Genomic DNA, 57,671 nt, shown 5'->3' with positions numbered 1-57,671 from the left:
CAAAGAGCTTATGCTCGGCGGCCAGCTCCAGGGCTTTACAAAACACCAGCTTTTCCACATCCCGTCCTTTTTTCGCCATGCTTTCGGCGCTGTCCGCATGGGTGACATTCGTTACCTGCTGCAAAATAATCGGTCCTTCGTCGAGCTCATTATTCACAAAGTGGGCGGTCGCGCCGATGATCTTAACACCGCGCTCAAAGGCCTGGTGATAGGGCCTGGCACCAATAAAGGCGGGCAGGAAGGAGTGGTGAATATTAATAATGCGCCCGGCAAAACGGGCAACAAATTCCGGGCTTAAAATACGCATATACTTGGCCAGGCCAATCAAATCCGGATTGTATTCGGCAATTTTATCTGCCACCAGGCGGTCATGCTCACTGCGACTTAAGCCTTCATGGCTGATGCAGTGAAAGGGCACATGAAAGCCCTGTGCCAGGGGTTGTAAGTCCGGGTAATTGGCGATCACCGCCAGCACCTGAATATTCAAGGCCTGCTCAAAACACTTTAATAATATCCCGCCAAGGCAATGGGCTTCCTTGGTCGCCAACAAGACCACCTTAACCGGCTCGTCGCCATGGAGCGACAGTGTGGAGTTACTCGGTAAAATTGCTTGTAGCTGAGCCTCCAGGTCGATATTGCTAAAATCGCCATCAAGCTCGGTACGCATAAAAAAGCGGCCATGGGCCTTATCGACAAACTCATTGTTGCGGGTGATATTGAGACCATGCTCAAAGCACAGGCCGGTGATCTTGGCGATTAGACCTTCTTGGTCCGGGCACTGCGCCAGTAAAACCTTTTTCATTCCTCATTCCTGTTTGTGTTACACGAATTGCCATTATGCTCAGGGTTTCACGATAATGGCAATTGTGCTTTTTTATAAGGAATGATTTAGCAGGGCCTTTAGTTTAGCGGGCTTAACCGGCTTGGAAAGATAATGCACACCGGCATTTTTTGCCGCCAGTTTTAACTGGTCGTCGCGCACCGCAGTGATCAAAATAGCGGGTATCTCTTTGCCTCTCAGGGCACGGATCTTGGCTATCAGAGCCAGGCCATCATCGCCCTCACCAAGCTGATAATCCATAAAGATAATATCGATATTGGTGTCGCTCTCGACCACAGCCAGCGCTTGCTCAGCCCCTTGGCAACCATGACAGCGTGCGCCCCATTTGTTCAGTAGATGACGCATGGCTTCTATATTGGCGGCCTCATCATCGACCACCAGTACATCATAATGAGATTGAGCCGCAGCTGTGGTTGCCGGAAGACTTGAACCTTGAATTCGAGCCAGCGAGCCGTAGGGCACTTCTACCTTAAAGCAACTGCCCTTGCCGAATTGTGAGCGCATGGTCAGGGGATGGGAAAGCAGCTCGGCCATGCGTTTTACCACCCCAAGCCCAAGGCCGACACCCTTGTTGTCGCCGGACTCAACGCGATAGAAATCATCGAATATTTTTTTCTGTTCATGATCTGAAATGCCCAGACCCGTATCCCACACCTCTATGCTGAGATGGTGTTTACGGCGGCGACAGGCAACCAGCACCTTGCCGCTTGGGGTGTATTTCACCGCGTTGGAAACCAGATTCTGAATGATGCGGCGCAGATAGGTGGTATCGCTGTGGACCACCTCATTGCTCGAACGCAGGGTCAGTTTCAGACCCTTGTCGGCGCATAAAATGGCGTATTCATTGACCAGGGGCGTAAGAATATCGTCGATATGAAAGTGGCGTGGCGTGGGCGACATGGCGCCTTGGTCGAGCTTGGCAATATCGAGCAGGGCCGACATCAGGTGCACTGTACTGTCCAGACTATCACCGAGCTTGGCCAGGCTATTGGCGTTGTGGGCGCTTAGCTCCTGCTCGTCCATGGACGCCAGATACAGGCGCGCGGCATTGAGGGGCTGGAGAATATCGTGGCTGGCCAGGGCGAGGAAGCGGGTTTTACTGTCGTTGGCATGTTCCGCTTCTAGTTTTGCCGCCTTCAATGCCTGCTCGATTTGCTCCCTGCTGGCGATTTGCGCCTTAAGATCCTGGTTCATGGCGCGTACTTCCTGGGTCCGTGCCTCGATGCGGTTTTCCAGATCCATGTTGATCTCTTCCAGGGCGTTTTGCGTCTCCATGTGTGCGGTAATATCGGAAAAACTGGTCACAAAGCCGCCGTCCGGCAGCGGGTTACCAATCATTTCAAACACCTGGGCGTTGCGGCGATGACGAATAAAGTGATGGGGGGTGCCGTTACGCAGGTGTCGCACCCGTTTTTCCACATGCTGTTCGATTTCGCCGGGGCCGCATTCACCGCGCATGGCGTTATAGCGGATCACCTCTTCTATGGGCTGACCTTGCTGTAAGAAGCCGTCTGGGTAGCCAAACATCTGCGCGTAGCGCTTGTTCCAGGCCACCAGATTAAGGTCCTTATCGACGACGGAAATACCTTGGCTCAGATTTTCTAACGAGGTAAACAAGAGGTTCTGGTTAAAACGCAGCGCTTGCGTGGTTTCGTCGAAAAAGTTGACCACTTCTTCAAAGGCCAGGCGTTTGCCACTGGCCACGGTTTGTATCAAGGCTTGTGCCGAGGAGGCGCCAAGCACCCCGGTCAGGGCGCGCTCGCAATAGGCGATAAATTCATTGCTTGGTTGGGCATTGTTGTCGTCTATATCTTCGCTCAGGCTGTAATGAGCCAGCACCTGGGTACTACGCTGGGCGCCGAGGAAGGTTTGCAGCAGCACTTTAAAGTCATACACGGTGGCATCAACGTTCTTATTCAGACGCTTGGCAAAGTTCAGTTGCTCCATGGGATTAACAAAGGCGGCGGCCTGAATGCGGTCGATAAGGCGCTCCTGAGCCCCTAAAGAGAAGCTGATATAGCAGCAGATATTGGCAAACAGGGCGATGAGGGTGCCCTGGGTAATTAGATTTTGCTGGGCACCGCTGTCGAGTGCCGTGGTGGCGCTCAGAATAGGGATGAGCAGGAACAGGGTCCAACAGACTACACCGGCGGTCAGGCCCGCATACACGCCATAGGCATGGCCCTTACGCCAATACAGGCCGCCGACTATGGCCGGCAGTAACTGGGTGACTAAAGAAAATGCCACCAAGCCCATGGAGGCCAGGGTTTCACCATGACCAAAAAACTGCTGATAGAGATAAGACAGCAGCAATATGGCGCCTATGGTAAAGCGTCGCACCAGTAAGATACGCGAGCGATAGCTGGTGTTGATATGGCTGCGGCGGAACTTACGTTTAAGTAACAGCGGCAGTACCACGTCATTGGAGATCATGGTGCTCAGGGTCAGGGTCGCTACCACTATCATGGCGGTGGCCGCTGACAGGCCGCCGATAAAAACAAAGGTAGTCAAAACACTGTGACCGCTGCTCAGCGGCAGTGCCAATACAAAGCTGTCGGCGCTATGGCCATGGCCAATTTCCGGCATTATGGCGGCGCTGGCGATGGGAATAATCATCAGCGCAATAAGTAGTAAATACAGGGGGAAGGCCCAGCGTGCCGTGCGCAGATGGCGGATATCCTGGTTATCAACCACGGTGACATGAAACTGGCGTGGCAAGCAAATGATGGCCGCCGCCGCCATCAGGGTCTGGCCGATAAAGCCAAAACTCAGTACCTGGGAGTTCCGCCAGTGTTGCCATACGGTATCGAGTGAAACGCTCTGGGGGAGGCTGTAAAAGGTATATAAAGCGAGACCGGCGACAAAGACCAGGGCAATCAGCTTAACCAGGGATTCAAAGGCCACCGCCAGCATTAAACCTGAGCGGTACTCGGTCACATCCACCTTGCGGGTTCCGAAGAAGATGGCGAACACCGCCATGATCAGGGCTCCGCCCAGAGCCAGCACAGGGCCTGAGATCTTGGAATCTCCCGATAATAAGATAAAGCTGCTGGAGAGCGCCTTAAGCTGCAGGGCGATATAGGGAATGGTGGCCATCAGGGCGATAAAGGTCACTAAAATCGCCGTCAGTTGCCGTTTGCCGTAGCGCGCCGAGATAAAGTCGGCAATGGTGGTGATATTTTGCTTTTTACTTACCAAGACGAGTTTGCGCAGGAAGCCCTGAAAGAAGACAAACAATAAAATGGGCCCGAGCAAAATTGGCAAGTAGTGCCAACCATCACTGGCGGCTGTGCCCACCGAGCCGTAGTAGGTCCAGGAGGTACAGTAGATCCCGATCGCCAAGGCATACACAAAGGGGTGATGGCTGATGTACTTGGCCCAGGGTGTGGTTTTGTCGCCCCAGTTGGCTAACCAAAACAACACGGAGATATAGGCCAGAGATACAAGAATTAAAGCTAAGGTCATGGTGTAAGGGTTATTTTTATAAGTACCTCTACCATAGCAAAAGCCCATGGCGAATAGCAGTGCTTTTGTTGCGCACTAGCATGCGACTAAGGGTTATTAGACTAATGTATAAATGCCAAAAAATGCCGTGCCAACCATTTCCTTAATAGCCAAAAAATTCATTATCCATATGTTTTTATTGGTTATTTTTTATTTTATGCTTCTCTCTCATCAAAGGTTAACTTTTTGTTACGACTAAGGTCTGAATTTCCTCTTGGCCAAGCATTGCTAGATTCAAAAGTGATGATAACAACCGTTCATGCCTTTGGGTGTGATGTAAAGGGGATACAAAATGGCTTTTAAAGATGCAGAACATGCGAAGGCCTATTGGAGTGAAAACCTCAGCCTGGTATTTAAATTACTAGTGGTGTGGTTTGTCGTTTCTTTTGGCTTTGGCATTTTGTTGGTCGACGTACTCAACGAAGTACGATTCTTTGGGTTTAAACTGGGCTTTTGGTTTTCACAACAAGGCGCTATTTACACCTTTGTAGCTCTTATTTTTGTCTACGCATACAAAATGAATGCGTTAGATAAGAAATACGGCGTAGACGAATAAGGAGCAAAATGATGGATGTTCAAGGACTTACCTTTTTAATTGTTGGCCTGAGCTTTGCGCTCTATATAGGTATCGCCATTTGGGCGCGTGCCGGCTCAACCAATGAATTCTATGTTGCCGGTGGTGGCGTACCACCCTTAGCCAATGGTATGGCTACGGCCGCAGACTGGATGAGTGCAGCCTCGTTTATTTCCATGGCGGGGATCATCTCCTTTGCCGGTTATGACGGCGGTGTATATCTTATGGGTTGGACCGGTGGTTATGTACTGCTGGCGCTGTGCCTAGCACCTTATTTGCGTAAATTTGGCAAGTTTACGGTGCCGGATTTTATCGGTGACCGTTACTACTCACAGGCAGCCCGTGTGGTCGCTATTTTCTGTGCCATCTTTATCTGCTTTACCTACATCGCCGGTCAGATGCGTGGTGTGGGCGTAGTATTCTCGCGCTTCCTGGAAGTAGACATTGAAACCGGTGTATAATATCGGCATGGTGATTGTATTCTTCTACGCCGTACTTGGCGGCATGAAGGGCATTACCTACACCCAGGTTGCTCAGTACTGCGTGCTGGTATTTGCCTACCTGGTACCTGCTATCTTTATTTCCTTGATGATGACGGGTCACCTGTTGCCACAAACCGGTTTCGGCGGCACCTTATCCGACGGCTCCGGACTCTACTTGCTCGATAAGCTTGACGGTCTCAGTACCGAGCTCGGATTTGCCCAATACACCGAAGGCTCCAAGAGTATGGTTGATGTCTTTGCCATTACCGGCGCGCTAATGGTGGGTACCGCAGGTCTGCCTCATGTAATCGTACGCTTCTTCACTGTACCTCGCGTTCGTGATACCCGTATCTCGGCGGCTTGGACCCTGGTCTTTATTGCCATCGTCTATACCACGGCTCCGGCGGTTGCATCATTCGCTCGCGTGAACATGATCGACACCATTAATGGTAAAGACGGCAGCGGTACCTTGTATGAAGAAGCACCGCAGTGGATTAAAAACTGGGAAAGAACCGGCCTTATCACCTTCAACGACAAGAATGAAGATGGTCGTATGAACTATTCGGCGGGTGACATTAATGATCCAGCCAGCGCCAATGAAGTGAAGGTTGACCGCGATATCATGGTACTTGCGAACCCTGAAATTGCCGACCTGCCAGCCTGGGTTATTGCTTTGGTAGCCGCAGGTGGTATTGCCGCAGCGCTATCGACAACCGCAGGCCTGTTACTGGTTATTTCTACCTCGGTTTCTCACGATTTGTTAAAACGTACCTTGAAACCGGATATCAACGATAAGCAAGAGCTGTTGGCGGCGCGTTTGGCGGCCATGGTAGCAATTGGTATCTCTGCCTACTTTGGTATCAACCCGCCTGGCTTTGTAGCCTCTGTGGTGGCCTTTGCCTTCGGTCTTGCGGCGGCGAGTTTCTTCCCAGCCATTATTATGGGGATTTTCTCAAAACGCATGAACAAAGAAGGTGCCATTGCCGGTATGGTTACGGGTATAGGTTTCACCGCCGCGTACATCATCTACTTCAAGTTTGTTAGCCCAGAGCTAAACAGTGTCGAGCATTGGCTATTTGGTATCTCACCTGAAGGTATCGGCCTTGTGGGTATGCTGGTCAACTTCTTTGTTGCTGCCGTGGTGCAACGCATGACTGCGGAAACTCCGGATGAGATCAAAGAAATGGTTGAGGGCATTCGTAATCCTAAAGGTTCTGCAACGGCCCATTCGCACTAAGGTGTAGTAACCTAACCTTGCAGATAACAAGCCCGACCTTAGACCAAGGTCGGGCTTTTTTTGTTGTTGAATAGGTCCTAGATTTAGTCTTGTTACCACATGTGTTTAGGACGTGGACTATGAGTGCCCAGCATCAGGATATTTTTGACTTTGTCAGCCAGCAGGCGCCATTTAACGCCTTGCCAGACTCTGCCTGCGATTATTTTACCCATCATTTAGAAGTAATTTATGTCACCCGGGAAAATCAGCATCAATGGCTGGATTCTGCCCATCCCAAGTTATTTTTACTTCGCAGCGGTGTTATTGAGCTGGTGGCCGCCGACGGCGAGCCTATTGCGCGCCTCACCGGGGGCGACTATTTTGGTTATCCCTCCTTGCTTAGCGGCGAGAGTATAAAAAACCGCATTGAGGTGAAGCGTGAAGCCCTGGTCTATATGCTCTCGCAAGCGGACTTCGATTATCTGCGCCACGAATATAAGGCGTTTGAACAATATTTTGTGCGTGCTCATTCAAACCGACTCTTGTCGTCTAAGTATCAGCACCATGGTGATAGTTGGTCGGAGCGCAAAATTGCCCAGTTGATGACGCGTCAGGCCATCACTCTGACCCCGGATGCCAGTATTCGTCAATGCGCGCAGACCATGAGCGAGCATAGGGTGTCTTCCATTATGGTGACTCAGGGGGAGGGCCAGGAGGCTCGCTTAATTGGTGTGGTTACCGACCGGGATTTACGCTCGCGGGTATTGGCCGAAGGCGTGGACCCAGAGTGCAGCATTGCCGAAATCATGAGTGTGGAACCCAAGTTTATTTTTGAAAACAACCGGGTGTTTTCGGCCATGCACTTGATGCTCAAACACAATATTCACCACTTGCCGGTGCTTAACGAGCTGCATCAACCGCTCGGCATGGTCACCTCTACCGACTTGCTACGCCAGCAAAAAAGCGACCCGGTGCAATTGATTGGTCGCATCTACAAGGCCAGCGGAGTTGCCGACTTAAAACGTTATGCTCAGGAAGTCCCCGAACTACTTGAGGGTTTTGCCTATCATATTGATGACATCAGTTTGATTGGCAAGTTACTCAGTGGCATCAGCGATGCCTTGACCACACGTTTAATTCAGCTGTTTCAACAGCGCCACGGCGATGCCCCGGCCCGCTTTAGCTGGATTTGCTTTGGCTCTCAGGCCCGCGAAGAGCAAACCCTGCACTCGGACCAGGATAATGGCCTGCTCTTGCCCAATGGTCTGGATGAAGAGCAGCGCGAGTATTTTAAGGCCATGGGGGAGTTTGTTTGCCAGCAGTTGGATGTGTGCGGTATCAGGCGTTGCCCAGGCAATATTATGGCCAGCAATGAAGCCTGCCGCCTGAGTCTGGATGGCTGGCTTGATAAGTTTGACCGCTGGCTGTCCAGTCCGACGCCGGAGGCCATGCTGAATTGCAAAATCTTCTTCGATATTCGTTTTATCAGCGGCTCGAGTGATTTGTTCGCCACCTTTAGCGAGGCCTTATCGGCGCTTAAACCCGATCAGTTCTTCTACCGCGCCCTGGCCAGTGAGTTAAATCTAAACTCGGTGCCCATAGGTCTGTTTAATCAACTTAAAACCGAGGCAGATGCCGAGCGCCATAAATACATAGATTTAAAACGCCGTGGCATAGTGATCATCAATGATATTGTTCGCCTCTATGCGCTGCAGGCCAATATTCGCCATGCCAGTACCTTGGAGCGCCTCGATGCGCTTAGCAAAACCCAGTGGTTGTCGAAAAAGGATATTTTTGATCTTAAGGATTGCTGGCGCTACCTCACTCAGTTGCGCCTGCGCGCTCAGCTTGATAATGAGCCGCTGCCCAGCAACTGTATCAACCCCGATGGCCTGACTTCCCTGGAGCGGCATCAATTAAAAGAGGCCTTTTATCTGGTGCGCCAGGCACAGCAAGCGGCAACCTTTAAATTTGCCCGCGGGAGTCTGTAACCATGACCTATTCCTGGTGGCAGCAAGTGAAGTCGCAGTTGGGGTTCGATCCCCATGGCTTGTCACGGCCTTGGACTAGTCATAGGTATGTGGTAGTGGACCTGGAGTTAACCGGTTTAAACCCCAGGGAGCATGAGGTGGTGTCGCTGGCCTGGGTGGTGATAGAGCAGCAAAGCATTAAGCTTAGTCAAAGTGGTCATTTGTTGCATCAGGGAGTATTGGAGCTGGCGCAGTCACCTATTTACCACGGTATTACCGCCGAGCGCCTGCAGCTTGAGGGGTTACCCATGGCACAAATACTTGAGCGTTTTGGTGCCGTATGTGCCGACAGTATTTTGGTGTTTCACAACAGTTTGCTTGATACTCGTTTCTTGCAGCGGGTCTGCAAAGAGCACAAGGTGCAGTTACCCCGAATCACCTTGGATACCCTGAAAATTGAGCAAAGGCGCTTGGCACGCCAGGGCTCGGATATTGCCTTTGATGCCTTGTCCTTGGAAGCCTGTCGAGCGCGTTATGGTTTAATGGCGCATACGTCCCATGATGCGCTCAGCGATGCCTTGGCTACCGCTGAGCTGTTTTTGGCTCAGGCCAACCAGATCAGTAAGCGTGAACCTGTGCCTTTAAGCGCCTTGATCACGGCTGGGTAATCTCTGGCAATTGCTGCTTTTGCCAGCCCAGCCAATCGCCTTCAAGATGGTACACTTGCTTAAAACCAAGCTCTTGCAAGGTGCTGATGGCCATGGCTGCGCGGCGGCCGCTGCGGCAATAAACCACTATGGGGCGTTCTTTATCGAGCTCGGCGGCATGCTCCGCCAACACATTGTGGCTGATGTTAACGGCCCCCTTGATATGCCCTTGTTGATATTCTTCACTGGTGCGCACGTCCAATAACTGCATTGGCTCGGCATTAAAGCGGTCAACCAAGAGTTGCTGCGCGGCTATATCTGTTGCTTCGCCTTGTGCCATACTTAAGGGCGAGCAAAAAAGTGCGATTGCGGCGATAAGCGCCGCGCCGGTGTTTTTCATCATAGATCTTCCCCTTGTTACTAAAACGCCTGAGCGCCGTTTATCCCAACCAACTGCTATTACCATCAGCTTCATGTTTTAACATTGTGGCTGCCAGTAACCATAGCATAACTTTTTGTCGGTCTGAATTGTGTGTTTGCACGTCGCGAGGGCCACTTGTTTCGTGCTATCATTGCCGCCATTTACTAAGTAAAGCAGGCTGATCTTTGAGGTTGGCTTTGTTATATTATTACAATTGTTTATTGTACAGAGTGAGTCGTCGTGGCCGAAGTCAGAGCTAGGGTCCATTTAAATGTGGGCAAAAAAAGTGATATTCCTGCGGAAATCGTATCTTTTAGTGGATTAAAAGATGGTCAGGAACATGTTGCCTTAATTTTTAACCAAGCGGATGAGCAACAAACGCCCCTGATCCGTATGCACTCAGAGTGCCTGACCGGCGATGTATTTCACTCCAGCCGCTGCGATTGCGGTGAGCAACTTAATGAAAGCATCGAGCTTATGCATGAGCAAGGTGGGGTGCTTCTTTATCTTCGCCAAGAGGGTCGCGGCATTGGTTTGTACAATAAGCTCGATGCCTATGTGTTGCAGTCTCAGGGCATGAACACCTATGAAGCCAACAATCATCTTGGCTTTGCCGACGATCTGCGGGATTTCTCCGATGCTGTTTTAATGCTTAAGGCGCTTGGCATTAGCCAGGTCAAGCTGATGACCAATAATCCGAAGAAGCTCGATGCCCTGCGTAACAATGGCATAGAGGTTAAGGCCGTCGTTGGCACCCATGCGCATATCAAGGTGGGGCAAACCGGTAATCAGGCGTACCTGGAAACCAAAATAGCCCATGGTGCACACATGCTGGATATTAAAAAAATTAAGAAATCATAAGCGTAATACGCAAAAGGAAGATTAGTCATCATGTCGATAGAAATACGCGTGCACAAGGCCAGCTCGGGAGCCCGCTGGTATAAAGCAGGTTTGGATATTTTCCAACGCCAGCCGTTTATTTTTATGTTTATGTATATGTTTATTGCCGCTGTGGGCATGCTGGGCTTTGTCCTGCCGCTGCTAAAAATTCCGGCGGCCTTGGCCACGCCATTTTTATTGGCGGGCTTTTATCAGGCAGCCTTGCGCCGCCAACAGGGGCATAAGGTTGCCTTTGCCGATATCCTGAATGTTTTTTCCCAACAGGGCAGACGCATGTTGCTGTTTCGTGTTGGTCTCTACCAAATGGGCGCGGCCTTGCTGTTGGGCATGGTGAGCAGCTTGTTGTTTGCCGATGCGGTGGCTGTGCTTAGCCAGCCGGATATCGACCCGCAAGTGGCGCTGCAAGAGTTAGCGCAAAGTTTCTCCTTCCCCGCGGTAGCCCTGATTTTAGTCCTCTTTAGCGTTTATTTGTGTGCTTTTGCCTTTGCCGTGCCCTTGGTTTATTTTGGCGGTCATACGTCTATGTGGGCGGTAATGAAGGCCAGCCTGTTGGCGTTTTACCGTAATATGGCGGCGATGACGGTTTATGGCCTGATCGGCGCCGCTCTGATGCTGGTCTGTGCGATTTTGTCTCTTATTCCTCTTCTTGTTGTTATGCCGATTTGCTACATTAGCTTATTCATCGCCTTTCAGGCGATATTTATGCCGCAATTACAGCAGCATGAAGGTGATAAGGGCGCAGTGGATAGGGCTCAAAATGAGCAGGCGAAGCCACAGGAATCACATTCTTCCGATGGCCGGTTTGACGCTTAATGGATGAGCGCGAACAGCAAAAACAAAAGAATTATGTGCTCTGGTTACTGGGGCGGCAGGAATACAGCCGCAGGGATTTGCAGCGCAAATTGCAGCAACGTCAGGTACCAGAGGAGTTTGCCACCAAGCTGTTAGATTGGTGCGAGCAACAGGGATTTTTGGACGATAACCGCTATTGCGCCAGCTTTATTCGCCGGGCAATAGATAAGCGTCACGGGCCGCGCCGTATTTGTGCCGATGCTCAGCAAAAGGGTCTGGATAAAGACCAGGTGGCTGGGGCCTTGGCAGAAATGGACGTCGATTGGTTCGAACTGGCTCAAGAGGCCTACCAGCGTAAATTTAAGACGCTGGGAAAACAACTAGATTATAAGGAAAAAGCCAAGCGTATTCGTTACTTAACGGCGCGTGGTTTTGACTACCAACAAATAGAATTTGCACTTGCAAGTGAAGCGACAGACGAGTGAGAAAAACGCAATGCAGCATTTGACGACCGCACAGCTAAGACAGAAGTTCTTAGATTATTTCGCCAAACACCAACATCAGGTGGTGCCTTCGGCCTCTTTGGTGCCGGGCAATGACCCCACCTTGTTATTCAACAACGCCGGTATGGTGCCTTTTAAAGACGTGTTCCTGGGCGCAGAAAAGCGTCCTTATACCCGTGCCGCCAGTGCTCAGCGTTGTGTTCGTGCCGGTGGTAAGCACAATGACCTGGAAAACGTAGGTTATACCGCCCGTCACCATACCTTCTTTGAAATGCTGGGTAACTTCAGCTTTGGCGATTACTTTAAAGAGCAGGCCATTGCCTTTGCCTGGAAGTTTTTGACCGAAGAGCTGCAACTACCGAAAGAAAAGCTGTGGGTGACCGTTTTCACCGAAGATGACGAAGCCGCCGATATTTGGATTAACCAAATTGGTGTGCCTAAAGAGCGCGTGTCACGCATAGGTGCAAAAGATAACTTCTGGTCTATGGGCGATACGGGTCCTTGTGGTCCTTGTTCAGAAATTTTCTATGATCACGGTGAGGAAGTCTGGGGTGGTCCTCCGGGCACGCCAGAAGAAGATGGCGACCGTTATATCGAGATTTGGAACCTGGTATTTATGCAATTTAACCGTCACGCCGACGGTACCATGGAGCCATTGCCGAACCCATCTATCGATACCGGCATGGGCCTTGAGCGTATTGCCGCTATCTTACAGGGCGTGCACTCAAACTATGAAATCGACCTTTTCCAGGCCCTGATCAGCTCAGCTGCTAAGGTGACTAATGCTCAGGATATGGAAGACAAGTCGCTGCGCGTAATCGCCGACCATATTCGTTCATGTGCCTTCTTGGTACTCGATGGTGTTATGCCTTCGAATGAAGGTCGTGGTTATGTATTACGCCGTATTATTCGTCGCGCCGTGCGCCACGGTAATAAGCTGGGCGCCAAGGGCACCTTCTTCCACAAGATAGTGGCCGAGCTGGTGGCGCAAATGGGTGATGCTTACCCTGAGCTGGCCCAGAAGCAGGGCATTATCGAGAAAGTATTACGCATCGAAGAAGAGCAGTTTGGTAAGACGCTTGAGCGTGGCCTGGCGATTCTTGAGGAGCACTTGAGCAGCTTAGAAGGGGATGTGATCCCGGGTGATGTGGTCTTTAAGCTTTACGATACCTATGGTTTCCCGGCGGACTTAACCGCGGATGTGGCCCGTGAGCGCTTTTTGACCATAGACGAGAAGGGCTTCCAGGAATGTATGGATGTGCAGCGCAAAAAAGCCCAACAAGCGGGCAAGTTTGGCGCCGACTACAACAATCAATTACGCTCGGATAAGTCGACCGAATTTAAAGGCTATGATGCTCAGCAGCACAGCGCCACGGTAGTGGAAATGTTTGCCGCCGGTGAGAAGGTCAGCCTGCTTAACGATGGCGAAGAAGGGATAGTGATCCTTAACCGCACCCCTTTCTATGCCGAGTCTGGTGGCCAGGTGGGCGACACAGGTGTGCTGGCTACTGCCAACGGTCAGTTTATCGTTACCGATACGCAAAAACTGGGTAATGCCTTTGCTCACCACGGTAAGGTGGTAGGGCAGATTGGTGTGAACGACAAGGTGGATGCGCGCATCGATGCCGAGCGTCGCGACCGCATTAAGAAAAACCACACTGCGACTCACCTTATCCATGAAGCTTTGCGTCAGGAGTTGGGTGAGCACGTAAACCAGAAAGGTTCATTGGTGCAAGCGGATCGCCTGCGCTTTGACTTCTCGCACTTTGAAGGTGTGACGCCAGAGCAATTACAGCACGTTGAAAAGAAAGTGAATGACGAAATTCGTCATAACTTTGCGCTGCAAACCGAGTTGATGGCCATAGATGCCGCCAAGGAAAAAGGTGCCATGGCGCTGTTTGGCGAAAAGTATGATGACGAAGTGCGTGTTGTTAGTATCGGCGACTACTCAATTGAGCTGTGTGGCGGTACTCACGTGGAGCGTACCGGTGATATCGGCTTATTCAAGATAGTTTCCGAAGCGGGTATCGCTGCGGGCGTACGTCGTATTGAAGCGGTGACCGGTGCCGACGCCCTAAACCATATTGCGGCGCAAGAAGAGAAGCTAACGCAAATCGCGGCGCTATTGAAAGCGGATAGCGGCAATGTTCTGGATAAGGTTCAAGGCCTGTTAGAGCGCTCTAAAGGCTTGGAAAAGCAGGTGGCTCAGCTTAACGACAAGCTTGCCAGCGCTGCCGGTGCCTCGCTGCTAGACGGCGCTAAAGACATCAATGGCGTTAAGGTATTGATTGCCAATGTGGCCGGTACAGAAAGCAAAGCCCTGCGTGGCATGGTTGATGATCTGAAAAACAAAATGGGTTCAGGCATTATCGCCCTGGGTGTTGCCGATGGCGATAAGGTTAGTTTGATCGCCGGTGTTACCAAGGATCTGACAGGTCAATTTAAGGCTGGAGAACTGGTTAACCATATGGCTGCTCAGGTTGGTGGTAAAGGTGGTGGTCGTCCCGATATGGCTCAGGCCGGCGGTACACAACCAGAACACCTTGACGCTGCCCTAGCCAGTGTTGAGGGCTGGGTGAGCGAACGCGGTTAATAGCGGGCTGTATTAAACACAGTGGCGCTTTTAGTCCAAAAATTCGGCGGCACCTCGGTTGGCTCTATTGAGCGGATTGAGGCGGTCGCCGATATTATTATTCGCCAACGGCAACTCGGTCATCAGGTGGTGGCCGTGGTCTCGGCCATGTCCGGGGAAACCAACCGCTTGTTGGCATTAGCCGGTCAAGTGGATGACAGGCCCAGTACGCGAGAACTCGATGTGCTGGTCAGCACCGGCGAGCAGGTAACTGCCTCGCTCTTGTCCATGGCGCTGATCCGCCGCGGTTATCCGGCGGTAAGCCTGCTCGGCGATCAGCTGGGTATGAATACCGACAACCTCTTTACCAAAGCTCGCATACTGGATATCGACACTCGTCGTCTGCGTCAGGAGCTGCAGCATGGTCGTATCGTTATTGCCGCCGGTTTTCAAGGTCGTGATAGCGAAGGCAATATTACCACTCTAGGCCGTGGCGGCAGCGATACCTCGGCGGTGGCCATTGCCGGGGCGCTTAATGCCGAAGAATGCCAAATCTACACAGACGTTAATGGTGTCTACAGTACCGATCCCCGTGTTGAACCCAAAGCGCGACGCCTCACCAGCATTGGCGTACCAGCTATGTTGGAGATGGCCAGCTTAGGGGCCAAGGTGCTGCATATCCGTGCCGTTGAGGCAGCGGCTCAGTATCGGGTGCCGTTGCGGGTATTATCCAGTTTTGACCCCGACCAGGGCACTTTAGTTTTAAGCGATGAGGACGAGCCAATGCCACAGCAAAATGTGTCGGGTATTGCCTTTAAAAGGGAACAAGCGCTCATTTTTCTAAATAATTGTGACGCAAATCCAGCAACTTTGGCGAATATACTAGAGTTGTTGGCCCATAAAGGCATAGAAGTCGATGTTATTAATCAAGTTAATCAAAAAGTTGGCAAAGTAGACTATGCTATAAGTATACCCAGCTTAGAGTTGCGAGAAGCGCTAGTTGCGTTATCAAATAGCGACCAATTAGCTGGGGTAAATATCACCACTCGGGACGATTTAGCCATGCTTTCTTTGGTGGGTGTGGGTATAAAAACAAATGCATCGATAAGCAGTCAGTTCTTTCGAGTTTTTGCTGACGAGAATATCGAGGTATTTATTGCAAGCTCTGGAGAGATAAAGCTTTCGGTACTGATCGAACGGCAATATTTAGAGCTTGCAGTAAGGGCACTGCATGCAAAATTTGGCATGGCAGATGAATAATTAAGCAAAGTTTTACTTACTTTTATAGTAATTATTCATTAAAATGCCGTTGACGGAATTTTTGACTAATTTGGAATAATGGGAGCAAGAGAATGCTAATTCTTACTCGTCGCGTTGGCGAAACCCTGATGATAGGTGACGAAGTCACGGTTACCGTATTAGGTGTGAAGGGTAACCAGGTACGTATTGGTGTGAATGCGCCTAAAGATGTATCTGTACACCGTGAAGAAATTTATATGCGAATACAAGCGGAAAAATCGGGTTCATCGAATCCGGGTAATGAATAATACCGCTGATTACTAAGCCACTTTAAAGTGGCTTTTGTTTTTTCTGGGCCAGTATAAATTCCCTTACTTGGTCATTTAATATGGCGTTGCTCAGATAATGGCGGTAGCCCTTATTGGTCACCAAGACTAGGCCTTTCTCTGTGCTCACAGTCTTGCTGATATTGGTCCAAGCCAAGGTGCGGGTTTTACCGTTTGCCGTGGTGCTGATCCCTTGCTCATCGATTTTTAGTTCAACCTCATGACCGGCGGCGCGAGAAAGGCGTTGACGGGCTACCCACCAGGCCTTTTGATAGCGATACGCCACCATCTCCAGCAAGGCCAAGGCAAATAAAAAATAGCCTACATAGTTGTTTTGCAGCTTTAGTATGCTAAACAGGGCGAGGGCAACCAAAAGCAGGATTAAACCATATTTGGGCTGTTTGCGATTGCTCAATGGTAACGATTGCTCGTAGCTTTCGAGGAAGTAGTCTTTGTCTAAGATGTAAGTGGTGGTGTAGTTCATATTCGCTCGCTTAAGCCACTGCAAAGTAAGGGATGTTATGCGTATTTTATTTTTTATGGCGGCACTGTTTATAAGCTCGGCCAGCTCGGCTCACGCCGCAGCGCAGCAATTTTTAGTCTTGGGTGATATGCCTTATACACCCATCGACGAGGCTCTGCTCAGTGCCCCTGATGGGCGATTATACCAAGCGATACAGCAAACCCCACACCTATTTGTGGCCCATGTGGGGGATTTAAAATCCGGCTCGTTGCCTTGCACCGATGACTTGCTGCAAAAAAATTATAACCTGGTGGCGCAATTAACCCGTGCGCCCTTTGTTTATACGCCCGGCGACAATGATTGGACAGATTGTGACAGGCCGGCTCTGGAGCCTGGTTTCGATGAGCTAGAGCGCCTTGCCTATATTCGTAAACACTTTGCTCAAACCCAGCTTTCGCTGCCTGATTATCAAAGACAGCAGGAGCAGGTGGAAAATCAGGCCTGGCGCATCGATGACGTACAATACCTGACCCTGCATGTGGTGGGTACCAACAATGGTCGCTCGCAAATATTAAAAAGCTCGCCACAAAACGCTATTGCCGCCGCCGAGAGCCGCGATAAATACAATATGCAGTGGCTCGCATCCGAGCTGGAAGGCGATGTTAACGCTGCGGTGATCTTTATGCAGGCGGATATCTATGCCGCCAATAACTATGGCGCACCTTGCACACAAGAGTTACAGCAAAACTGTGATGCGTTAGCGCTATACCGTCAGCACCTGGATACCTTGGCCGAGCAAGTGGCATTTCCCATTTTGCTGGTGCATGGCGATACCTCTGAGTTTTGTTTCTCGCAGCGCAAGTCCGGGTTATGGCATCTCAATGCCCCTGGCGATTTTCGCGTATTGGATGTTGCCAAAGTTCAGGTGCAGGACGCGCAGACGAAACCTTTTGTGGTCAGTACACTGACTCAGTCTGGTGCTATCCCTAAATGTGAATAATAAAAAAGCCGCGCTTAAGCGCGGCTTTAGGATGTAAAAATCGGGAGTTTAGAATTGAAAGCGAACGCCCAATTTAAACTTACGACCCAGTACGTCATAGCTACTTGGGAAGGTGTTACCCGAGTTAAAGCTGGTGCCACCTGCCTCACCACCTACAACCGGTGGCTCTTTCTCAAAGAGGTTATCCACGCCTAGGCTGGCGGTAATATTGTCGGTGATATGGTAGTTGGCATAGAGATCGAAGTAGCTGTAGGAACCGATACTTCTGAACCTAGGATCATAGTTTGGTACGACGGTACGATAAGGCTCAACATCTATACCATCCATATAGCGCCATTGTAGTGATACCGTAAAGTCATCCATGGCCCAGGTGGTACGCTGTACCGCACGCAGTTCGGATAGAGGATCGCAGTTGGTGCTGTAGTAACCCTTACAGTCGATAACACGGGCCGTCTCCGCACTTTGCGATTCCTGAGTCAGGTACTTGTTAACCGTACCTGAGAACTGTAGTTCACCCCAGTTATCCATAGGCCAGGCAAAGTTAAAACCAAGCTCTATGCCTTCGGCGCGAAGGTTTTTAAGGTTAGTGGTATATTGTTCAATACCTGCACCGGCAACGGTTAGGCCACCGCCAACACGTTGAATCTTGGCACATTGTTCGGCATCGCCTAATGTGTAACAGGCAGCAAGAATTTCATCAACAGTGAACTCACCTATGATGTCGTCGATATCTATATCGTAGTAGTCCAGACTGATGGTGAAATTTTCCAAGGTATCGAACTCGGGTGTCCAGACAATACCCGCGGTAAAGGTGCTAGCATCTTCCGCACCCGGTGGGTTAGCTGGATCGCTTCCGGAAATAACCTGCACCTGGCCTGAGATAAAATCTTGAACGTTACCTACTTGAGCAGCTGTCATGCCAGTAGACTCACAGAGCGCTCGCAAAGTTGAATCCGTTGCCAATCTTTCTGCATTGGTTACCGAACATGGATCGCTACCTGCGTTGTCCAGACCTGTCACCACGGGAGCGGCGATTTCACCCACGTTTGGTGCCCGCGTTGCTTGTTGTTGCATTACCCGTACCAGTACAGAGCTGACCGGACGCCAGTTAACACCTAGTTTCCAAGTTTCGTTTGAGCCCACGGTATCGTAATCGGCCCAGCGGAAACCAAACTCAACATCCAATGTTTCAGCAAAGGCCATACCGTCGAGTATGGGTAGATAACCCTCAAGGAAGAACTCATCAACGCTAAAGCCGCCTTCTATGGGGAGTTGGTTACCACCGGCACCGCCTTGACAGCTGGCTGGGGCGAGCTTCAAACACTCATCTGGCTCAAACAGGCCTTTTTCCTTACGGTACTCATAACCGAAACTCATGGCTAAAGGCGCACCGGCACCTGGGATTTCGATGAACTCCACCGGACCATTGATGGTGGCAGTGGCAATACGTTGACTGTATTTCTGTTGTTGTAGGGCAATAGCGGTAGCATAGCCGGCCATTTCATCGGTAATGGTACCGAAACCACCAAAGAGGTTGATGGGCACACAGGTGGCATCGCCATTCAAACAGGTTACACCGTCGGCGGTATCCAAGGCGTTCTGGATGTTAGTCAGGTTAGTATAACCGCCACGCACCGTGGTACGGTTTGACTCGCCGTATTGGAAGCTTACATCATATTGCCAATCGTCAAAGACGTAGCCATTCACACCGGTAACGAATTGGAACAAGGATGTATCGTAACGCTCGGTACGCGCGCCTAACTCTAAGGTACGACGGCGCAGCTGCACGGTAAGATAATCTTCTTCATCCACCATACCGTTGTCGTTAACGTCATTCCAATTGCTGCCATCAAGTAGTCCGTTGGCCAAGGCACCATTCCCTGCATCTATCATAAATTGACGGGCTTGGTCGCCAATCAGAGGGTTAAACAGGGGGAGTTGAAATGCCGAACCAAAGGTACCCGATGGCGCTACCTGGGTATCAACCGAGATAGAGCTGTAGGTTAGTGATGAATAGACTTCATGTTCTTCGGTCAGGTTATAGCGCGCCAGCGCGGTACCCGAGTAACGCTCAGAAGGGGTTTGATAGAAGTTATAAGGGTTGAAGTTAAATACACTACAGCTATCCGCTGCCAGCGTGCCATCGTTTCTAAATTGTCCCGATGAACTGGCGCCACCACCAACAATGGCAAAGCGTGTCGGGATAGCCGTTGTTGAACCGCCGCTTTCTACCGAGTTAGGTGCCTCACACTCAGGTGGAGCCGGGATTGGGGGCTCGCCATTTAAGAATTGCTCATAGTTGGCACCGCTTTTGGTTTCTATACCTAAGAGGCCGAGCGGGCGATCACCCAGGCGGATTTCCTTACGTTTGGTCCAATCTAATGACAACACCACGTTACCGCGATCATCTGCCAGGTTAGAACCTATGGTTAGTGAGATATTGTCTTTATCGCCGTCATTGTCACCGGTCTCCTGGTGCGAGGTATTGAGGGCTATCCCTTCAAAATTCTCTTTAAGGATAAAGTTAACCGCACCGGCGATAGCATCCGAACCATATACAGCCGAAGCACCACCAGTTACCACATCGATACGTTCAACCAGCGCTGCAGGGATTACCGATGTATCCACCTCACCATTATAGTTGTAAGGGATCATCCGACGGCCATTGACCAGGATAAGTGAGCGCTCTGAACCAAGACCACGCAGGTTAACCGTGGCGGCACCAGCAGAACCATTGTTCACGTTACTGCCGTCACCGGGAATGGTGGACGGCAAGGTACGTAGTACCTGCTCAACTTCAGGCTCTTGTTGAAAAGCAAGTTCTTGCTCGCCGATAGAGGTAATGGGGCTGGCCGATACGGCACCAGGTTGACGGATACGACTACCGGTTACGGCAATCACTTCGATATCTTTGTCGGCCTCTTCTTCGCCCGCGGCTTGTGCCTGAGGGGCAATAAAGGCCATAGAGGAAATGCTAACGCCGAGCGCGAGTTGAAGCGCCAGCGCAAGTCTGGATTTTAACATTGTCTTTCTCCCTAGTTATTAGATAGTTCTAATACATCAGGGACAATCAAACTGCGGTTGTTCCTATTAGCGCAATAAAGCTTAGACGCTGAAAGTCAATAATGCCAAGGGCTTTAGCCATATTGGTGCAAAATACTTGTTTCAAATTATTTTGGTCTTACCAATTTCTCTTTCTGGTAGGGTATCTTGCCCTGCCAAATCAGCTCTTCCCAGTAACCACTATTAATAATGGTTATATCCAATATTTTAATCGCATATATTCGGATTTAACCTGAGGTATCTCTCTAAGTGGCTAGTTTTAAAGCTAATTAATAGCCTTAGAGTAAACTTAAATATTGGTAATACCAATTTACATTGTGTAGACAATTTACTTTTATTTGATATGGTGTTGATTCTACGTTTACCAAAATTAACAGAAATGCACTGGAGTGAGGATGAAGATTGCAGCACTGATGCTTGAAGCAGCGGGATTAATGGCGACCGGGATGCTGGTGGTTTTTATGTTTTTGCTGCTGCTGATTGGCGCCTTAAAGCTGATGTCGCACTTTCTGCAAGAAGATGAGTCGACTGGGGCGCAGTTATCGACAAGCAGAGGACCAGTCACAGAGGGCATACCTAAAGCCCATATCGCAGCCATTGCCGCAGCGGTTCACCAGTATAGAAAGCAATAATAATAGGGGCACAGAATGTCAAAATTACATTTAACAGAGCTGGTATTACGAGATGCACACCAGTCTTTACTGGCAACGCGTATGCGCTTGGACGATATGTTGCCCATAGCCGCCAAGCTGGATCAGGTAGGATACTGGTCCGTTGAATCATGGGGCGGCGCCACCTTTGATGCATGTATTCGTTATCTGGGTGAAGATCCTTGGCTGCGCATTCGCGAGCTTAAAAAGGCGATGCCAAATACTAAGCAGCAAATGCTGCTGCGCGGACAAAACTTGCTGGGTTATCGCCACTATGGCGATGATGTAGTGACCAAGTTTGTAGAGCGTGCTCACGCCAATGGCGTCGATGTGTTTCGTATTTTTGATGCCATGAATGATGTGCGCAACCTAGAAACGGCCATTAAGGCCGCGGTTAATGTGGGCGCTCATGCCCAGGGCACGATTTCCTATACGGTATCGCCGGTACATACCTTGGATATGTGGTTAACCCAGGCCAAACAACTTGAAGACATGGGTTGTCATTCCATCTGCATTAAGGATATGGCGGGATTATTAAAGCCCTATGATGCCCATGAGTTGATCACCGGATTAAAACAAACCGTGTCCTTGCCTATCGCCATGCAATGTCATGCCACCACGGGCTTAAGCACTGCCACCTATCAAAAGGCCATAGATGCGGGTATTGATATGCTCGATACCGCAGTTTCCAGTATGAGCCAAACCTATGGCCACAGTGCCACCGAAACCATGGTTGCGATAGTTGAAGATACGCCAAGAGATACGGGCTTAGACTTGGGGCTGTTAGAAGAAATTGCTGCCTATTTTCGCGATGTGCGAAAAAAATACGCTCAGTTTGAGGGCAGCCTAAAGGGCGTGGATGGCCGCATTCTTTTGGCTCAGGTACCTGGTGGCATGCTGACCAATATGGAAAACCAGCTAAAAGAGCAGGGCGCCGCGGATCGCCTCGATGAGGTACTCAAAGAGATCCCTCAGGTACGTAAAGATCTTGGCTACTTACCGCTTGTTACGCCAACTTCGCAAATTGTCGGTACGCAGGCGGTGTTAAATGTACTCACAGGTGAGCGTTATAAGTCCATCACCAAGGAAACCGCCGGGGTATTGAAAGGTGAATACGGCGCTACGCCAGCACCGGTGGATAGCCTGCTGCAACAGCAGGTACTTAACGGTGCTGAGGCTATTAGCTGTCGCCCCGCCGATTTAATCGATGCGGAGCTGGATAAACTGACCGCTGAGTTGGACGAACATGCGAAAACGCAGCAGTTGCAGCTTGCCGATGAAGTTATAGACGATGTGCTGACCTACGCCTTATTCCCGCAAATTGGTCTGAAGTTCTTGGCGAACCGTAATAATCCTGATGCCTTTGAGCCAGTACCTACCGGTGAGATAAACCAAGACGCGGTCGCGCCTGCGGTTTCTCCCCATGCTAAAGCGCCTGCACAAGGCGGACCTGAGCGCTACAGCATTAGTGTTGATGGCAAGGCTTATGATGTTGTTGTGGCCCCGGGCGGTGAGCTGGAAAGTGTTCGCGCCATCGCAGGTGAGGGTGAAAATCCGCCACAAAGTGCGGTAATAAGCAGTGGCGAAACCCTGAATGCACCACTGACAGGCAATATCTTCAAGGTGCTGGTTAAGCCGGGACAGCAGGTTAATGAAGGTGATGTGGTTATCATCATGGAAGCGATGAAGATGGAAACCGAAGTGCGCGCTTTACATGGTGGTAAAGTGGCCGAAGTACTGGTGCGCGAAGGCGACTCGGTAAGCACAGGCGATGCGCTTATCGCGCTGGCCTAGGAGGAGCTATGGAAGCAGTCGTTAATCTTTGGCAGGCCACGGGCATAGCCAACTTTTCCGCCGGCCAGTTGATCATGATAGCTGTGGGCTGTCTACTCTTGTATTTGGCGATAGCCCGCAACTTTGAGCCCTTGCTTTTGGTGCCCATAGGCTTTGGTGCGTTACTGACCAACATCCCTGTGGCCGGTATGGCCGACCCTAACGGTATTCTCTATTACGTTTATCATGTAGGTATAGATACCGGGATATTTCCCTTATTGATCTTTATGGGTGTTGGGGCACTGACCGATTTTAGTGCCCTGATAGCCAACCCGCGCATGTTGCTCCTGGGGGCGGCGGCACAATTTGGTATCTTCGCCACCTTGTTTGGCGCCATAGCCCTGAACTATGTGCCTGGCTTTGAATTTACCCTTAAAGATGCCTCGGCTATCGCCATTATAGGTGGTGCCGATGGCCCTACGGCGATATTCCTGGCTTCAAAATTGGCCCCGGATTTACTCGGTGCCATTGCCGTTGCTGCCTATTCCTATATGGCCCTGGTACCCATTATTCAGCCGCCTATTATGCGGGCGCTAACATCGGAGCAGGAGCGAAAAATTGAAATGCCGCAACTGCGGACTGTGTCGAAAAAGGAAAAAATTATCTTCCCGCTTATGGTGCTGGCGCTTACCGCCATGTTCCTGCCGGCAGCGGCGCCCTTGGTCGGGATGTTTTGTTTGGGCAACCTGATGCGTGAAAGTGGGGTGGTGGACCGTCTCAGCGGCACGGCGCAAAACGAGCTGATCAATATCACTACCATCTTTTTAGGTCTGGGCGTGGGCTCTAAACTGGCGGCGGATAAGTTTTTAACCGTGGAAACCCTGGGCATATTGGCGCTCGGAGCCTTGGCATTTTCCATCGGCACCGCCTCTGGGGTGTATATGGCCAAGGCGTTAAATCGCTTTTCGAAAACGCCCATTAACCCCTTGGTTGGTGCTGCGGGAGTGTCTGCTGTGCCCATGGCGGCGCGGGTGGTTAACAAGGTCGGGCTTGAAAATAACCCACATAACTTCTTATTGATGCACGCCATGGGTCCCAATGTCGCCGGTGTGCTTGGTAGTGCGGTGGCCGCGGGTATCTTGCTTGCCCTGGTAGGCTAAAATCGGTTAATTGGCTCTTCCTAGCCATTGCGCACCTTGGTTGTGAACTCACTAAGGTGCGCTTTTTTATGCCTTGTAGGTCGGGCTTTGCCGCCATGGATGGCGGTACTAGAGTAACGCAGGAGCAGTTACCTAGCAGCCCGACAAAAGATAACCCCCAGCCTCATTGTCGACGCAAAGCATCGACCTACAGGTAAAGCCCCGCCCACAACACTAACCTCAGACAATCAAGACGCTAATATGCTTGGTATGTTATAAGGGGAGTATTGAATTAAGGAGTAGATAAGCATGAATGCGATTTTGATTATCCTCGCTTTGTTTTTAGCCTTGGCCATCGCCGTGCCTTTATTGGAGCGCTATCAGCAGCAAATGGGGCTCAATAAAATGGTGCGGTTTCGTAAATACATCATCCCCTTGGTAGCAATTAGCCTGATCCTGCAGCTGTTGTACTTGGCGTTTAATCGCTAGCTAGTTCGCAGGCATAAAAAAAGCACCCTGAGGTGCTTTTTTTATTCGTATCACAATACTTATTTGCTGTTCATGGCCAGCTGAATTTCGCGCTCACGCTCCAATTGCGCCAACAAGGTATCGGCAATTGGTTTGAACTTGGCTAGCTCACTAGCCGGTAGCGGCTCTGACTTAGGCAGCTTAACGGTTTTCGGATTACGGTGAACACCGTTAACCAGGAACTCATAGTGCAGGTGAGCGCCGGTAACGCGACCTGTAGCCCCAACCGTACCAATTAATTGACCCTGTTTAACCTTCTCACCTTGCTTAACCTTACGCTTATGCAGGTGCAGGTACTTAGTAACATAGGTATTACCGTGCTGGATAAAGACATAGTTACCGTTAAAGCGGTTATAGCCAGCCTTGAGTACGCGACCATTACCCGCGGCAACCACAGGAGTGCCGGTCTTAGCTGCGTAATCTATGCCGCGGTGCGGTTTAACCGTTTTCGTTACTGGGTGAAGGCGACGAGGGTTAAAGCTTGAGCTGATATATTTAAAGTTAACCGGGGCACGTAAGAAGGCCTTTTTCATGCTGCGGCCTTGCGGTGTATAGAAGTTACCATCGCTGTGTAGCACGGCGGCATAACGCTCGCCTTGGTTAATAAATTCGGCAGCAAGGATCTTGCCTGTGCCAATATATTCACCATCCACATGGTGAGTTTCATAAATCAAACTGAATTGATCGTCTTTGCGCAGGTCGTTGGCAAAGTCCACATCCCAACCAAAAATGGTAGCAAAATTCATAATTTGTTTTTCGCTCAGACCGGCGCTGATCCCTGCGGTCCAAAAGCTACCGTTAATCGAGCCCGAGGCCGATTTGGTCAGAGTCTCAATTTCTTTGGAGTCGATGGCGGTATCGTAACTGCCTTCGTTGTTTAATGTTACGAACAGGGTATCTGTTTTGCTAAGCACATATTTTAACTGCTGCAATTCGCCTTGCTCATTTTTTGCAAAGCTAAGCACTTCACCGGGATGAATCTTGGTTAGTTTTTTGGTTTCTTCGTTGGTATTAACGAGTTTGTGCAGAGTTTGTGCGGAAAAGCCGGCGCGCTTAAAGATAACAGCCAGGCTGTCACCATTTTTTACTTCAAAGTCTTGGTGTTCGTAGCTAGGCAGGGTAAGGGCTTCTTCGGCGGAATTAAGCTCGGCAATTTTTTCTTCATCTTCCAGCTTAACTTGTAGCTCGTAGCGTTTGCCTACCTCTAGTGGTTTAGCATCGTTATCCTTTGAAGCCGTAGCTCGTTCCGTAGGTATAAGCATCAAGGTAACAATAGTCACCAAGAAGCCCACAATGAGCATTTTGTGTTTATTGGGGAGCTTGTGTACCACGCTTACCATAACCTACCTTTTTTGCCATAAAGGAAATAAAACTAACCAATGGCTGAGCATATATCTAATATTGGCAAAATACCAGGGTTTTGTGCATTTAAACCGGCGCCAAAGTGCGCTAGAATCGCGCGGTTAGCACATATTTTATCGGAGAAATAAATGACAGACTTGCAGACGGCACTGGCAGAAATTAAACGCGGTGCTGAGGAAATTTTACTCGAAGACGAGTTGGCAGAACGACTTAAGTCAGGGAAAAAACTAAGAATTAAGGCTGGTTTTGATCCTACGGCGCCGGATCTTCATCTAGGCCATACGGTGCTTATCAACAAGATGAAAACCTTCCAGGACTTAGGCCATGAAGTAATCTTTTTGATCGGTGATTTTACCGGCATGATAGGTGATCCAACGGGTAAAAATGTAACCCGTAAACCTTTAACCCGTGAAGATGTGTTAGCTAACGCCGAAACCTATAAAGAGCAAGTCTTTAAAATCCTAGACCCTGAGAAAACCACCATTGCCTTTAACTCACAGTGGATGGAAAACTTAGGTACAGCGGGAATGATCAAACTCGCGGCCAAACAGACCGTAGCACGTATGCTTGAGCGTGATGACTTTAAAAAACGCTATGCTAATGGTCAGGCGATTGCTATTCATGAGTTTTTATATCCTTTGGTGCAAGGATGGGATTCGGTAGCACTTGAAGCCGATGTTGAGCTAGGTGGTACCGATCAGCGCTTTAACCTGCTGATGGGCCGCGAGCTACAAAAAGACGAAGGTCAAAAGCCGCAAACCGTGCTAATGATGCCATTGCTGGAAGGTACAGATGGCGTCCAAAAAATGTCGAAATCTTTGGGTAACTATATAGGTATCACAGACTCGCCTGAGGACATGTTCGGCAAAATAATGTCTATCTCCGATGATCTAATGTGGCGTTATTACGAGTTATTAAGTGCTTTGAGCCTGGAGCAAGTCGAGGCATTAAAGGTGGATGTTGCCAATGGCACCAACCCTCGTGATATCAAGATTGCCCTGGCCAAGGAAATTATCACCCGTTTCCACGATGAGCAGGCGGCGCAGCAGGCTCATGATGATTTCACCCAGCGTTTTTCTAAAAATGCTTTGCCTGATGATATCGAAGAGCAGACGTTGGACTGTGCTGATGCCGAAATGATGATCACGGCCTTGCTTAAAGATGCGAATTTGGTTGCCAGTACATCTGAAGCCATCCGCATGATCAAACAAGGTGCGGTAAAAATCGACGGTGAAACCAAGGTTGATGACAGCAAGCTGATGATAGCCAAAGGTACAACCGCGGTATACCAGGTTGGTAAACGTCGCTTTGCCAAGGTTACTCTGGCCTAATAAAAAGCCGTAGTGCTAAAAATAACTAAGCCACCTTCAGGGTGGCTTTTTTTATGCCATGTTTTAGGCGAGCAATAAATTGACTAAAAGCGAGCCGCTGCAGGAAAAATGTGTGGTGCGGGGGCAGTGGCGGCCATCGCGCTAAGGCGACAGCTGCCAATAACTGCAATTACTCAGGTGATTGCTAAACGCCGCCAACGGCATTTATAGGCTAACGTTGGAAAGCTTGGTTAGCATGGCCATCACCATGGCCGATGAGTTCTTTGATGCTACCTCAAGGTAGGCCTCAAATGAGCCTGGAGATTCTTTACCGGCAATATCTGACAGCGAGCGGATCACCACAAAAGGAGTGTTAAGTAGGTGACAGGCCTGAGCAATGGCCGCACCTTCCATTTCTACCGCCAACATGGTGGGGAATTGCGCTCGGGTTTGCTCGATACGGGCCGGATCACACATAAAAGAATCACCGGTACAAACCAGACCAACCAAAGACTGACACTGCGCCAGCTCGGCAATAGATTGCTCCGCTACCTTTACCAGCTCAGGATGAGAAGTATAAGCGGCTGGCATTTGTGGCACTTGGCCGAATTCATAACCAAAAGCGGTTACATCCACGTCATGGTGGCGCAACTCATTGGCAATGGCGACATCGCCTACCGCCAGACGTTGATCAAAGCCACCGGCAGAGCCCGTGTTGATTACACAATCCGGGTGGAATTGTTCAACTAAAATAGTGGTAGCAACGGCCGAGGCAACCTTACCGATACCCGATTGCACCAAGGTCACTTCCTGGTCGTTTAATTGCCCGTGATAGAAGGTGAAGCCACCTTGCTCGAGAACTTCAACGTTACTCATTTGCTCACGTAAAATTGCAATTTCCGGCTCCATAGCGCCGATAATACCTACTTTCATAGCATCTCTAATTTATTGGCAAAAACAGCCCTTAGTATATCAAAGGCTGTATCGATATGGCATTAAATCTCCGCCACCTGGGTCGAGGTGATAATGACAGGGCCTTGCATTTTTGCCTTGGCTTGGGGCGGTGACAGCACTGCAGGAGGCCGATTTATGGCTGGTTCAGCTTATGCTGAGCTTAAGTAAAATAGCACTGCACAGGGACTTAAGTCGAGAATTGAGAAGGGAGTGAATTTCATGAGTTACTCCAGAGCGAATATTGACATATACGCTCTGGGAGCAATAAGCCTGCTCGAACTGCTAGGAGCTTGAGCCTTGCTGAGTGATTTGTTATCCAGCCTCTAAGGCTGATAACCACCGGCAATGCCTTTAGTAGCAATGGCTACGGCATCATGGGCGTGCAGCGACTCATAGTGGTTAATACGCAACCAGAAGTCTTGTACATCGGCGTCTTGATTCAGGGTCGATTTGATCTTGCGCGCCGCATCCTCACAGAACATCAGGTTTTCACCGTTAAGGCGAGCAAATTCCTGTTCGTCTTCGCGTTTTACCGCGGTTTGCACTGGAGTTTTCAGGGTGTTTTCTATGGCGTCGATCAGGGCCAGGAAGTTGAATGCTGAAACCTGGCTAGCCAAGCGCACCTTCACCTCGGCAACCGAGCGCTGAGAATGCGGAGTGGCACTGATCCCTTCACTGCTGCCAAGCCAGGCATGCACATCGGCGAAGCTTAGTTCTTTGGCATCGAAATCGCGCACAAAGTTGGCCTGAATCAGCTGTCGCGCCAGGGCTGCCGAGCAGGGGCAGGTTGACGAATAGGTCACCTTAATGCCGACTTCAAACTCCAGTTTGCCTTCATTGATGCGTGCATCAATGGCGATAGGGTAAAACTTCCAGCCGCTGTTATCGCTTAACAGGGCCGGGCGACGAAGTGGTAAGTCAAAGGCCAGGCTGATACGCGCCTGTGAACTGATATCACAGTGCGAGCTGATAAACTTATCCAGTGTAGCCTTAATATTTAGCGGCGTTACCGCTGGGGCGCTGGAGAGTTCATCAAGTGCTAAAAACAATCGCGACATATGAATGCCTTTGGCATTTTTGTCGATCAGGTTAACAAAAGCCTGGGCTTTGGCGTTTACGACCACGGGCGCAAGGCCGTCGGATTCGACCAGCAGCGGCAGCTCAATATCACTCATCCCCACCCACTCTAGTGTTTCTTGAACGGGAGCTGAACTCGTGTTAGCAATATCTGGCATGGCGTTGTGCATGGCCTTCCTCATAGGTAATACTGAAAAGCCCGATATTCTACCTGAAAATTAGCAAATGTGGAGTTTACAGGCGCCATAACTAGCAGCAGATGCAAAAGCGTATCTCTTGTTAATATTAAAGGTGTAACTATTCCCATACACTGCAAACATTGTTAATATTCTGTATTGCTGTACACCTGCTTTTAACCCGTAACTTGCAAAATAATAATAATGACCAGTCCCATGAAATCATTTCTATTAAGAGTTGCCTCAATGGCAATACTAGGTAGCTCTAGCGTTAGCGCTCAAGCGGCACCCCAGTTATTGCTAATGGCCGATGATCTACAAGTGTGCTCCAGTGAGCGATTGCAATATTGTAATAGCGAATCTCGCGAGCGCCTGAATAAGAACAGCTATAAACAACAGCCGGTTTTCAAGATCACCGATGAAGGCCTGGAGCGTATTGTTAATATGGCCTGGACCGAACAGTCGAATATTCGTAATCAGGCTGTGGAAATCTTAACCAAGGCACGACAACATTTTGCCGATGACGTCTTTAGCCAACAAGAATTCGAACGTTACCTGCGTCGCAGCGACTTTAAGTTGAGCAACAGCGAGACAACGGCACGAGAGTTTTGGTTTAACTTGTTTGGTTTTGAGCAGCAAAACTTTTTTGACCTGCTAGAGCAAAAACAGGGGAATAGTAAGCGCCGCTTAAAGCCTCAGGTTGATATTAACGGTACTCGCGATTGGGTCACCAAGGATGCTTTTGCGACACTCTTTAGTGCGGCACAAGGTATTGCCGAAGCCAAACGTAAGCCGCGTATCGCCTTTGTAACCGGCGGTAGCCGCGACCCGTATCGCGATGTTGAGTATTATCAGACCCTGTTTGAACAACTGGGTTTTGAAGCGCACTGGCTGGCCATAGACGGCGCAATGCAAGCCCTGAATAACACTAATGATTCGGCGCAATGCGCTAACCTGGCCGAGTATCAGGTGTCGCGATTGGCAAGTTTCCGTCGTGATGTTTTGTACCCGCAGCTATATCAAAAGCAGCAAAAGCTATGTCGCGACCCAGAGCAACTTTATGATCTGCTGCGTCGTTCCGATGCGCTATTTATCGCCGACTCCAGTCCCTTGCTGCTGTACCACGCGTTTTATAAAAATGCCAACCAGCCCAGCGAGCTGCTGAAGAAGATCCAAGAAATGACGGCGAAAGGCCAGTTGCTGGTAGCTGCGCAAGGCGAGTCGGTTAACGCCATGGTCGGTGGTAGCAATAATGCCACTATTCTTTCTGGTGAAGGCGTACAGGTCTTAACGGAACAGCCAATTATTTATGGCAATGGTTTTGAAGCCTGTCGTTTAGGCGTTGACTGTATTTCCGTAACCAATAATCGTGAGCTTAGCTATCTTCAGTCTGGGGTGTTAGATCTTTTCCCATGGGGCACCCTGGATACGCAAGTGGCGCGTCACGGTAAACAGCCACGTTTAATTAAGGCTGGCGTGCAAAACTCAAGCTCAATGATCTTTGGTCTTGATAGTAATAGTTACGCCACTGTTGAGCGTGTTGTCGACGGCGATACGGACGATATTGAGGTGCAGGTATTTGGTGAAGGTGGCCTTTGGTTAGGCGACTTGCGTCAAAGTCAGGACTCAATGTCCGGGGCTATGCAATATGGTCCTTTTGACAGTTATTTCCTAACCCATGAGGACAAGATCAGCATGCGTGGTGGCGTGGTTAATGTTGAACTGGCCTCTTGGAAACAAGCGGTGAACACCACTAGTGCCGGCCCGCTAGTGAATACATCGACACCCTTTAGCCGTGCCAACTATCACAAGCTAGGGCAAATGCAGTGTAATACCGGGGCGGCCACCGCCGGCGGTAGCAGTGATATAGACAACCAAAGTTATGAGCTGATCTTAAACGCCAGCGGCGCCAGCAATATGCGTAAAGGGGTGTTGGTTAAAGGCGGAAAACGCATGGGCGTGTGCTCATTCGCAAGAATCTCAACGCAGATACTGCCAAAGGCACTCTAAGTTGATTACAATAGAGGGGTTTGTAGCAAAACCCCTTTTTTTATGATTGACTCTTCCCTGAGCCCCTGGGTTCGTGTTTTAACAAATCTCCTTATACGCTTCGGGACTTGGTATGCCGGCGCCATAGTCTATGGTGTGTTCATTGTTGCCGCACTGATCTTCAGCGCCATGTATTATTATGTCGCTACCGGCGAAATCATGTTGCTGGATGTTTTGGCCGTGGTATTTTTTACCGCCGTGGCAGCACCCTTAGTGATCATGGTGGTGCTGCAATCCATCACGCAATTACAAGACTCGCAAAAATACTTAGAGACGGCGACCAAGCAAGAAAAGCTGCTCAACCAATCATTAAAAGACAATATTCGCCTCCTGAACACAGAGATCGATGAGCGGAAAATGGCCCTTAATGCCAAATATCGTGCAATTGATGAGCTGCGTCGGGAAATTGCCGAGCGTAAGAAAACCCAGGTCGAGTTGGCGCAGCAGGGCATGTTGCTACGCTCCATAGTCGACTCCTCTCCCGACCTTTTCTATTACCGTGACCGCCAAGGTGTGTTTGCTGGCTGCAACAAGATGTTTGAAAAGGTGATGGACCGTAGTTCTGATCAGCTTATCGGCATGAAGGCCGAAGATATCTATCCAGCACAATTATTACCGGCGGTGCTTAAAACCGATCGTCAGGTCGAGTCCTCGCACGAGGCCGTGACCGTGGATGTGCAATATCCGGTGGATGGCGAACAAAGGTGGTTTGAGATGCGCAAGCTGCCGTTTATCAATGATAAGGGTGAATATATAGGCCTATTGGCTTTCGGTCGTGATATCACCAGTCGTAAAGAAGCCGAGCAGGCCCTTGAAACAGCCTTTAAGGACAAGGGTAAATTTATTGCTACCTTGTCCCATGAACTACGCACTCCACTCAATGGCATAGTGGGTTTAACCCGTATGCTGCTTGATACCGAGCTTAGTAAACAACAGCGCAGCTGGTGTAATACGGTCTTTTCCAGCGCCGAGACTTTGGGCAATATTTTCAACGATATTATTGACCTGGATAAAATTGACCGGGAGCAACTGGATATAGTCACCGAGCCGGTCAGTGTCGCCGACTTTATCAATGATGTGGTTAACTTTGGTGCCTTAATTGCCGCGCAAAAAGAGCTGTCATTCGATATAGAGCGCGTGGGTGAACTCCATGTATATGCGCAAATTGACCCGACGCGTTTGCGCCAGGTGCTTTGGAACCTGATTAATAACGCCGTTAAGTTTACCACCGAGGGCGGGGTTGCCTTGAGCTGTGAACATCAGCAACAGGGCGATAATCATAGCCTGATCTTGACCGTGCGCGACTCAGGCATTGGCATTCCCGATGACCAGCTTAGCCATATTTTTGATATGTATTACAAGGCTCCGGATGCCAGCGGCGCTAATGCCATAGGTTCGGGGATTGGCCTGGCGGTGACCAAGGCTCTGGTGAGTGCCATGGGTGGTGATATTCAGGTGAACTCATGCCCAGGCGAGGGCAGCAGCTTTACCGTGAGTATTCCTTTGCAATTGACTTCTGCTCCGGTAGTCGAGAGCTATGAGTGTAAGAGCCTTAATATCCTGCTGGTTGAAGACGTGCCGCTCAACGCCGAAATCGCTACTAACCTGCTGGAGCAGCGCGGCCATGAGGTGATCTGGGCGGAAACCGGTGAAGATGCGCTGGCCTTTGTGGAAACCGAGGATGATCTCGACCTGGTGTTGCTGGATATGCAGTTACCTGATATCAACGGCGATGTGGTGGCCAGGGAAATTCGCGAACAAAGCGAGTTCGACCATCTTCCCATAGTGGTGCTCACCGCCAATGTGCGCAGTGCCGAAGAAGAGCTGCGCGGCATTAATATACAAGGTGCACTGGCCAAGCCCATCAACACCACCAAGCTCGACAATATGCTGTCACAGCTGTTTGGGATAGGCGAGGGATGCATGCAACAGGTAGCGGCTGAGCGTTTGGTGCATCAGCAAACTCTAGCGCCAACACTTAAGCTTGATGAGCGTTTGCTCGACCAGGAAATTATCAGTGAGTTTATAGACTCCATGGGAGTTACGGCGTTTTCACGCAGTGTTGCCCTGTTTGCCAAGCTTGCTCCCGGCTATCAGCAAGAACTGCTTGTTAGCGTGGCTGACGACGTTGAAGAGTATAAATCCGTGGCCCATAAGATTAAGGGTGCGGCTGGCTCTGTGGGTCTAAAGGCGGTGCAGTTGCAGGCCAAGAAGATGGAAAACCAGTGTCTTGAGGTTGAGCTGGAGTTGCGCCAAAGCTGGCTGGATGAGTTAGACGGGCAAATAAAAGAAGGGCTCGAGGCCCTTCAGTCATTCTTATCTAGTTTGGCAGATGATTAGTTATCAATCTTGCCGATGAAGCGGTAGCCTTCACCATGAATCGTGCTGATAAGCTCAGGTGTGCTACTGTCGCTTTCGAAGTGCTTACGAATACGGCGAATGGTTACATCCACGGTACGGTCATTGGCACGTAATTCACGGCCAGTCATATGCTTAATTAACTGTTCACGGCTAAAAATACGACCCGGTGAATCAAGCATCAGACGTAGAGCACGGTACTCACCCTTAGGTAGGCGTTTAGATTCGCCTGCAGGTGAAGTAAGGCAGCGACTGTTTTCGTCCAGCTCCCAACCGTTAAAGTTTACAACGCCATCTGAATCTAGCGCCGGATCGTCCTTGCTCGCCGCGGTGCGAGAAATAAGGTTACGGGCGCGAATGGTTAACTCGCGAGGATTGAATGGCTTGGTAATATAGTCATCAGCGCCAATTTCTAAGCCTAGAATACGGTCGACATCGTTGTCACGACCGGTCAAGAAAATAAGGCCAACATTACGCTTCTGGCGTAACTCGCGCGCGAGGATCAGGCCGTTTTTACCTGGTAAGTTGATATCCATAACAACCAGGTTAATATCGTCATTGGTGGTGAGTTTGTCATGCATATCATCACCATCAATGGCTTCAATCACTTTGTAGCCTTCAGCTTCAAATAAGCTAACGAGGTTTAGACGAGTAACATCTTCATCCTCAACGATCAGAATGACTGGCGTTTGCATTGTTTATTAACCTTTTCGGAATAAAATATTTACATAAAGACGGAAAATAGGAACTTTCCGAATACTTGCGATTATAGGAGTATATCTAAATGTTAACAAGTAAAAACAATTTGGATAAAATTTAGACGCACTCAAGATTCTAGCTGAATATTTACACTAATTTTTCAGCCGACCTTCGTTGTTGACATACAATCGAATTTGCTCACTCATTATTCACCAAGCTAAGGCTTTGGTATGAGTGAAAAACTCAAAATCGACCTTTAATAGATAATAAATTCAAGGGTGAATTTTGAGCCAAGGAGATAGTATATCATTCTCTTTTTTACCTTCAAAGCATGGGATGGCTGTTATGTGAAAAAGTTCCTTCGTTTTTATACTTTTAGGTGTTTTTTTACGTTTGATAACGCTTTTTTACGTATTTTTCGACTTTTGTTGCGTTTAGTTAAACAAAAAAACACCCATGCTGCCCCCGTGTGATCATTATCAATAAGATGATTAAGTTGTAAGCATGAGAATGAGTGAGGAGAGAAGTACCCTTATGTTCAAATCAGGTGTTAAAGACATAGCTCCGGCATCACTTGATGTCTACCTTGATGCTTATACGCAGGCCCATTTTGTTTTTGCCCAGCGCTTGCCCAAAGCGACAAGTGGCTGTGTTATTACCGCCTCTAATCCCTATGGGCGGCAAGTAGGAATACGTAAAAACCGTCATCAACTGGGTTTGTTGATTGAGGCTGTTAGGCATCATGGTCATAGCCTGGGCTTTGGTGGCGACAAGCGCATGCAATATCGTGAGGCTAGTGTATTTGTGCGCTGCAATCCCAAATTGGGGTGGGGTTATTTGCGGCGCTTTCAGCAAAATGGTGTGTATCTTGTGCGTCGAGGAGTGTTGTATTTATTGTTGGCGGATGGCCGGGAGCTTAAGTTAGGTTGTACGCTAGCAAGTAGAATACGAAAACGCCCTGGTTTGCCGCGGCTAAACAGGGCGCAAGTAATTTAGCGGTTTTGATACACGGCAAAACGTTTGGTTTTTGCCAAGGTGCCATGATGCTTAAAGTGCGTTTGCAGTTGCTCTGGGTAAGCCAGGAAACTATTGGCCACCAGGGTTAGCTCGCCACCTCGGTTTAAATGATCCTTGGCGGCGGCAAAGAAGCGCTCGGTGATCTTATAATCGGTTTTTAAGCCGGTATGGAACGGTGGGTTGCTAATGATCAGATCAAAGCGCTTATCCACTTCACTTAAGCCGTCACTCAGCAACACTGCACCATCTACATCATTAGCGGCAAAGGTTTGCGCCGTGGCATAGCCAGCCAGGGCGTTAACGTCGAGCCCGGTAACCTTGACCTTAGGGTTTCGCTTGGCACAGAAGCTGGCAATAATGCCGGCGCCGCAGCCAAAGTCCAGTAAGCTTTTGGCTTTTGGATATGCGGGTAGGCTATCTAGCAGCAGGGCGGTGCCGTCGTCCAGTTGCCCATGGTTAAACACCCCTGGCAGGCTGACGACCTTGCACTCTATGCTTTGCCCGGCGATATCTCGGGTTAGCGTAAAGGTTTTATGGTAACGGCTAATATCAAACTCGGTTAACAGAGCGATATCCGTGTATTGATACAACTGGCAATGCTTGGCCGAGTCAAGCTTATGACCTTGAGCCAGATCTTTGAGCTGTTTCTCGATAGACTTAACGCCACCTTTTTTCTCGCCTACGACTAAAAGTCTGGCATCGGCATTGATGCTGGCACGAATATTATCTAGTGTCATCAGGGCTTCGGCCTTGGCCTTAGGGTAGTAGTAGATCACCAGATCAAACTTTTGCTCCGGCAACTGATGAGACACTAAAGTAGTGACATTGGCGCCGCTTAGTTGGTTTTTTGCAAACTGGCCGTCGGCAAAATTGTAACTAAACAGGCAAATATTTGCGTGCGGGTTCAGGGCTCGCAATTGGTGAGCGAAACCATCGCAGTTAAAGTTAACCACTAGAATTGAGTCGGAGCTCAATAGCTCATCACTGCGCAGCAACAGCTGCGATGGATTACTCAACTGCATCTTATTTCACGCGCTCGAACATAAGATCCCATACTCCGTGACCAAGACGGTGACCGCGTTGTTCAAACTTGGTAAGGGGACGTGAGTCTGGGCGCGGCATATAGTCATTGGTAGGCGACTGGTTAGCGTAGTTTTCGCTTGCCTGCATTACTTCAAGCATGTGCTCGGCGTAATTTTCCCAGTCGGTGGCCATATGGAAAACACCACCGATTTTTAATTTGCTGCGTAGGCTCTCGACAAACTCAGGCTGTACTATGCGACGCTTATGGTGACGCTTTTTATGCCAAGGATCTGGGAAGAACAGCTGTACCTTGGCCAGTGAACCATCGGCGATACAATCTGCCAGCACTTCTACGGCATCGTGTTCGAATACGCGCAGGTTAGTAACTTCCTGGGCATCGGCATCCATTAAACAAGCACCCACGCCAGGGCGGTGTACTTCAATGCCGATAAAGTTGCTGTTTGGGTCGTTCTTGGCCATTTCGACCAATGATTTACCCATGCCAAAACCGATTTCCAGCACAACTGGGTTGTCGTTGCCAAATACCTTGGTGAAATCAAGTAGGCCGTTTTTATGCTCTAGGCCCATGCTTGGCCAACACTTTTCTAATGATGCTGCCTGACCTTTGGTTAAGCGGCCTTCACGTTTTACAAAGCTGCGCACCTTGCGAATGTATTTGCCTTCGCGCTCGGCTTGCGCAAGAGCCTGTTGTGTTGATTCACTCATGATAGTGACAGTCCTAATGAAAATGGGTGCGTATTATCCCCACTTGCGTGCTTAAGTACAAGTCGGTGGCTATTGATATTTATCGACACAATTATAGACTGGGCGCAATTTAAAAAAGCAAAGAGTAATGTAGTGGAATTATCTCAAGAAATGCGAACCTGGTTCGCCGAGCAGATTGTCGATTGGTACGACTTATGTGGGCGTAAAACCTTGCCTTGGCAATTAGCAAAAACGCCTTATAAGGTTTGGGTTTCGGAGATCATGCTACAACAAACCCAGGTAGCCACAGTGATCCCCTACTTTAATCGCTTTATGGCACGCTTTGCCACAATAGAGCAGCTGGCTGCGGCCGATGAGGACGAGGTGCTGCATCATTGGACCGGGCTGGGTTATTACGCCCGAGCCCGTAATCTGCATAAAACCGCTAAGCTGATTTGTGCTGAGCATAAGGGTGAGTTTCCTAAAACCCTGGAGCAGGTGATGGCACTGCCAGGGATTGGTCGCTCCACCGCCGGCGCCATTTTAAGCCTGTCGCGCGGGGAGCATCACCCCATTTTGGACGGTAACGTTAAACGTGTGTTGGCTCGCTGCTTTATGGTTGAGGGCTGGTATGGGGTTAAAAAGGTTGAAAATCAGCTGTGGCAGCTTAGTGAACAGCTGACTCCTAAAGATGGTGTAACTCAGTTTAATCAGGCCATGATGGATTTGGGCTCAAGTCTCTGCTCTCGCAGCAAGTTTGATTGCGAACCTTGCCCGCTTAAAAGCCGCTGCCTGGCGTTTACACATAATAAGGTAGGTGAATTTCCTCACTCTAAGCCGAAAAAACAGGTGCCGAAGAAGAGCTGTACCATGCTTATTCCCGTTATCAATGGGCAGACCTATATGGAGAAAAGGCCCAATAGTGGGATTTGGGGCGGACTGCATTGCTTTTTAGAATTCGCCGATAAGGATCAGGCGCAGCAATATGTGGCACAGCAAGGGTGGCAAGGCAGGGCCCATGAACTTGAGTCATTTACCCATATATTCTCCCATTTTCAGCTGAATATTAACCCCGTGGTAGTGCAATTGGATAAGGTACCGGCAGCCCTGGCCGATGGTGGTCTTCTGGATTATGACCTGGAGGATGAACCTCAGGTTGGTCTCGCAGCCCCGACCAAGAAGTTGCTGAAGCAACTAAAGCGTCACTTGGCAGATGCGAGCACTAGTGCATTAGGGTAAACTAACATACAAATATAAGCAGATGCGTAGGTGAGGATTAATATGGCACGCACAGTATTTTGCCAAAAATTGCAAAAAGAAGCTCCAGGACTGGATTATCAGTTATACCCGGGCGAAGTGGGCGAGAAAATCTTTAATAATATTTCCAAAGAGGCCTGGTCTCAGTGGCAGCAAAAGCAAACCATGCTGATCAACGAGAAGCACCTTAATATGATGGAGCCTGAGCATCGTACTTTCCTTGAGGAGCAGATGGTGGGCTTCCTTTTCGAGGGTAAAGAAGTCGAAATCGAAGGTTACAGACCACCTGAAAAATAAGCTATTTGCTGGGATTTTCGGCAAAAAATCCCAGTTTGCATGATTTGTGTGCAAACGAATTGTTTATTTTAAAAAGTGGTTGACTTGATACCTTAAAAACCGTTTAATACGCCGCACGCCCAGATAGCTCAGTCGGTAGAGCAGGGGATTGAAAATCCCCGTGTCGGTGGTTCGATTCCGCCTCTGGGCACCATTATTTGGTGTTTTTGATTTAATCGAGAATACGCACACAGTTTTGTGTGCCTGCTTAGCTCAGTTGGTAGAGCAACTGACTTGTAATCAGTAGGTCGCCAGTTCGACTCCGGCAGCAGGCACCATTTATATTTGCCCAGATAGCTCAGTTGGGCGAAACGAAACCGAAGCACAGCTTCGCAGTTCGTTGAGGTGGAGTCAGGATGACGACAGGACCTCGCTTTATGGATGAATTTAGAGCACAAGAAACACATTTTGCCCAGATAGCTCAGTCGGTAGAGCAGGGGATTGAAAATCCCCGTGTCGGTGGTTCGATTCCGCCTCTGGGCACCATTATTTAATTATGGTGCTAAATTAGTATCATTTTTATTGCCCAGATAGCTCAGTCGGTAGAGCAGGGGATTGAAAATCCCCGTGTCGGTGGTTCGATTCCGCCTCTGGGCACCACTAATAAACAAACCCTGATCAGAAATGGTCGGGGTTTTTTATTGCCTGAAATTTAGTGGCTCAGGCGCAATCTCACGCTCTTTATTGTCGGTGGTTCGATGGTGAACTACCTCCCTGTAGTTCACCGCTTATCCAAGGCTAAGCGGCCAGCCGCCGCTGGCTAAAATTGTTCCTGACAATTTTATCCGCCTCTGGGCACCAATAATAAACAAACCCTGATCAGCAATGGTCGGGGTTTTTTATTGCCTATCGTTTAGTGGCCCAGGCGTAATCTCACGCTCTTTATTGTCGGTGGTTCGATGGTGAACTACCTCCCTGTAGTTCACCGCTTATCCAAGGCTAAGCGGCCAGCCGCCGCTGGCTAAAATTGTTCCTGACAATTTTATCCGCCTCTGGGCACCACTAATAAACAAACCCTGATCAGCAATGGTCGGGGTTTTTTATTGCCTGAAATTTAGTGGCTCAGGCATCATCTCACGCTCTTAATTGCCTGAAATAATCTTACGGATATAAAAAAGGCGGCCCTTAGGCCGCCTTATAACTAATTAGCTAATTAAGATCAGTAAATTTTACCTTCGGCGTCATCCTTTAACGGGGCTACGCGTGAGGGCGTGGCTTTCGCGCTTACCAGCGGCTCGCTTGCCATGGCCAATAAGGTTACCGACTTATAAATAGATTCAAAATCCAGGTTAGCCAGCTCGTCTTTCGGTGTATGGTAGTGGTCGTTATTGGCCATATCCGTTGAACTAAAGCTATGTGCGGGTACGCCCATGCCCGCTAATGAGGCATTATCGGAGCGGTAAAATAAATTCAGCTTAGGATAGGGGTTGGCCTGAATATGATTTTCTTCGGGCAGGCTTTGGTTTAACAGGGCTTGTAAGTCAGACTTGTCAGCTCCCGTCATCCACAGCTTACCGCTGCCAAATGGAGAGGGTTTACCGATCATTTCGATGTTGATCATGGCGGCAATCGCATCCGGGTTTTGCGTCTTTGCAAAGTGTTTTGAGCCGATCAAACCCATCTCTTCCGCGGTGAAGGCGGCAAACATCAGGGTGCGCTCATTATCACCAAGGTGGGCATAATGCTGCGCCAGATTCAACATGGCGCCGGTGCCAGAGGCGTTGTCGTTGGCACCGTTATAAATGGTATCCTGCTCTTCGCTCGCTTCTTGCTGATGGTCATGTTGATCGCCTTTGCTTTCGCCCAGGTGATCATAGTGGGCGCTAAAAAGTACCATGTCGGTGTCTTTGCGCTTACCGGGTAACACGCCAACAACATTGGTTAGTTGCTGCGTCTTAACCTCATTGACTACTTTAACGTCCAGATCTTTTACTTCACCCTGATGGTCTAGCACCAAGACCATGGCACCTTGGTCTTTAAGCTCCAGCTTGGTCAGGCCATTATTAAAATAGTTCTGATAACGGCTGAAGACTTCTTCGTGAGCTTTATCAATAAGAACCAGGTGATTACCACCTTGTTGGTTTAATTTGCGCAGTTGTTCACGAAGATCAGCGTCGGCGGAGATATGAGTGATAATCAGCTCATGAGTTTGTTGCCAAGAAAAGCCGGCAGACTGAGATACAGTAGCGACGCGTTCTGCTGCGATTAGCTGGCCATCTAGCGCGACCGATACGGACTTGGGAATCACTGAGTGCAGATTGAATTGCTGTTTAAAACTTTGGGTACCCGGCATGGGTTGCAAACCTATGCTGGTAAAACGCTCGACTATGTAGTCGGCGGCAACGTCAATTTCCTTAGAGAAGCTTTTGCGGCCTTTGAGGTCGTCGCTGGCCAGGTAGCTGATATCCTGCTGCAGCTGTGCTCGTTCAAAATACAGAGCATTATTGGTTGAACTACAAGCGGTTAGTGTTGCCGCGGCAATTAGACTAAGTAGCGGGAGCTTAGTTTTCATTTTTGATTCCCATAAAATTACGTAAAAATAACAAGCACAGCACGCCTAGGCACTCCTTGCTCGGATTTCAGTGTAATAAAAAAGCAATAATGAAAAAAGCTCAGTGGTCGATATCGCCCGAGGGGATAGTAAAGCATATTTGCCACAGGTGTAAGTAAGCACTTACCTTGCTAGTGAGAAAGCAAGGTAAGAGTGAGAGCTAAGGGTGCGGTTGCTTATCCTACCCAGTGCACCAGCCAGGGATAATAAAGTGGTACCAAAAGCGGTGTGAGTATGGCGCTTAATGCCATGGCTGCTGAGGCATAGGCAGCACTTAACTCGTTATCTGCGATGGCGGTTGCCGTACCTATGGCATGACAGGCACCGCCCAAGGCCAGGCCCTGGGCACTGCGCTCCTTGATGCCAAACAGGCGCAACAGGCTAAAGCCGACGATGGCGCCGACTACGCCAATAAGGATCACCATGGAGGCGGCTATGCTGCCGATGCCGCCCAGTTGCTCGGTCACTAACAGGGTGATGGGAGTGGTCACCGAAAGGCTGGCTAAGGATGCCTTTAGTTGCTGTGGGGCATCAAGTAAGGTGGCAATAACATAGGCACTGCTGGTTGCCATAATAACACCCACGGCTACGGCGATAAGGATCAGCAGCAATTGCTTTTTAAGCTGATGTATTTGTTTATACAAGGGCACCGCCAGTGCTACCACGGCCAGTTCCAAGAGGTAATTAAAGGGAGACGTGGCGCGGCTGTAGCTGGGCAGATCAAGGTCAAACAGCAGCAGGCATAAAACGGACGCAATTATGGTCCATAAGACAGGGTTTAACAGCGGTGAGTTCACTTTAGCGTGGAGCTGGCGCAAACACAGAAAAGCGATAATGGTCAAAGGTAGCGCCAGCCACATCATGATGTGCCCCTTAGCCTTTGCATTAAAAAGCCTATACTGATTAAGCCCAGCGCCGGTACCAAAAACAAACAAAGCAAAAGCACCAACCAGTGCTCGCTAATAAGCGGGCTATGTTCTACCACCTTGGCGGCGGCGGGCACGAAAAACAGCGGCATAAAATTAAGCAAGGGTTGTGTGCCCGGCAGCAACCAGTGCAACTTTATTAGCCCAAGCTGCAGGGTTAAAAACAGCGCCAACATGGCGCTGAGCGGTGCCGGGAAGGTGAGCGCCAAGTGGTCATTCACTAAATGTGCAACAACGAGAAAGGCGCTTAAAATGGCCCAGCTTCTCAGTAGCTGCAAAGCCGTTTTGGCATGCTTACCAAGAGCGGCGGTGTTGATAGTCATATTGTTTATCACTGCTGGCGTTTTTAACGGCGATACGGGTATTTTTACACATAAGCAGGCGCACCTGCGACCAGGTTTCCTTTGCTAATTGGCGCCTGTGACCTTGACGGTAAGCACTGGTGGTCAGACGCTTAATGGCGGCCATAGCATCTGGGGAGCGTTCGATGATATCAGCGATCAGCACCTCTGCCGCGGCCATGGGGTTTTCCTCTATGGCAGAGATAAGCCCGATTTCGCGCGCCTGAACTGCATCAATCGGCTGTGCCGTCAGCGCCAGGCGTTGATAGTCATCGGCTTTAAGCAGGCTTGGAATAATCAGGCTGGCGCCCATATCCGGACACAAGCCCCAGCGCGCCTCCATAATGGCAAAGCTGGCATCCTTACTGGCAATGCGAAAGTCTGCGCCAAGAGCGATTTGCATGCCGCCGCCCCAACAGCGCCCTTGCGTCAGGGCTATTACAGGCACATTTAATTCTTGCCAGCCTAAGGTTACGCGCTGCGCCAGGTTCTGATTGCCCGGCAGCCATTTAAACAGTAGCGACACTACCTGACGTGGCTTGGCCATCACGCCTTTAACATCCAGGCCGCTACAAAAATCCTGGCCTTGGGCATCCAGAATTACAGCGCGTATATCCTTACGCTTTTTAATGGTTTTTATGACCTTATCAAGCTGTTTAAACATCTCATAATTCAAGGCATTACGCTTTTGCGGCCGTGCTAGGGTGACATGGGCTATTTGTTCTTTAAAGCTGAGCGTTATCATTATTATCTCCTCTGACCACTAGCAATGTAACGCAAAGGGTTTGCCCTGTCATTTTGTTATGCAACTTCATTGATAGTATGTAATTTATTCAACAATAAGTTTGTTTACATGGTATTTATACAATCTAAGGATAAATACAGTAAGTCACAAATTAGTCTATATTTTCAAAGAACTGAGAAGCGCTATTGAGGTCGACTTGATGTAATCTCCGCGGGGATTAATTGCGCGCTTATCATTATTAGCTATCAAGGAGAGGGAGTATGCTCGGCGTACCTTCGAATAAAAGTTCATTTACAAAGAAGATCTTAGCCGTGGCGCTTACGGGTGCTACGTTAACACTGGTCCAAGGGTGCTCAGAAAAACCCGTCGCCAATCAGAACGCCCCTGCTCCCGCAGTATCGGTCTATGATGTTCAAGTAGAGGAAATTGGTCAATATCGTGAATTTGTGGCTCGCACCGAGGCATTTCAGGAAGCCAGTATTCAGGCGCGGGTGTCTGGGGAGCTGATTGAACGCACCTTTATTGAGGGTTCTCAAGTTGAAAAAGGGCAGTTGCTGTTAAAGATTGATCCTTCCGAATACCGTGCCAGCGTCAGTGAACTTGAGGCTACCTTGCGCAGTAATAAGGCCATTGCCGACAGGGCAGAGCGCGACCTTAAGCGTGGTCGTGAAATTGCCTCCGATGGCTTTATCTCTGCCGCCGACTTAGACAAGTTAGAAACCAACTACAGTCAGGCGCTTGCTGCCGTTAAGGCCAGTGAAGCCGGATTGGAAAAGGCGAGGTTGAACCTGGGCTATACCGAAATTCAAGCGCCTTTTAGCGGCATGATAGGTAAGGTAAATTACGATGTTGGTAATATCGTTGGCCCTAACTCCGGCTCGTTAGCCGAGTTGACCGATATCGACCCTATCTACGTTAACTTCCAGGTTGAGGAAGCGGATTACATTACCTATCAACAGCAGCAACAGCAAAAGAACGCAGATCCCAGTAAGGTGCAATTAGATCTGGCCCTGCGTTTACCAAACAATACGGATTTTGCGCAAAACGGTGAGCTCGACTTTGCCGACACCAAAATTGATCGCAGCACGGGCACGGTGGAACTGCGTGCCAAGTTTGACAACCCGGACGGCATAGTGATGCCTGGGTTGTTTGTGACCCTGATTGTAGAAAGTAAAGAGAAGCAAAAGCAGGCCCTGGTGCCGCAAGCGGCGGTGCAGGTGAATCAGCAGGGTAACTTTGTGCTGGTGGTTAAAGAAGATAATACGGTGGCGCAGCGATTGGTGAAATTGGGCCGTCGCATCGATGCCATGTGGGTTGTTGACTCGGGCCTTGAGCAAGGCGAGCGAGTGATAGTTGAAGGCTTACAAAAGGTGCGCTCAGGTATTAGCGTGCAGCCGGTGCCAAAGCAGATAGACAAAAAAACCGGTACCCTTAGCGACAAACAATAAGAGAGTCTCCAATGATCAGTAAGACGTTTATTTATAGACCGAAATTGGCTTTGGTGATCTCCATTGTGATCACCTTAGCCGGGCTTATTGCCATGACCCAATTGCCGGTCAACATGTACCCGCAAATTACCCCGCCTCAGGTTCAGGTGTCGGCTTTTTACGCTGGTGCCAGCGCCCAAACCATAGAAGAAACCGTGATCCGGCCCATTGAAGAAAAGATCAATGGCGTTGAAGGCATGATGTATATCGAGTCCACCTCCAGCAATAATGGCTCGGCCACCATAACCGTGTATTTTGAGGTGGGTACGGATACCGATATGGCTCAGGTGAATGTGCAAAACCGAGTCTCCCTAGCCGAACCTTTCTTGCCGCAAGAAGTACGCCGCCAGGGCGTGTCGGTGAAAAAAATGTCGAGCAACATGTTGATGGGTGTGAGTCTGTACTCAGAAAACCCGGATATGGACTCCAGCTTCTTAAGTAACTATGCCACTAACTATCTGACCGAGCCGCTCAGTCGTATTCCAGGCGTGGCAGAGGCCAGTGTCATGGGTGATTTGACTTACTCCATGCGGGTCTGGTTAAAGCCGGATAAAATGGCCTCGTTAGGGGTGACCGTAGTGGAGGTGCAAAACGCCCTTCAGGAACAAAACACCCTGGTTGCCGCCGGTAAGTTAGGCGCCTCGCCGTCACTGCCTAATCAACAGTTTGAATATGCCATTCAAGCACAGGGGCGATTTGTTACGCCGAAGGAGTTTGGCGAAACCATTATTCGCTCCAACCTGGATGGTGATTTTGTCCGTTTAAATGATATCGCCCGCATAGAGCGCGGTGCACAAAGCTATGCCGGCAGCGCCAAGCTGAATCAAAAAGACACCGGCTTTATCGTTATTTATCAGCTGAATGAAGCCAATGCGACGGAAGTGGCAGAAAAGGTTAAAGCGCGGATGGAGGAGCTGTCAAAGCAGTTCCCAGATGGGCTTGAATATAAAATCCCTTATGACACCACCAAGTTTATCAACCGCTCTATAGAAGAAGTTAAAGTGACTCTGTTCCAGGCGGTAGGCCTGGTGATCTTAGTGGTCTTCTTATTCTTGCAAAATTGGCGCGCAACCTTGGTTCCCACCTTGGCTATTCCGGTTTCACTGATCGGCACCTTTGCCGCCATGTTGGCCATGGGTTTTTCCATTAACCTGATCACCCTGTTTGGTTTGGTACTGGCCATAGGTATAGTGGTGGATGACGCCATTATCGTTATCGAAAACGTTGAGCGTATTTTACGAGAAGAAAAGCTGCCGATTAAGGATGCGGTTTTTAAGGCCATGTCTCAGGTGGGGGGGCCCATTATCGCCACCACCTTAGTACTGCTCGCGGTATTTGTGCCTGTCGGCTTTATGCCGGGGATCACGGGTGAGCTGTATAAGCAGTTTTCTGTGACCATCTCCTTTGCGGTACTGATTTCATCGGTAAACGCGCTGACCCTGAGCCCGGCCCTTTGTACCTTGTTGCTCAGTGCCGAGAAAATGAAACCGATTAAATGGCTGCGTCCATTTGAAAATGTGATCACCAGCTCGACCAAGGGCTATACGGGTATTATCGGCTTTTTACTTAAGCGTGCCGGTCGTATCGGTATTATCGTTGTAGTGCTGTTTGTGGCCACCGGCTGGTTGGCGAAAAACGTGCCTACCGGTTTTGTGCCACCGGAAGATCAGGGTTTCGTATTTGTCGATATCCAGCTTCCGGATGCGGCGGCCTTGGGGCGTACCGATGCCGTGGTGCAAAAAATAGGTGACATCATAGCGCAAGATCCGGCGACCGCAGACTTTGTTGGCGTATCGGGCTTCTCACTCTTGGGTGGTGCCGGCTCTAACAACGCTCTGGGCATTGTGGTGCTTAAAGACTGGGAAGAGCGCACCACAGCAGAATTATCAATTAACCAGGTTATTAGCCGTTTGCAGGGGCAATTATGGGCGCTGCCCGATGCTCAGGCCATGGTCTTTAACGTGCCACCCATCCCGGGCCTGGGCGCAAGCTCCGGTTTTGAATATCGCCTGCTTGACTCCGAAGGGCGTGACCCTGCAGAGCTGGCCGGGGTGATGAATGGCTTGATTTACGAGGCTAACTCACGGCCTGAGCTGCAAAGCGTATTCAGTACCTTCCGCGCCAATTCGCCGCAATACTTCCTGGAAGTTGACCGTAACAAGGCCAAGGCGCAAGGGATCACTTTAGGTAATATCTTCCTTACCTTGCAGGCTCAGCTGGGCTCCTTGTATATCAATGACTTTAACCAGTTTGGTCGTACCTATCAGGTGAATATCCAGGCTGAGGCCGAGTATCGTGCCAAGCCAGAGGACTTGCAGTACTACTATGTGCGCAATAACCAAGGAGACATGGTGCCGCTGACCACGGTTGCCACCTTGCGACCTATACTTGGCCCAACCAGCATGAATCACTTTAACCTGTATCGCAGCGTGAGCGTCACAGGTAACGCCGCTCCTGGTTATTCCACCGGTGATGCCATTAAGGTGATGCAGGAACTCTCTGCCGAGTTGCCTGACGGTTATGTTTTCGACTGGGCGGGGCAGACTCGTCAGGAGATCATGGCCGGGGATGTGGCCGGTGTCTTGTTTGCTTTGGCCGTGCTGTTCGTGTTTTTGTTCCTAGTGGCCCAATACGAAAGCTGGACCATACCCTTTTCGGTTATTGCCGCCGTGCCACTGGCGATTTTCGGTTCCATGAGCACCCTCTATATGCTCGGCATGACCAATAATATTTATGCTCAGGTAGGCTTTGTACTATTGATAGGTATGTCGACCAAAACCGCGATTCTGATCGTTGAGTTTGCCATGGAGCAAAGAGCCGCCGGTAAGACTATTTTCGAAGCGGCGAAAATTGCCGCCGAGCAGCGTTTCCGCGCCGTACTCATGACCGCCTTGTCGTTTGTACTTGGGGTGCTGCCTTTGGTATTGGCGACCGGTGCTGGTGCCGCCAGTCGGGTGTCTCTGGGTGTCACTGTAATGTCAGGGATGATAGCGGCGACCGTACTGGGTACCTTATTGGTTCCGCTCTTCTACACCTATGTGCAGAATATGCGTGAGGGGGTTAAGCGTAAGCTCGGCATAGACCCGAACCCCCAAGAATAAAAAATATCAACAAGCCGGGAATTTCCCGGCTTTTTATTGGTCGTATGCTTATGCACATTGCCCATAACTTTTGTTATTATCGGCACAAACAAGAGTAAATAAAGAAGCCAGCATGTCCGGACCCAGATTATTTAGCGCCGAAGAGATCACTCACCACGCGTATGAAGTGTTTTTAGAGCTCGCCCCAGAGCATTTGAGCGAACAGGATATTGATGACTTTAATGCTCACAGAGAAGAGCTTGGTTTTATTGAAGAAAGTGAACCAAGCGCGGACTGGCAGAGCATAGTGGCAATGGAAATCGAGCCGGAATTTTACAGTGAAGTGACCATAGGTCTGGAGCTGGAAAATGAAGATATCGTTTTTGCCCGGGTGTTGATCAGCCGAGATCAGGACGCCCCTTTTTGTCACGTTATTTGGAAAGAGTAAGTAGTTAGTATGCGGTTTTTGGTAGTCCTCCTTGGTTGTTGTAGTTTGAGTTGTTGGGCGGTGGATCCGTTTGAAGACTTTCACGAATACGGACAATTAACGGATGCCGAAATCCATGAAATACATCAGGGCGAAATGTTCTACGGCGATGCCGAGTTTGGCTTTATCGTCACCAGGGGCAACACAGACTCAACCAGTTTTAAACTGCGTGCCAACGTCTATCAGGACTTCACCCATTGGCGAAACAGTTTAAATTCGACTCCCTTTACCGTCGCGATGTCGACAGCGAAACCGGTGAAGAAACCATCTCAGCACAGCGCTTTTTTGTCTCCGGGCAATCCAACTATAAGGTGGGCAGTGAAGACGCCTCTTTATTTTTGTACGGCGATTATGAAGATGATGAATTCTCTGGCCTGGATTTTAAGGCTACGGTGGCAACCGGGTACGGCAATCGTCTGTATCGCGGCGTAAAAAATACCGTGGATTTTGATATAGGTCCCGGACTTTATGTGTCTAAGGTTGACCTTGATGAGGCCGAAGGCGAGGAAGAGGCTGAGCAAAACGATGGCGATGTGACCGGCTATCTGTTGCGCCTTGCCCTGCAGTGGGAGCGTAAGGTGTCGAAACGCACCCGCTTTAATCAGTTTATAAGTGCCGAGCAATCCCTGTCTGGGTTAAACTCACGGTTAAAGTCGGAAACCTCCTTAATTAGCCAGATTATGGGTCAGCTTTCGCTAAAGTTTGCCTACTTGTATCGCTATAACTCCAAGCCGGAGACGCTAAAGCACAACTATGACTCCGAGCTAAGCGCCACCTTTGTCTACAGTTTTGATTAATTCTTAAGAGTTTAATTTCTATGTATCAGCATAAACAATATGCCTGGGCTATTTTGGCCCTAATCTTGTGGATCGGCACCTTTGTCGGTATGGCGTTCTACCTTATGGGCAGCGATGGCCCCATGCTCTTGTTTGCGGCAATACTGGCTGTGTGTGCCTTTTTATTTCATGGCCTGACGGTACGAGTGGACGAGCAAGGGGTGGAGTGGTTTTTTGGCCCAGGGATAGCTAAGAAACGCTTGGCCTTTAGTGAAATTAAATCGGTAGCCGTGGTCAGTAATTCGTTTCGCCACGGTGTTGGCATACGCATTACTCATGATGGTTGGGTCTACACTGCCAATGGCTTTGCCGCTGTGGCTATTGAGTTAGAAGACGGGACCTTTTATCGGGTTGGCAGCAATGAGGCCGAGCAACTGGCCGAGGCCATCAACAAGCATTTGCCTGTGTATTCGCCAGAGCCTTCGCCGAAGCAGTCGCCTAGCCAAGAAGTATAAAAAAAGGACGCATAAGCGTCCTTTTTACTAGCTAAAACAGCTGATTAGTGATCGTGGCCGCAGCCGCCAGCACCATGGGCATGACCATGGGCCAATTCTTCGGCGGTCGCATCGCGTACATCAACTACTTCGACGTCGAATTTCAACGCAATACCGGCTAGCGGGTGGTTACCGTCGACAATCACATCTTCACCCTGAATATCAACGATGATCACGGTTTGCTCGCCGTCATCCGTGGTGGCACGAAACTGCATGCCAACCTCAATATCCATGCCTTCGAACATGGCCTTAGGTACCGCCTGCATTAGTTGCTCATGACGTTCACCGTAGCCGTCTTTTGGCTCAACTTCGACGCTAAAGGTGTCGCCAGCCTGTTTACCTTGAAGCGCTTGCTCCAGGCCAGGGATCAAAAAGCCGGTACCTACGATAAATACCAGTGGCTCGCCATCAAAGGTGTTGTCTATGGTGTTGTCCGCTTTGTCGACCACACTGTAGTGCATAGTAACGACTTTGTTGTCAGCTATATTCATAATGTATTCCAGATCAATCTTCTGTCAGTGAGTAAGGCAAAGGTGCAATGGTGAACAGCACCTGTGGAGCGTGTTTTGCGCGAAGCTGAACATCTTGCTCAGTATCATTTGGCAACACGGCAAGGCCAAAAAGTTCGCCATTGGCGCTGGCTTGGGCGATTAAGCTACCGGCACGACGCCAGTTATCGCCAACCTGGCGCTCTAAGTCGAGTGGGTTTTGCTCTGCATCTAGCTCAGGGGCTAAGATGCCCTCATGCTCAGCTCGTAGCACAAACATGGCACGCTTGTTTTTACCCAGGTACTTCATACGCGCCACGGTTTCCTGACCTGTGTAACAGCCCTTGTTAAAGCTGATACCACCTAGGGCCTGCAGGTTAACCATTTGCGGCACATAGGCATCGATAGCTCCGGCATTCAGGCTTGGCTCGCCGGCTTTAATTTGTGCGCTGGCAAACTCATCGCCTTGTTGCGGCTCGGGCAGAACGCTGTTATCGCCAATAAAGAGGGCGCGTTGGTCGTCCAAGAGGAGCACTAGGTTTTCTTGCCATTGATGGGCATTGCCGCTGATGTCGATATTTAACTGGCTGGCCAACTCCGCCTTGGGCGCTATCACTCCCAATATCTGGGCGTCGAGCTGATCGATCTCGACCTTGCTAAATACCGCGTATTTTTTTAACTCGGCAAGAGCAAATTGTGCTTCGGTGTTTGAGCAAATAAGCACATAGCCTTGCTGATACTGGCTAATGCGAAAACAGGCCCACAGCTTGCCTTTGGCATTACACTGACCGGCCCAGCGCCAGGTGTTGGCGTCTATATCGATGACGTCTTGCGTCAACTGACCTTGCAGGTAAGACTTGGCATCATCACCATGAACATAAATGGCGGTGTTTTCGGTAACATAAACCGACAAAGTGGACATGCATGACTCCTTTAGTGCACGAGCAATTACTGTGCTTAGTGTAACTTAAGCACCTCTTTGATGACAGCGCCTTAGCGTAAAATAGCTGTGAGCCGGAGGAGATTTTGTTACACTGCTGGGCAGCAGACTATTGAGAGGAAAACCATGGCGAATTTAGATAGTAAGGCGCGTTTACGTTGGGCATGTCGTCGCGGCATGTTGGAGCTGGATGTATTGTTTATGCCATTTGTCGAGCAGGGCTATGATGCCTTAAATGACGAAGACAAGGCGGTGTTTCAACGTTTGCTGGAGGCGGATGACCCGGATCTGTTCGCCTGGTTTATGGGCCATGAGCAATGTAAGGACCCTGAGCTGGCGCGTCTGGTTAAGATCATCCTCGACCGCGTCCGTGTATAGCGGCGCCTTCTCAAACAATATCCCACAACACCGCCCGGTTATGGCGGTGTTTGTTTTTGTCTATGCGCTCTTGTTATTGGCGCACCCGCAATGGCTTTGGGCGCTGTGCAGTGCCTTAATTCTGGCCTTAGGTTATTGCCATTTTTGGTTTCGTTTTCGTCGCTGTTGGCCACATCAGGGCAATTTGCTGATCCAAGGACAACGTGCCGAAGTGCATCAAGCTAATGCTTCTGTTAGCGGCAGGCTGTTGGCTCAATCCCGGGTTTATCCGGGCTTAATTCATTTGCAGCTGCAAGACGATATGTGCGGGAAACGTCATCATATCTTTATTGCCGCCAGGGCGATGACGCCCGAACACTTTCGTGAGTGTGCCCGGGCGGTGCAATTGGCGCTTAGTCAGCCCCAGGTTTGAGCTCGGTAATATGAGCTTCGGGTAGGTGCTCTGGATAATCCAGGGTGTAGTGCAGGCCACGGCTTTCTTTGCGCGCCAGGGCACTGCGGATGATTAGCTCAGCTACCTGCACCAGGTTGCGCAGCTCCAGCAAATCATTGCTGATGCGGAAGTTGGCATAATATTCGTAAATTTCCTGCTGCAGTAATTCTACCCGGCGCAGAGCTCGCTCCAGGCGTTTGGTGGAGCGCACTATGCCGACGTAATCCCACATAAAGAGGCGCAGTTCATGCCAGTTGTGGGTGATCACTACTTCTTCATCCGAGTCACTTACCCGGCTGTCATCCCATTGTGGCAAGGCCGTGGGCTCATACGGCAAATTCAGTTTGGCGACTATGTCCTTGGCTGCCGCATGGGCAAAGACGATACATTCTAATAATGAGTTGCTGGCCATACGGTTGGCGCCATGCAGCCCGGTGTAGGCGACTTCGCCGATGGCGTAAAGGTTGTCTAAATCCGTTTTGCCGTTAAAGTCGGTCATCACTCCACCACAGGTGTAATGGGCCGCTGGCACTACGGGAATGGCTTCCTTGGTAATATCTATCCCTACACTTAAGCACTTGGCATAAATGGTGGGGAAGTGTTCGATAATAAATTCTTTGTCGCGATGGGAAATATCCAGGTAGACGCAATTAGCGCCCAGGCGCTTCATCTCAAAGTCGATGGCCCGAGCCACTACGTCACGCGGCGCCAGTTCGGCGCGCTCATCAAATTCCGGCATAAAGCGGGTACCATCCGGGCGCAGTAGATAAGCGCCTTCGCCACGCATCGCCTCGGTGATCAAAAAGTTTTGCAACTTAGGATGATACAGGCTGGTGGGGTGGAACTGGTTGAACTCCATATTGGCAACGCGACAACCGGCTCGCCAAGCCATGGCAATACCATCGCCGCTGGCCACATCCGGGTTGGAGGTATAGAGATAAACCTTGCTGGCGCCGCCGGTAGCCAAAGCCACAAAGCGGGCGCTGATGATCTCGACCCGTTCCTTGGCGCGGTTAAATACGTAAAGGCCATGACAATGCTTGCCTTCTTTGCCGAGCTTGGCATCTGTGATCAGGTCGATGGCGTTGTAGTTTTCCAACAGCGTAATATTGGGGTGGGCCAACACCCGCTCAATGAGGGTGGTTTGCACCGCGCGGCCGGTGGCATCGGCAGCATGCAAAATACGGCGATGGCTGTGGCCGCCTTCACGGGTTAGGTGATAGCGCTCATGACCCTTGTCATCGGTTTCCATATCGAAGGGCACACCCTGCTCAATCAACCAACGCATACAGGTTTTGGCATTGGAGGCCGTGTAGTGCACCGCCTCGCGGGAGCACAGACCATCGCCGGCGGTGAGGGTGTCTTCAACATGGGATTCAATACTGTCGTTTTTCTTATCGAATACCGCCGCAATACCGCCTTGGGCGTACAGGGTGGAGCCCTCGTTAAGAGCGCCTTTACTGAGTACGGTTACTTGACAATGGTTGGCGAGAGAAAGCGCCAAAGACAGGCCAGCGGCACCGCTGCCGATGATAGCAACGTCGCTGTGATGTTGTTTATTCGGGTTCATGTTATAGTGTTGAGCCGAGGTTTATATTACCTATTATGTTGCCTCTATATGTATCATATTTGCCGCCTGGGCACGACTGAAGTTAACTAAGAACAGAAAAAAAATGCAGTTATTGCGAACTTTTTCATTTCGACCCAGTCAGACTGAGTGTATTTGGTAGCTTGGATACAAGATAAAAGCAAAATAACGCAGAGGAGTACCGGCTCGAATGAGCGAGCAGGATTTGGATTTAGCGCTGGTAAGAAAGGTTCAACAGGGAGATAAAAATGCTTATAACCTGTTGGTCGCCAAATATCAGAACAAAGTAGCAGGATTGATATCGCGTTATGTTGCCAACCAAGGTGACATTGCAGATGTAGCTCAAGAAGCCTTTATTAAGGCGTATAGAGCGCTGCCTAATTTTAGGGGCGACAGCGCGTTTTATACTTGGCTATATCGTATTGCCGTGAACTGTGCAAAGAACTATTTGGTCGCACAGGGGCGCAGGCCGCCGGCAAATGATGTCGATGCTGATGATGCTGAGTTTTATGAAGGTGCAGATTCACTGCGTAGTAATGCCAGCCCAGAAAATTTGCTGTTAAGTGACGAGGTCAGAGACGTCATTTTTGCCACCATTGATAAGCTACCTGAAGATTTGAAAACAGCCATCACTTTACGAGAACTTGAAGGGATGAGCTATGAGGAAATCGCCGCGGTAATGGATTGCCCAGTGGGCACGGTGCGTTCACGTATATTCCGTGCTCGTGAAGCGATAGATAACAAGTTAACTCCGTTAATAGGTGAGTCGTAATTATGACTAAAGCAAAGTGTAGTGAGCAGGACAAAGCCTTTATTTCTGCCTTGGTGGACAATGAAGCCAGTGTCGATACGCTTAACGTTGCTGATGTAGATACAGATACATTGGCTCGTTACAGCCTGATTGGCAATGTGATGCGCTCCGAAACAGCACCTAGCATCCAGTTAGATATAGCCGCGCAGGTAGCCCAACAACTTGAACAAGAACCGGTTCATGCGCAATTCGGCCAAGAGTTTGAGTCAAGCAGGGAAGCACAACCCCAACAGGATAACGTCATCCGCGGTACCTGGTGGCGTGGTATTACGCAAACTGCCATTGCCGCAAGCGTGGCCGTGGTTGCGGTACTGGGCGTCCAGCAATATGGTGCGACGGGCAATGGTGCCGATGAACTACCGCCCTTGCAGTCTAACCCATTTATTGGTGCGGCCTCACCGGTGAGTTATTCTTCGGAGCCGGCGCTTGAAAATGCCGAACGTGGTTTACGTGAATTACAACATCAGCGCATTGGCGCCCTGGTATTAGAGCATCAGCGTCAGACCCGTGAAGCCGCGCATTTAGCAAACACGGCAAACAAAGATGAGCAAGAACAACAGGAACAATAATAGTTAATGAAGTACCTTTATGTTGTGCTAGTGAGCCTGTGGCTGTTCCCGGCCCAGGCTATGTCGGAGATGACCGCCAAGCAGTGGCTGGACAATATGGCCACCGCGGTTAAACAGCGCAACTTCGTCGCCTCATTTGTGGTGGTGAAAGACCGCGCCATGGAGCCTTACCGCTGGAGTCACGGTATTCATGAAGGGCAGGAACTGGAATTACTGACCTTGCTTAATGGTGCGGGCCTGGAAATGGTGCGCGTTGACGATCGTGTTACCTATTACGAACCCCAAGCTCAACCTTATTCGGTAAAAACCTCGGCGATCAGCGGTCCCATCCCGGAAGTGCTGTTTGGCGATGTGGAACAACTGGCACAAAACTATAATTTCGTGCTTGGTAACAAGGGCCGTATTGCCGGTCGTCCAGCACAGCTTTTGCGCATTGAAGCCAAAGACCAGGACAAATACAGCTACTGGGTCTGGCTTGATACCGAAACCTCATTACTGCTTAAGTCCGCCTATGTGAACAATCAGGGCGAATTTTTAGAGCAACTGCAACTGAGTCATATCAATGTCTCGGAAACCCCGGCTCCGGAGTTACTTGAGATCAGCCGTCGTGAATTCCCGGCCCCCTTGCCTCGTAATGAAGAGGCAGGCGATCAGGGCAGTTGGCAAATAGGCTGGTTACCCCAAGGCTTCGAGCTGCTTAAGTCAGATCGCCATAAACTCAACTTAAACAATGAGTTGGCAGATTATTATTTGTATTCCGATGGCTTGGTTGAAGTCTCGGTATTTGTGCAGCGGCCTTTGGCCGGGCAACGTCCGAGCGGCTCGTTAACCTCGGGTGCCACCACCATTTATATCCATAACGCCGGCGCCTTCGATGTCTCGGTGATAGGTAATATCCCCGTCGCTACGGCAAAAAATATAGCCGAGTCAGTACAGCGACCTCTGTAGTTAAGCCCATGATTGAACAAGTTCTTACCGTGGTCGCCGTCAAGGGCGACACCGCGTTTTTACAAGCCGAGCCTAAGCCGGCTTGTGCCGGTTGTAATGGCAAGTGCGGCTCGCAAGTGTTCGCCAAGCTGTTCGGCACAGACAAAAAGCGTTGTCCCTATCAATTTTCCGAGCCTGTGAGCGTGGGCCAAAAGGTTAAACTGGCCCTTGATGACTCGCACATAGTGATGAGTTCATTTGTCGTTTATATCTGGCCGCTGTTATTCGCTTTGGTGACGGCGGTGCTCGCGCAGGCTGTTTTCGGTGTCAGTGAAGGGTTGCAAATAGGCGCCGCATTTGCTGCGGGTGTTCTTGGTTTTATCCTTGCTAAACATAGGCTTAAGCGTGTTGTTCATGATGTGAAAGTGATAAAGATTTACCCTCTTAGCCTGCCAGTATCGCAAAGAGATGGTGATTAGCGTCAATTACAGGTAAAATTGGCCCTTTGTTTACCCGAGCTCAGTTTTAAGAAGTCAGAATCCAATTTATGAAGCATATCCGTAACTTTTCGATTATCGCCCATATCGACCATGGTAAATCGACCCTGTCCGATCGTTTGATCCAAGTGTGTGGCGGCTTAACCGACCGCGAAATGCAGCAGCAAGTATTGGACTCAATGGAGCTTGAGCGTGAACGCGGTATTACCATCAAGGCGCAGAGCGTAACTCTTAACTACACCGCCAAAGATGGTGAAACCTACCAGTTAAACTTTATCGACACCCCGGGACACGTGGATTTCTCATACGAAGTATCACGCTCTCTGGCGGCCTGTGAAGGCGCGCTGCTGGTTGTTGATGCCGGTCAGGGTGTTGAAGCACAAACCCTGGCCAACTGTTACACCGCCATCGAAATGGACCTAGAAGTGGTGCCAATCTTGAACAAGATTGACCTGCCGCAGGCCGATCCTGATCGTGTTGCCGAAGAAATTGAAGACATTGTCGGCATCGACGCCACAGATGCGGTGCAGTGTAGCGCCAAAACCGGTATCGGTATCGATGACGTACTAGAGCGAATCGTGCGTGATATTCCACCGCCGCAAGGTGATGTGGACGGCCCGCTAAAAGCACTTATTATTGATTCTTGGTTCGACCCGTACCAGGGCGTTGTGTCACTTGTACGTATTATGCAAGGTGAGCTTAAAGCCGGCGACAAGATCAAGATCATGTCGAACGAGCAAGTTCATATTGCCGATAAAGTAGGTATCTTCACCCCGAAGCAGACCACCACGGGTGCGCTGAAAACGGGCGAAGTAGGCTTTATTATCGCCGGTATTAAAGAAATCCACGGTGCTCCTGTGGGCGATACTATCACCCTGGCGCGTAATTCAGCACAAGAACGCCTGCCAGGCTTCCAGCGCGTTAAGCCGCAGGTTTACGCCGGTATGTTCCCTATTTCTTCAGACGAGTATGAATCATTCCGCGATGCCCTTGATAAGCTGAGCCTGAACGATGCTTCGCTGTTCTTCGAGCCGGAAAACTCAACGGCCCTGGGCTTTGGTTTCCGCTGTGGCTTCTTAGGCATGCTACACATGGAAATCATCCAGGAGCGTCTGGAGCGTGAATACGATATCGACCTTATCACCACGGCACCGACCGTAGTGTATG

General features: G+C 49.7%; 49 protein-coding genes, 4 tRNA genes and 2 pseudogenes (2 of these 55 running past the window's edge). 37 read left to right on the top strand and 18 right to left on the bottom strand.

Going from position 1 to position 57,671, the window contains the following annotated elements; genetic code table 11:
• Together purU and C2M24_RS06810 are read right to left on the bottom strand one after the other, a co-directional pair.
• A protein-coding gene (purU, locus tag C2M24_RS06815) for a formyltetrahydrofolate deformylase (protein WP_105213734.1) crosses the window boundary here: on the bottom strand, positions 1 to 802 show its 5' portion. Its footprint begins 32 nt before the window's first position; only the first 802 of its 834 coding nucleotides appear in the window; it begins with the start codon at positions 800 to 802; its stop codon lies off the left edge, out of view.
• 72 nt (positions 803 to 874) lie between these two features.
• Positions 875 to 4,306 (bottom strand): PAS domain-containing hybrid sensor histidine kinase/response regulator, encoded by a 3,432-nt coding sequence (locus C2M24_RS06810; RefSeq protein ID WP_105213773.1) that lies wholly within the window; start codon positions 4,304 to 4,306, stop codon positions 875 to 877.
• Positions 4,307 to 4,637: 331 nt separating this feature from the next.
• Between C2M24_RS06810 and C2M24_RS06805 the strand changes: the two genes are divergently transcribed.
• The 4 genes and pseudogenes from C2M24_RS06805 to C2M24_RS06790 all read left to right on the top strand — a co-directional run bounded on the left by C2M24_RS06805 (position 4,638) and on the right by C2M24_RS06790 (position 9,255).
• Positions 4,638 to 4,901, top strand: coding sequence for a DUF4212 domain-containing protein (locus C2M24_RS06805; RefSeq protein WP_105190622.1), 264 nt, complete (start codon positions 4,638 to 4,640; stop codon positions 4,899 to 4,901).
• 11 nt (positions 4,902 to 4,912) lie between these two features.
• Positions 4,913 to 6,638, top strand: a pseudogene (locus C2M24_RS06800) (sodium:solute symporter family protein).
• Positions 6,639 to 6,757: 119 nt separating this feature from the next.
• On the top strand, positions 6,758 to 8,608 hold the full coding sequence (locus C2M24_RS06795; RefSeq protein WP_105213733.1) for a DUF294 nucleotidyltransferase-like domain-containing protein: 1,851 nt from the start codon (positions 6,758 to 6,760) through the stop codon (positions 8,606 to 8,608).
• A gap of 2 nt (positions 8,609 to 8,610) precedes the next feature.
• Positions 8,611 to 9,255 carry a 3'-5' exonuclease gene (locus C2M24_RS06790; RefSeq protein WP_105200790.1) on the top strand — a complete coding sequence of 215 codons (645 nt, stop codon included), beginning with the start codon at positions 8,611 to 8,613 and terminating at the stop codon, positions 9,253 to 9,255.
• Here the strand turns inward: C2M24_RS06790 and C2M24_RS06785 are convergent.
• Positions 9,242 to 9,637 (bottom strand): rhodanese-like domain-containing protein, encoded by a 396-nt coding sequence (locus tag C2M24_RS06785; RefSeq protein ID WP_158677891.1) that lies wholly within the window; start codon positions 9,635 to 9,637, stop codon positions 9,242 to 9,244. The genes C2M24_RS06790 and C2M24_RS06785 overlap by 14 nt on opposite strands.
• 258 nt (positions 9,638 to 9,895) lie before the next feature.
• Here C2M24_RS06785 and C2M24_RS06780 point away from each other — a divergent pair, with 258 nt between their 5' ends.
• From C2M24_RS06780 to csrA, 6 genes are all read left to right on the top strand, one after another.
• The gene (locus tag C2M24_RS06780) at positions 9,896 to 10,516 is read left to right on the top strand and encodes a GTP cyclohydrolase II (RefSeq protein ID WP_105200788.1); all 621 of its coding nucleotides are present in this window, start codon (positions 9,896 to 9,898) and stop codon (positions 10,514 to 10,516) included.
• Positions 10,517 to 10,546: 30 nt separating this feature from the next.
• Positions 10,547 to 11,368 (top strand): BPSS1780 family membrane protein, encoded by an 822-nt coding sequence (locus C2M24_RS06775; protein WP_105213732.1) that lies wholly within the window; start codon positions 10,547 to 10,549, stop codon positions 11,366 to 11,368.
• Positions 11,368 to 11,832: a regulatory protein RecX gene (locus tag C2M24_RS06770; RefSeq protein ID WP_105213731.1), complete on the top strand. Its 465-nt coding sequence runs from the start codon at positions 11,368 to 11,370 to the stop codon at positions 11,830 to 11,832. Before C2M24_RS06775 ends, C2M24_RS06770 begins: the two co-directional genes overlap by 1 nt.
• Before the next feature lie 10 nt (positions 11,833 to 11,842).
• Positions 11,843 to 14,443 carry an alanine--tRNA ligase gene (alaS, locus tag C2M24_RS06765; RefSeq protein WP_105213730.1) on the top strand — a complete coding sequence of 867 codons (2,601 nt, stop codon included), beginning with the start codon at positions 11,843 to 11,845 and terminating at the stop codon, positions 14,441 to 14,443.
• A 21-nt stretch (positions 14,444 to 14,464) separates the two neighbouring features.
• Entirely contained in the window at positions 14,465 to 15,682 is a 1,218-nt protein-coding gene (locus C2M24_RS06760) for an aspartate kinase (RefSeq protein ID WP_105200785.1), read from the top strand.
• A 92-nt stretch (positions 15,683 to 15,774) separates the two neighbouring features.
• On the top strand, positions 15,775 to 15,969 hold the full coding sequence (csrA, locus tag C2M24_RS06755) for a carbon storage regulator CsrA (protein ID WP_105190613.1): 195 nt from the start codon (positions 15,775 to 15,777) through the stop codon (positions 15,967 to 15,969).
• A 22-nt stretch (positions 15,970 to 15,991) separates the two neighbouring features.
• Here the strand turns inward: csrA and C2M24_RS06750 are convergent, their stop codons facing one another.
• Complete coding sequence (locus tag C2M24_RS06750) at positions 15,992 to 16,471, bottom strand: YcxB family protein (protein WP_105213729.1); 480 nt, start codon at positions 16,469 to 16,471, stop codon at positions 15,992 to 15,994.
• 37 nt (positions 16,472 to 16,508) lie between these two features.
• Here C2M24_RS06750 and C2M24_RS06745 point away from each other — a divergent pair, with 37 nt between their 5' ends.
• Positions 16,509 to 17,450 carry a hypothetical protein gene (locus C2M24_RS06745; RefSeq protein ID WP_105213728.1) on the top strand — a complete coding sequence of 314 codons (942 nt, stop codon included), beginning with the start codon at positions 16,509 to 16,511 and terminating at the stop codon, positions 17,448 to 17,450.
• Positions 17,451 to 17,498: 48 nt separating this feature from the next.
• On the opposite strand, the gene C2M24_RS06740 is transcribed toward C2M24_RS06745, so the two are convergent.
• Positions 17,499 to 20,474, bottom strand: coding sequence for a TonB-dependent receptor domain-containing protein (locus C2M24_RS06740; RefSeq protein WP_105213727.1), 2,976 nt, complete (start codon positions 20,472 to 20,474; stop codon positions 17,499 to 17,501).
• Positions 20,475 to 20,908: 434 nt separating this feature from the next.
• Between C2M24_RS06740 and C2M24_RS06735 the strand changes: the two genes are divergently transcribed.
• From C2M24_RS06735 to C2M24_RS06720, 4 genes are all read left to right on the top strand, one after another.
• Positions 20,909 to 21,145, top strand: a complete 237-nt coding sequence (locus C2M24_RS06735; RefSeq protein WP_105200781.1) for an OadG family transporter subunit — start codon at positions 20,909 to 20,911, stop codon at positions 21,143 to 21,145.
• A 15-nt stretch (positions 21,146 to 21,160) separates the two neighbouring features.
• Positions 21,161 to 22,957: a sodium-extruding oxaloacetate decarboxylase subunit alpha gene (gene oadA, locus C2M24_RS06730; protein ID WP_105213726.1), complete on the top strand. Its 1,797-nt coding sequence runs from the start codon at positions 21,161 to 21,163 to the stop codon at positions 22,955 to 22,957.
• Between the two features lie 8 nt (positions 22,958 to 22,965).
• On the top strand, positions 22,966 to 24,096 hold the full coding sequence (locus tag C2M24_RS06725; RefSeq protein ID WP_105213725.1) for a sodium ion-translocating decarboxylase subunit beta: 1,131 nt from the start codon (positions 22,966 to 22,968) through the stop codon (positions 24,094 to 24,096).
• Between the two features lie 288 nt (positions 24,097 to 24,384).
• The gene (locus C2M24_RS06720; RefSeq protein WP_105213724.1) at positions 24,385 to 24,564 is read left to right on the top strand and encodes a hypothetical protein; all 180 of its coding nucleotides are present in this window, start codon (positions 24,385 to 24,387) and stop codon (positions 24,562 to 24,564) included.
• Between the two features lie 59 nt (positions 24,565 to 24,623).
• Here the strand turns inward: C2M24_RS06720 and C2M24_RS06715 are convergent, their stop codons facing one another.
• Positions 24,624 to 25,943, bottom strand: a complete 1,320-nt coding sequence (locus C2M24_RS06715) for a peptidoglycan DD-metalloendopeptidase family protein (RefSeq protein ID WP_105200777.1) — start codon at positions 25,941 to 25,943, stop codon at positions 24,624 to 24,626.
• A gap of 150 nt (positions 25,944 to 26,093) precedes the next feature.
• Between C2M24_RS06715 and tyrS the strand changes: the two genes are divergently transcribed.
• Positions 26,094 to 27,296 (top strand): tyrosine--tRNA ligase, encoded by a 1,203-nt coding sequence (gene tyrS, locus C2M24_RS06710; protein ID WP_105200776.1) that lies wholly within the window; start codon positions 26,094 to 26,096, stop codon positions 27,294 to 27,296.
• Between the two features lie 204 nt (positions 27,297 to 27,500).
• Here the strand turns inward: tyrS and mtnN are convergent, their stop codons facing one another.
• Complete coding sequence (gene mtnN, locus C2M24_RS06705; protein ID WP_105213723.1) at positions 27,501 to 28,208, bottom strand: 5'-methylthioadenosine/S-adenosylhomocysteine nucleosidase; 708 nt, start codon at positions 28,206 to 28,208, stop codon at positions 27,501 to 27,503.
• A 344-nt stretch (positions 28,209 to 28,552) separates the two neighbouring features.
• On the bottom strand, positions 28,553 to 29,476 hold the full coding sequence (gene folE2 / locus C2M24_RS06700) for a GTP cyclohydrolase FolE2 (protein WP_105200774.1): 924 nt from the start codon (positions 29,474 to 29,476) through the stop codon (positions 28,553 to 28,555).
• Between the two features lie 252 nt (positions 29,477 to 29,728).
• Here folE2 and C2M24_RS06695 point away from each other — a divergent pair, with 252 nt between their 5' ends.
• Both C2M24_RS06695 and arcB read left to right on the top strand, forming a co-directional pair.
• Positions 29,729 to 31,492: a hypothetical protein gene (locus C2M24_RS06695; protein WP_105213722.1), complete on the top strand. Its 1,764-nt coding sequence runs from the start codon at positions 29,729 to 29,731 to the stop codon at positions 31,490 to 31,492.
• A 42-nt stretch (positions 31,493 to 31,534) separates the two neighbouring features.
• Entirely contained in the window at positions 31,535 to 33,871 is a 2,337-nt protein-coding gene (gene arcB, locus C2M24_RS06690; RefSeq protein WP_105200772.1) for an aerobic respiration two-component sensor histidine kinase ArcB, read from the top strand.
• Here the strand turns inward: arcB and arcA are convergent.
• A complete protein-coding gene (gene arcA / locus C2M24_RS06685; RefSeq protein WP_105213721.1) occupies positions 33,868 to 34,584 on the bottom strand; it encodes a two-component system response regulator ArcA in 717 nt (238 codons plus the stop codon). The two genes, arcB and arcA, sit on opposite strands and share 4 nt — an antisense overlap.
• A 538-nt stretch (positions 34,585 to 35,122) precedes the next feature.
• Between arcA and C2M24_RS06680 the strand changes: the two genes are divergently transcribed.
• The gene (locus tag C2M24_RS06680; protein WP_105213720.1) at positions 35,123 to 35,584 is read left to right on the top strand and encodes a DUF3293 domain-containing protein; all 462 of its coding nucleotides are present in this window, start codon (positions 35,123 to 35,125) and stop codon (positions 35,582 to 35,584) included.
• On the opposite strand, the gene C2M24_RS06675 is transcribed toward C2M24_RS06680, so the two are convergent.
• Complete coding sequence (locus C2M24_RS06675) at positions 35,581 to 36,627, bottom strand: methyltransferase (protein WP_105213719.1); 1,047 nt, start codon at positions 36,625 to 36,627, stop codon at positions 35,581 to 35,583. The two genes, C2M24_RS06680 and C2M24_RS06675, sit on opposite strands and share 4 nt — an antisense overlap.
• 1 nt (position 36,628) lies before the next feature.
• The gene (trmB, locus tag C2M24_RS06670; protein ID WP_105213718.1) at positions 36,629 to 37,354 is read right to left on the bottom strand and encodes a tRNA (guanosine(46)-N7)-methyltransferase TrmB; all 726 of its coding nucleotides are present in this window, start codon (positions 37,352 to 37,354) and stop codon (positions 36,629 to 36,631) included.
• A 150-nt stretch (positions 37,355 to 37,504) separates the two neighbouring features.
• On the opposite strand from trmB, the gene mutY reads away from it, so the two are divergent.
• The 6 genes from mutY (at position 37,505) to C2M24_RS06640 (ending at position 39,526) form a co-directional block, all read left to right on the top strand.
• Positions 37,505 to 38,572, top strand: a complete 1,068-nt coding sequence (gene mutY, locus C2M24_RS06665; protein WP_105213772.1) for an A/G-specific adenine glycosylase — start codon at positions 37,505 to 37,507, stop codon at positions 38,570 to 38,572.
• A 42-nt stretch (positions 38,573 to 38,614) separates the two neighbouring features.
• Positions 38,615 to 38,887, top strand: a complete 273-nt coding sequence (locus tag C2M24_RS06660; protein ID WP_105200767.1) for an oxidative damage protection protein — start codon at positions 38,615 to 38,617, stop codon at positions 38,885 to 38,887.
• 117 nt (positions 38,888 to 39,004) lie between these two features.
• Positions 39,005 to 39,080: transfer RNA gene (locus tag C2M24_RS06655), tRNA-Phe, on the top strand.
• 48 nt (positions 39,081 to 39,128) lie between these two features.
• Positions 39,129 to 39,204, top strand: a tRNA-Thr gene (locus tag C2M24_RS06650).
• A gap of 132 nt (positions 39,205 to 39,336) precedes the next feature.
• Positions 39,337 to 39,412 (top strand) — tRNA-Phe (locus C2M24_RS06645).
• Positions 39,413 to 39,450: 38 nt separating this feature from the next.
• Positions 39,451 to 39,526, top strand: a tRNA-Phe gene (locus C2M24_RS06640).
• 559 nt (positions 39,527 to 40,085) lie between these two features.
• Here C2M24_RS06640 and C2M24_RS06635 read toward each other — a convergent pair.
• The 4 genes from C2M24_RS06635 to C2M24_RS06620 all read right to left on the bottom strand — a co-directional run bounded on the left by C2M24_RS06635 (position 40,086) and on the right by C2M24_RS06620 (position 43,489).
• Positions 40,086 to 41,438, bottom strand: coding sequence for a M28 family metallopeptidase (locus C2M24_RS06635; protein WP_105200766.1), 1,353 nt, complete (start codon positions 41,436 to 41,438; stop codon positions 40,086 to 40,088).
• A 215-nt stretch (positions 41,439 to 41,653) separates the two neighbouring features.
• Positions 41,654 to 42,340 carry an LrgB family protein gene (locus tag C2M24_RS06630; protein WP_105213717.1) on the bottom strand — a complete coding sequence of 229 codons (687 nt, stop codon included), beginning with the start codon at positions 42,338 to 42,340 and terminating at the stop codon, positions 41,654 to 41,656.
• Positions 42,337 to 42,726, bottom strand: a complete 390-nt coding sequence (locus C2M24_RS06625) for a CidA/LrgA family protein (protein ID WP_105213716.1) — start codon at positions 42,724 to 42,726, stop codon at positions 42,337 to 42,339. Before C2M24_RS06625 ends, C2M24_RS06630 begins: the two co-directional genes overlap by 4 nt.
• On the bottom strand, positions 42,698 to 43,489 hold the full coding sequence (locus C2M24_RS06620; RefSeq protein WP_105213715.1) for a crotonase/enoyl-CoA hydratase family protein: 792 nt from the start codon (positions 43,487 to 43,489) through the stop codon (positions 42,698 to 42,700). The genes C2M24_RS06625 and C2M24_RS06620 overlap by 29 nt, the downstream gene beginning before the upstream one ends.
• A gap of 260 nt (positions 43,490 to 43,749) precedes the next feature.
• Between C2M24_RS06620 and C2M24_RS06615 the strand changes: the two genes are divergently transcribed.
• The 5 genes and pseudogenes from C2M24_RS06615 (at position 43,750) to C2M24_RS06595 (ending at position 49,834) form a co-directional block, all read left to right on the top strand.
• Positions 43,750 to 44,937 carry an efflux RND transporter periplasmic adaptor subunit gene (locus C2M24_RS06615; RefSeq protein ID WP_105213714.1) on the top strand — a complete coding sequence of 396 codons (1,188 nt, stop codon included), beginning with the start codon at positions 43,750 to 43,752 and terminating at the stop codon, positions 44,935 to 44,937.
• A gap of 11 nt (positions 44,938 to 44,948) precedes the next feature.
• Positions 44,949 to 48,077, top strand: coding sequence for an efflux RND transporter permease subunit (locus tag C2M24_RS06610; RefSeq protein WP_105213713.1), 3,129 nt, complete (start codon positions 44,949 to 44,951; stop codon positions 48,075 to 48,077).
• Between the two features lie 112 nt (positions 48,078 to 48,189).
• Positions 48,190 to 48,504 (top strand): HI1450 family dsDNA-mimic protein, encoded by a 315-nt coding sequence (locus C2M24_RS06605; protein ID WP_105200761.1) that lies wholly within the window; start codon positions 48,190 to 48,192, stop codon positions 48,502 to 48,504.
• Positions 48,505 to 48,513: 9 nt separating this feature from the next.
• Positions 48,514 to 49,340 (top strand): annotated as a pseudogene (locus C2M24_RS06600) (DUF481 domain-containing protein).
• Positions 49,341 to 49,360: 20 nt separating this feature from the next.
• Complete coding sequence (locus C2M24_RS06595; protein ID WP_105213712.1) at positions 49,361 to 49,834, top strand: hypothetical protein; 474 nt, start codon at positions 49,361 to 49,363, stop codon at positions 49,832 to 49,834.
• A 44-nt stretch (positions 49,835 to 49,878) separates the two neighbouring features.
• Here C2M24_RS06595 and C2M24_RS06590 read toward each other — a convergent pair whose 3' ends face one another.
• On the bottom strand, positions 49,879 to 50,364 hold the full coding sequence (locus C2M24_RS06590) for an FKBP-type peptidyl-prolyl cis-trans isomerase (protein ID WP_105200759.1): 486 nt from the start codon (positions 50,362 to 50,364) through the stop codon (positions 49,879 to 49,881).
• A 13-nt stretch (positions 50,365 to 50,377) separates the two neighbouring features.
• The gene (ygfZ, locus tag C2M24_RS06585) at positions 50,378 to 51,283 is read right to left on the bottom strand and encodes a CAF17-like 4Fe-4S cluster assembly/insertion protein YgfZ (protein ID WP_105213711.1); all 906 of its coding nucleotides are present in this window, start codon (positions 51,281 to 51,283) and stop codon (positions 50,378 to 50,380) included.
• A gap of 144 nt (positions 51,284 to 51,427) precedes the next feature.
• Between ygfZ and C2M24_RS06580 the strand changes: the two genes are divergently transcribed.
• The gene (locus tag C2M24_RS06580; RefSeq protein WP_105213710.1) at positions 51,428 to 51,679 is read left to right on the top strand and encodes an FAD assembly factor SdhE; all 252 of its coding nucleotides are present in this window, start codon (positions 51,428 to 51,430) and stop codon (positions 51,677 to 51,679) included.
• Positions 51,612 to 52,091: a protein YgfX gene (locus C2M24_RS06575; RefSeq protein WP_158683703.1), complete on the top strand. Its 480-nt coding sequence runs from the start codon at positions 51,612 to 51,614 to the stop codon at positions 52,089 to 52,091. Before C2M24_RS06580 ends, C2M24_RS06575 begins: the two co-directional genes overlap by 68 nt.
• Here C2M24_RS06575 and nadB read toward each other — a convergent pair.
• Positions 52,072 to 53,682 (bottom strand): L-aspartate oxidase, encoded by a 1,611-nt coding sequence (nadB, locus tag C2M24_RS06570; RefSeq protein ID WP_105200755.1) that lies wholly within the window; start codon positions 53,680 to 53,682, stop codon positions 52,072 to 52,074. The two genes, C2M24_RS06575 and nadB, sit on opposite strands and share 20 nt — an antisense overlap.
• A 208-nt stretch (positions 53,683 to 53,890) precedes the next feature.
• Here nadB and rpoE point away from each other — a divergent pair, with 208 nt between their 5' ends.
• From rpoE to lepA, 5 genes are all read left to right on the top strand, one after another.
• The gene (gene rpoE, locus C2M24_RS06565; protein WP_105200754.1) at positions 53,891 to 54,472 is read left to right on the top strand and encodes an RNA polymerase sigma factor RpoE; all 582 of its coding nucleotides are present in this window, start codon (positions 53,891 to 53,893) and stop codon (positions 54,470 to 54,472) included.
• Between the two features lie 2 nt (positions 54,473 to 54,474).
• On the top strand, positions 54,475 to 55,080 hold the full coding sequence (locus tag C2M24_RS06560) for a sigma-E factor negative regulatory protein (RefSeq protein ID WP_105213708.1): 606 nt from the start codon (positions 54,475 to 54,477) through the stop codon (positions 55,078 to 55,080).
• Between the two features lie 6 nt (positions 55,081 to 55,086).
• Positions 55,087 to 56,028 carry a MucB/RseB C-terminal domain-containing protein gene (locus tag C2M24_RS06555; protein ID WP_105200752.1) on the top strand — a complete coding sequence of 314 codons (942 nt, stop codon included), beginning with the start codon at positions 55,087 to 55,089 and terminating at the stop codon, positions 56,026 to 56,028.
• A gap of 8 nt (positions 56,029 to 56,036) precedes the next feature.
• Positions 56,037 to 56,486, top strand: coding sequence for a SoxR reducing system RseC family protein (locus C2M24_RS06550; protein WP_105213707.1), 450 nt, complete (start codon positions 56,037 to 56,039; stop codon positions 56,484 to 56,486).
• 68 nt (positions 56,487 to 56,554) lie between these two features.
• On the top strand, positions 56,555 to 57,671 hold the 5' portion of the coding sequence (gene lepA / locus C2M24_RS06545) for a translation elongation factor 4 (protein ID WP_105200750.1). 671 nt of this gene lie beyond the right edge of the window; the window shows 1,117 of its 1,788 coding nt (coding positions 1–1,117); its start codon is at positions 56,555 to 56,557; its stop codon lies off the right edge, out of view.

The organism is Pseudoalteromonas sp. T1lg22 (assembly GCF_002964645.1).
Classification (GTDB): Bacteria; Pseudomonadota; Gammaproteobacteria; order Enterobacterales; family Alteromonadaceae; genus Pseudoalteromonas.
Note: the sequence above shows the minus strand (reverse complement) of the source record. Positions and strands in the feature narration are given on the sequence as shown.

Bases quoted from the DNA above. Each gene is read 5' to 3' on its own strand.
- C2M24_RS06810 (WP_105213773.1), bottom strand. From the start codon at position 4,306: ATGACCTTAGCTTTAATTCTTGTATCTCTGGCCTATATCTCCGTGTTG.
- C2M24_RS06805 (WP_105190622.1), top strand. From the start codon at position 4,638: ATGGCTTTTAAAGATGCAGAACATGCGAAGGCCTATTGGAGTGAAAAC.
- C2M24_RS06795 (WP_105213733.1), top strand. From the start codon at position 6,758: ATGAGTGCCCAGCATCAGGATATTTTTGACTTTGTCAGCCAGCAGGCG.
- C2M24_RS06790 (WP_105200790.1), top strand. From the start codon at position 8,611: ATGACCTATTCCTGGTGGCAGCAAGTGAAGTCGCAGTTGGGGTTCGAT.
- C2M24_RS06785 (WP_158677891.1), bottom strand. From the start codon at position 9,637: ATGATGAAAAACACCGGCGCGGCGCTTATCGCCGCAATCGCACTTTTT.
- C2M24_RS06775 (WP_105213732.1), top strand. From the start codon at position 10,547: ATGTCGATAGAAATACGCGTGCACAAGGCCAGCTCGGGAGCCCGCTGG.
- C2M24_RS06770 (WP_105213731.1), top strand. From the start codon at position 11,368: ATGGATGAGCGCGAACAGCAAAAACAAAAGAATTATGTGCTCTGGTTA.
- alaS (WP_105213730.1), top strand. From the start codon at position 11,843: ATGCAGCATTTGACGACCGCACAGCTAAGACAGAAGTTCTTAGATTAT.
- csrA (WP_105190613.1), top strand. From the start codon at position 15,775: ATGCTAATTCTTACTCGTCGCGTTGGCGAAACCCTGATGATAGGTGAC.
- C2M24_RS06750 (WP_105213729.1), bottom strand. From the start codon at position 16,471: ATGAACTACACCACCACTTACATCTTAGACAAAGACTACTTCCTCGAA.
- C2M24_RS06745 (WP_105213728.1), top strand. From the start codon at position 16,509: ATGCGTATTTTATTTTTTATGGCGGCACTGTTTATAAGCTCGGCCAGC.
- C2M24_RS06740 (WP_105213727.1), bottom strand. From the start codon at position 20,474: ATGTTAAAATCCAGACTTGCGCTGGCGCTTCAACTCGCGCTCGGCGTT.
- C2M24_RS06735 (WP_105200781.1), top strand. From the start codon at position 20,909: ATGAAGATTGCAGCACTGATGCTTGAAGCAGCGGGATTAATGGCGACC.
- oadA (WP_105213726.1), top strand. From the start codon at position 21,161: ATGTCAAAATTACATTTAACAGAGCTGGTATTACGAGATGCACACCAG.
- C2M24_RS06725 (WP_105213725.1), top strand. From the start codon at position 22,966: ATGGAAGCAGTCGTTAATCTTTGGCAGGCCACGGGCATAGCCAACTTT.
- C2M24_RS06720 (WP_105213724.1), top strand. From the start codon at position 24,385: ATGAATGCGATTTTGATTATCCTCGCTTTGTTTTTAGCCTTGGCCATC.
- C2M24_RS06715 (WP_105200777.1), bottom strand. From the start codon at position 25,943: ATGGTAAGCGTGGTACACAAGCTCCCCAATAAACACAAAATGCTCATT.
- tyrS (WP_105200776.1), top strand. From the start codon at position 26,094: ATGACAGACTTGCAGACGGCACTGGCAGAAATTAAACGCGGTGCTGAG.
- mtnN (WP_105213723.1), bottom strand. From the start codon at position 28,208: ATGAAAGTAGGTATTATCGGCGCTATGGAGCCGGAAATTGCAATTTTA.
- folE2 (WP_105200774.1), bottom strand. From the start codon at position 29,476: ATGCACAACGCCATGCCAGATATTGCTAACACGAGTTCAGCTCCCGTT.
- C2M24_RS06695 (WP_105213722.1), top strand. From the start codon at position 29,729: ATGGCAATACTAGGTAGCTCTAGCGTTAGCGCTCAAGCGGCACCCCAG.
- arcB (WP_105200772.1), top strand. From the start codon at position 31,535: ATGATTGACTCTTCCCTGAGCCCCTGGGTTCGTGTTTTAACAAATCTC.
- arcA (WP_105213721.1), bottom strand. From the start codon at position 34,584: ATGCAAACGCCAGTCATTCTGATCGTTGAGGATGAAGATGTTACTCGT.
- C2M24_RS06680 (WP_105213720.1), top strand. From the start codon at position 35,123: ATGTTCAAATCAGGTGTTAAAGACATAGCTCCGGCATCACTTGATGTC.
- C2M24_RS06675 (WP_105213719.1), bottom strand. From the start codon at position 36,627: ATGCAGTTGAGTAATCCATCGCAGCTGTTGCTGCGCAGTGATGAGCTA.
- trmB (WP_105213718.1), bottom strand. From the start codon at position 37,354: ATGAGTGAATCAACACAACAGGCTCTTGCGCAAGCCGAGCGCGAAGGC.
- mutY (WP_105213772.1), top strand. From the start codon at position 37,505: ATGCGAACCTGGTTCGCCGAGCAGATTGTCGATTGGTACGACTTATGT.
- C2M24_RS06660 (WP_105200767.1), top strand. From the start codon at position 38,615: ATGGCACGCACAGTATTTTGCCAAAAATTGCAAAAAGAAGCTCCAGGA.
- C2M24_RS06635 (WP_105200766.1), bottom strand. From the start codon at position 41,438: ATGAAAACTAAGCTCCCGCTACTTAGTCTAATTGCCGCGGCAACACTA.
- C2M24_RS06630 (WP_105213717.1), bottom strand. From the start codon at position 42,340: ATGATGTGGCTGGCGCTACCTTTGACCATTATCGCTTTTCTGTGTTTG.
- C2M24_RS06625 (WP_105213716.1), bottom strand. From the start codon at position 42,726: ATGACTATCAACACCGCCGCTCTTGGTAAGCATGCCAAAACGGCTTTG.
- C2M24_RS06620 (WP_105213715.1), bottom strand. From the start codon at position 43,489: ATGATAACGCTCAGCTTTAAAGAACAAATAGCCCATGTCACCCTAGCA.
- C2M24_RS06615 (WP_105213714.1), top strand. From the start codon at position 43,750: ATGCTCGGCGTACCTTCGAATAAAAGTTCATTTACAAAGAAGATCTTA.
- C2M24_RS06610 (WP_105213713.1), top strand. From the start codon at position 44,949: ATGATCAGTAAGACGTTTATTTATAGACCGAAATTGGCTTTGGTGATC.
- C2M24_RS06605 (WP_105200761.1), top strand. From the start codon at position 48,190: ATGTCCGGACCCAGATTATTTAGCGCCGAAGAGATCACTCACCACGCG.
- C2M24_RS06595 (WP_105213712.1), top strand. From the start codon at position 49,361: ATGTATCAGCATAAACAATATGCCTGGGCTATTTTGGCCCTAATCTTG.
- C2M24_RS06590 (WP_105200759.1), bottom strand. From the start codon at position 50,364: ATGAATATAGCTGACAACAAAGTCGTTACTATGCACTACAGTGTGGTC.
- ygfZ (WP_105213711.1), bottom strand. From the start codon at position 51,283: ATGTCCACTTTGTCGGTTTATGTTACCGAAAACACCGCCATTTATGTT.
- C2M24_RS06580 (WP_105213710.1), top strand. From the start codon at position 51,428: ATGGCGAATTTAGATAGTAAGGCGCGTTTACGTTGGGCATGTCGTCGC.
- C2M24_RS06575 (WP_158683703.1), top strand. From the start codon at position 51,612: ATGAGCAATGTAAGGACCCTGAGCTGGCGCGTCTGGTTAAGATCATCC.
- nadB (WP_105200755.1), bottom strand. From the start codon at position 53,682: ATGAACCCGAATAAACAACATCACAGCGACGTTGCTATCATCGGCAGC.
- rpoE (WP_105200754.1), top strand. From the start codon at position 53,891: ATGAGCGAGCAGGATTTGGATTTAGCGCTGGTAAGAAAGGTTCAACAG.
- C2M24_RS06560 (WP_105213708.1), top strand. From the start codon at position 54,475: ATGACTAAAGCAAAGTGTAGTGAGCAGGACAAAGCCTTTATTTCTGCC.
- C2M24_RS06555 (WP_105200752.1), top strand. From the start codon at position 55,087: ATGAAGTACCTTTATGTTGTGCTAGTGAGCCTGTGGCTGTTCCCGGCC.
- C2M24_RS06550 (WP_105213707.1), top strand. From the start codon at position 56,037: ATGATTGAACAAGTTCTTACCGTGGTCGCCGTCAAGGGCGACACCGCG.